This window comes from Levilactobacillus koreensis JCM 16448 (assembly GCF_001435525.1).
GTDB classification, from domain to species: domain Bacteria; phylum Bacillota; class Bacilli; order Lactobacillales; family Lactobacillaceae; genus Levilactobacillus; species Levilactobacillus koreensis.
On sequence record NZ_AZDP01000102.1, the window covers coordinates 1 to 42,549 of the forward strand.

Consider the following 42,549-nt stretch of genomic DNA (forward strand, 5'->3'; position numbering starts at 1 on the left):
GGGTGGTTTTTTGTTTCGCACGCTTTAGCGTGCTCAACTGGGCCTAAAGGCACTAAGAAAATCAGGCCAGCCCAAAGGCTGACCTGACTTCCTGCTTGATAAACTACAAGTGACTGTAGTCATGTAATCATTATGATTACCATCGATTAAGTGAAACAGCCGGTTGCCCGACTTCGGGGCGGAAATAGATTCCGCAAGTTATTCCGCTGATGCTGGGTGCGGATGCACACGAGTCGCTGACTTCACGATTCGTGGCTGAGTATTTGATTGGGTGATAGTTCTCTTCCCCATTGTAAACCACGACAGGCCACTAATCACTGCTAATGATATCACGGCGGCTATCAGAGTCCCAATAACGCGTTTCAAATTCATCCTGTCACCTCACTAATTAGCTTAACGACTAAACCTAACAACTAGCTTAACCGTTTACTATCACAAAACGGTAACAGAAATAAAAAATTGTGTTAACAATTACGCTAAAGAAATTTAACAGTCAGCGCGCCAATTATCATATTGGATATTAGTTTACGCAATTTTCCGCCGTTCATCAAGTAAAATCGGAAAAAATTTCCAGATATCGGGACTAATTTCACCGCTTTTAGAAAAGTTTAGTATAATGAACTTAAGCAGTCATTAGGATTTACCATTTGGAGGGATATTAAATGAGTCAAGAATTAAGTGATTTGGCTGAAGCAATCATCGCCTACCAAAAGAAATACGACAAAACTGACGGTGAAATGGCGTTTGGGTCGCGGGTTTCCGTTGAACGGTTCCACGCGATCAAGACCGGTGAGGTAGATCCCACCAGTGACGAACAAAGTTCCCTGAAGAGTTATATCTCCACCAAGCCTTAACGAACAACGGGACCTGAGAATAATTTCCCAGGCCCTTGTGGGAGGTCATGACCAACGTCATGGCCTCTTTTGTGTCTTTTAAGCTTCTATGGGCGACAACAGGTAGCTGACTTAAGCTTGATAACCGCCCCTTGTCACACTCTCTTCTAATCCACCAAGTTCGCCCATGCCGTTCTGTAGGCCGTAGCTGTCGCGTCATCGAATGCCACCAATCGGACTCGTTCCAGCGTGGTCGTGTGGCCCAAGACGGTCGCAATCGTCTGCGTCGCAACGGCTGCCGCTTCGTCTAGCGGATAGCCATACACGCCGGTACTGATCGACGGAAAATCGACCGTTCGGCAGTCATGGTCCATCGCAACCTTCAGACTGTTGCGGTAACAGTTCGCCAACATTTCGGCCTCGTGTTCCTGGCCACCATGCCAAACGGGACCTGGCGTATGGATCACCCATTTTGCGGGCAACTTAAACCCCGGCGTGATTCTGGCCTCTCCAGTTGGACAACCGTTAAACGGCACACACGCCTCAAATAACTCGGGGCCTGCCGCCCGATGAATCGCGCCGTCGACACCGCCGCCACCTAAGAGCGTCGTGTTGGCCGCATTAACGATGGCGTCGACCTGACTCAGGGTGATGTCACCCCGCAAAACCGTAAACTCTGCCATGTGATTACTCCTTTGACCACGGCCAATGCCACCGCTTCTTGGGCGCTGAGTCCCCGTCACGGTCATGTAGCCGTTTCATCCCCTCGCGGTACGGATTGGCGTACAACGAAGATAAGTTCAATTTCTGCGAAGACTTAGCTGGCGCACTCGGTTGCCGATACGGCGTTAAGTCCGTCTGGCACTGGGGGCAAACGGTATCGCTTGGCGTGACCGCCGCACCACAGTGTGGACAAAATTTCAATTCACTCGTCGCCATCCGTTTCCCTCCTATCTGCGTCGCTGTTGGTGCGCTTGATTCCGTTCTAAGTTTTTCTCACGTGTCGCTGCTGCCTGTTTCTCGGCAGCGATTCGTTGTTGTTCCTGTTCGACAGCCCGTTGCTTGGCGGCCGCCGCCTTTGCCTGTTCGGCTAATTTACGTTTGGCCTGACTACGGTAGCTGAAGTAACTCCACGCCCCGACAGCGACCAGTGCCAACACGATTTGGAGTGGCACTAAGGCCCAGTTTGGGTGTTTATCAAAGAAGCCATTATAGACGATCAACAAAACGGACATCGCGCCCACGACAGAAAGGGTGTCGCGGACCCAGCGCGGAAGCTTGTGCCACTGCATCTTGTCAACTCCTTATGTAGGAACCCGGTAAAGACCCGGATTCCAATTCAACGACTATAGGTCGCCTTCAACTCGCAATTGACGTTCAACGAGGTAGGCGTCCAAGTAGCCAAACGCAATTTCATCAACATCGGTAATTCGGTATACCTGGCCCACTTGATCCAATTGATTATCTTCAACCTCATGGAAAATGAACCGTTCACCGCCGACCTGACTGGGATACCCCAGCTGATTGCTGCCGTCGTGAAGTTTCAGCCGAATAATCGTCCGGAAGGTTGCCGCCTGGGTCAACCTTGCGGTAAATTGGTCCACCGTTGGGTCGAATAGACGTTCATCGTTTAGAACCGGTTGAATCTGATGTTGACGCGACCGATTAAGCAGTGAGAATAGCCGCATCGTTTGTAGGTAATCCGATTCGATCACCACCGCGTGAATCTCGGCCAAACGCATTACTGTGTACCCACCGAATTGACCAGTCATATCGACTAGATTCATGATGACCGCATCGTCCGTCACCACGTTGATCCGACCGACGAAGAATAGGTCCTGATCCTGTTCGGGCACCAGGGCAACGAGCGGATCCTTACCCGCCAATTGCTGCAAGGTGTCTGGAATCTGCTCCTGGTCTTCGACGTTGACGGGTTCAACGTGCTTGAGCCGCTGTAACCGGGTCGCCGCAATGCCTTGAAGCGTCAACTCCTGACCTTGGAATTCCAAGACCTGGATATCGTCCGGCTTCAATTTGAGCTCTGGTTGGTCACTATAATCGAACTTATTTAACAACTGCACGGTAATCTGATCAGCAGCGACCGCCGTGACTAGACCTTCGTAAAAGTGCTCATCGTTGGCCATGACTAACATAACGACCAGATGATCGACCCAAGCGTGGCTCAGCACCTGACGCCGTAGGTCCCGCCGTTCGTCAAAGTGGAGCGTTAAGCCGCCCGCCTTGACAAAGGCCTCATCCTTCGCGGTCTGAATCCGAAACACCATGTTGTCGAGATCATCGCTGGAGAACTCGACTTCATCGATCACGTCCAGTGCCAGGAAAACCGCACCGTCTGGCAATCCGTAGTCATCATACGTGGCAAGGATAATGCCAGTATCGCTGACCGTCGTCACGTAGCCGGTGTACACGACCTCTTGGTTCGTTTGGTAAACGTTGACCAGTAACTGCTGGGCCAATGCCCGGTTTAAATCATTCACAATTGAATTCACATGACGACCCCCTTTATCTTATCTGAAAATCTTACCATATATTGACCGAAATAGCCCGTCAAGGCAGTTGTCATCCCATTAAGAAACAGCGGTGCTTAAAAACTGTTTCAAGTCGTCGCCCTGCAGACCGGCGCTGAGGCCGACCAGAAGCTTGATTCGCGCTTTTTGCCCGTTCAATCCTTGGCACAGCATTAGGCCCATCTTCCGCAGTTCGATTCCACCACCCTGATAGTCATAAATGTCTTCGGCGACGCCATTATAACACCGCGACACCAGAACTAAAGGAATCTGCCGGTCTAATAGGCGTTGAATTGCGGGCAGCGTTTGTGGTGGCAAATTTCCCGCGCCCAGGCCTTCGATGACGACCCCTGCCGTCTGGTCGTTATCGAGGAAATCGAACAAACTCCCATCCATCCCAGCATACGCCTTAATCAGGTAAACGTGGTCGATGACGTGATCAATGTCACAGGTATCCTGGTTGATCAATTTCTGGAAATAAACGGCGTGGTCCTTCGCCACGATCCCGATGGGGCCAAAAGTTGGCGTGCGGAACGTGGCCACGTTGGTCGTATGCGTCTTGGTCACGTAACGGGCCGTGTGAATCTCATCGTTCATGACGACCATGGCGCCATTACCGCGAGAAGCGTCGTCTGCGGCCACTTCAATGGCGGAACGGAAGTTGTATAAGCCATCGGTTCCAACCTCGTTAGACGAGCGCATAGCCCCCGTCACGACAACGGGAATGGTGTTGGGCAACGTCAGGTCCAGGAAATAAGCCGTTTCTTCCAACGTATCCGTCCCGTGGGTAATGACTACGCCATCGATGCCGTCTTTCTCGGCCTGGTCGATGCGCTGCTTAATCTTCAGCATTTCCACCGGCGTCATGTGCGGTGAGGGTAAGTTGAACATTTCATCGGTGATCAACTGCACCCGCCCGGCCAAAATGGTTTCTTCTTGAGCAATCGGGTTCTTGGCGTTGGGGACAACTTTCCCCTGATCATTTTGCGACATGGAAATGGTACCGCCAGTATGAATGGCTAAAATTTTCTTCACGATTTATCCAGCTTCTTTCATGGTTTAAATTTATTTTTTAATATCACGCCTACGATTGAGCAAACTTGTGTGTCCTTCACCTTACCGGTCGGCTTACATAGTAGTCCTTTGACCACACACAATAACACTATACGATTACGGCAAACTTCATATGAAGTCTCGTCTTATTTGTCGTAAATAACACTCATTTAATTGACAAAATCAATTAGAGCCGGAGGAGGCCAGGGATGTAGCCGGCCGTGCAAATGGCGTTGGCTGGCGTCCTTTGCTAGCCTACCCCATGGGCGACTTTGAAGACACGTGCATTTTGCGTGGCTTCAAATCGAGCGAGAAGCCCGCTCCTCAGGCTGAAGCGTCCCCACAGCAGGCGGAATCCCTGGCAACCGGAGTGCGGCCATTTTTAACCAATCCTACCAAAAAATAATTGGGTACCCACATTGTACCCTAAGTTGCGGTACAATTTAGTTAGAATTCGGAGAGGATGAAACGAAATGTCAAAAAAGGAAGATTCCGACAAAGTCTATATCCCCGGGCCGCACATCCATCCCAAGAAGTATAGTTCATCGGGCGGTTTGGCCGACTGGGGCCCACTGTTGACCTGGTTCAACGGTCTTTTCAAATCACTTTGGCACAAAATCAAGAAATGACCGACCGTGTTGTCATTTTCATTTCACAGTGGTAAAGTAAGTGACATTCCAATTAAAAAAATAAGTGATTGCCTATATAATGCCAAGATAAGGTTGGCGAGTTTCTACCCAGAGCCGTAAACTCTGGACTATAAGCAAATTGAGGACGAAACTCTTTTTGCCGATGAAAAGAGTTCGTCGGTAAAGGTTTCAGTAGCTCTCTTTTTGCAAAGGGAGCTTTTTGTTTTCAAAAAATTACCTTGGCGGCGTATGGACATCACGAGAAGGAGGACCTTTTCTTGCAGTCCACAAAGTCCGCAACATCAGCTTCATCATCAGATAACACGCCGTCGCTTCCCATGTGGCGCGCGGCCATTCTCGGGTTTCAGCATTTATTAGCCATGTATTCTGGTGATGTCATTGTCCCCTTACTGATTGGGGGCGCACTTCATTTTAACGCCATGCAAATGGCCTACTTGATCAGTGCGGATATCTTTATGTGTGGGGTTGCAACCCTTCTACAGTTGAAACGAACGCCGTTGACCGGGATCGGTCTTCCCGTGGTGCTCGGGTGTGCGGTTCAAGCCGTGACGCCATTGAGCGCCATCGGAAATCAATACGGGGTTGGTGTGATGTATGGTGCCATCATTAGTGCCGGCATCTTTGTGTTTCTCATCTCTGGTTGGTTCTCGAAAATCAAGCACTTCTTCCCGCCGGTAGTGACCGGGTCGTTAATCACGATCATTGGTTTCACGCTGATTCCCGTGGGGTTTCAGGACCTCGGGGGTGGCGACGCGACGGCCAAGAACTTCGGTGATCCCAAGATGTTACTGGTTGGTTTCCTGACCATGGGTATCATCCTCGGCCTCAACGCCTTTGCCAAGGGCTTCTTGAAGTCGTTGGCGATTCTAGCCGGCATTTTGATTGGCACGCTGATTGCCAGTGCACTCGGCATGGTATCGCTAAAGGCCGTGGGCCAGGCCAGCTGGTTTCATTTGCCCCAATTCTTCTACTTCGGTACACCCAAGTTCGAATGGTCGTCCATCCTGACCATGATTCTGGTCTCACTGACGACCATGGTGGAATCGACCGGCGTCTTCTTCGCCTTGGGAGAAATCACGGGTCACAAGATTGAGGCCCAGGACTTGAAGCGCGGCTACCGAGCGGAAGGTATCGCCGTCATCCTCGGCGGCCTCTTCAACACGTTCCCCTACTCCACCTTCTCCGAAAACGTTGGGGTCGTCCAATTGTCCGGTGTGAAGACCCGTAAGCCGCTTTATTTCTCAGCCCTATTCTTAATGCTGCTGGGCCTCCTACCCAAAATTGGGGCATTAGCCACGGTCATCCCCAACGCCGTCTTGGGTGGCGCCATGATCGTCATGTTTGGGATGGTCGGCGTGCAAGGCATTCGGATGCTCCAACAGGTCGACTTCAAGGACAACAACAATTTGCTGGTCTCCGCCATTTCCATTGGCCTTGGCCTTGGCGTCACGGTCTACCCGCAGATTTTCCAAGCCCTCCCCCAATCCGTTCAAATCATCATGAACAACGGGGTCGTCATTGGGAGCTTCTCTGCCGTGCTCCTCAACATTCTCTTCAATATGCGGCCCGGTCGCGTCACGGATCGTGTGCAAGCCCAGGTCAACAGCGACGCTCAACCAGTTAAAAAATAAATCAAACTACCGATCAGGCCCCTTTGCCTTGACCGGCAGTTTTTGTCTCTCGTCTTCCAAGTGGACCTAGTACCCAACATGACATTAACCTTACAAAGTACCGAGCCATCTTTAGTTTCACTACCATGTTCGCGTATAATGAGGAATATCAACGTGATAGGAGAATTGCCATGCTAAGCATTCAACATATCAGTAAGGAATTTGGCCCGGTTAAGGCGCTAAACGATGTGAGTTTTGACGTCCCTAATGGCCAGATTATGGGCTTGATCGGCCAAAATGGGGCCGGTAAGTCCACGACCTTCCACAGTATTTTAAACTTTATTGATTACGGTGGCAGCATTCAGTGGCAGGGTCACACTCTGTCCGCCAGTGACTTTGATCACATCGGCTACCTGCCTGAGGAACGTAGTCTGATGACGAAATTGACCATTGAACAGCAAATCATTTACCTAGCACGACTGAAGGGGCAACCAGCTAAGGTCATTCGACCACAGATCGACGATTGGCTGGAACGATTCGCCGTTAAGGGCACCCGGAAAAGTAAGATCAATGACCTTTCTAAGGGGAACCAGCAAAAGGTCCAACTCATCTGTACCTTGATTCATCAACCCGACCTGTTGATCCTGGACGAACCATTCAGCGGCCTCGACCCAGTCAACGCCGACCTCTTAAAACAGGCCGTCCTGGCGGCTAAAGACCGGGGCGCCGCCATCATCTTCTCTAGCCACGACATGGAACACGTTACGGCGTTGTGCGACCAACTCGTCATGCTGCGTAAGGGCGACGTAGTCTTGCACGGCACCCTCGACGATGTGCGCGACCAATTTGGCAAGACGGAACTCTTCGTCACGACCGATTGGACCGCTGAACAACTTCAGGCGCTTGCCGGCGTTGGCAGCGTGACTGACCGCCACAACCACCGTTACGTCCTTCATCTGACTGACGCCAGTGCCGGTCCAGCGATTTTCGACGCCCTCACGCAGGGTCACTACATCGAGGAATTCAGCCAACAGCCGCCAACTCTAGATGAGATTTTCCGTTTGAAAGTAGGTGAAGAACATGTCTAAAACCTGGATTGTGACATTTGAAACCTACTTGCGCCAGATCAAGTCTTGGAGCTTTCTGTTCATGGTACTGGGACCATTTTTGATGATTGCCCTGACTATCGGGATTAGCTATATCAGTGCCAACAGCAGTAGCAGTAGCCATCAGGTAGCCGTTATCAGCGACTCGGCGGTCCTGCGTAAGAGCTACCTGCAACAACATCCGTCGGGTATCAATACCAAGATCACCACGACAACCAAGGCCAAAAAAGCCGTGAAGGCCAACCACCTTGCCGGTTACCTCACCCTGGACGCCAGCGGTACGCAACTCCGCGGCGACTACCATGGGAGCACGGCCATGGACAGCGGCCTTAAGGCAAAAGTCCAAAACTTTTTGATGCAGTATCAACAGCTCAAGAACTACCAAACGGCCAAACTAACACCCAAGCAACAACAGGCCCTCGCCCAGACACCGGTTCTGAAGCAACACATTGCAGCTAAAACCGGTACGAGCAATCTCGTTAAGACGCTCTCCTTCTGGGTGTTAATCACCATGATCTACATTATCTTAATCACTTACTCCACCATCGCAGCACAGGAAATCGCGTCTGATAAAGGGACCAAGATTATGGAGATCATTTTCTCAAGTACCACGGCCACCAGCTACTTCATTGGCAAAATCACAGGAATCCTGTTGGTTATTGTGACGCAAATCGTCATCTACATTTGCGGGGGCTGGCTAGGCTACACCATCGCCATGCAAAATTCGGGGATCAAGAAACTCGTGCTGGCCAATCAGACCTTGGTCAAGGGCATCTTCCACAATTTATTTAATCTGAACCTGCTCTATGTCCTGTTAGGTGTAATCATCTACACCATTCTCGCCGCCTACAGTGGTGCGCTGGTTGCGAAGGCCGAAGACGCTTCTAAGGCCGCTCAACCGGTTATCATGCTAAGTATGGCTGGTTTCTTCATTGCCCTGCCCTTCCAGAACAATTTGGACGCAGTACTTGTGAAGATTCTGTCCTACGTGCCCTTCTTCTCGTCATACTTCATGCCGATGCGCATCATCAACGGCACGGCGGGGCTTGGCGAACAGATTAGCTCACTGGTGATTCTGTTAGTCGCGATCGGTCTGTTCGCCCTCTACATTGGCCGGCAGTACCAGCGACTCATGCTCCAAACCGACAGTGAAAACATTTGGCAACACTTGATTCACAGTCGCCGTCGTTCGTAAACTAACCAACTTACCCATTAACATTTCACGCGAACGTGCTATACTTAATGGGTAAGTTTTGGGCCCTTAGCTCAGTTGGGAGAGCGCCTGCTTCGCATGCAGGAGGTCGTCGGTTCAAATCCGGTAGGGTCCATTGATAACGCATCACAACGGCATTTGCTTCTAAACTAAATTAACCGATAGTAACAGATATAAATAGAGAGTAGGCTGAGAAATTAGCTCACTCTCTATTTATATCTATTGACGCCAACCGATTCTCTACGCCCTTGTTCGACAAATAATCTGACCCCTGAGAAAATCTTGTACCATCATCCCCTGGGTATCCCAAAAACAAATTTTGTAAATCTATCAGCCAACCGCCAGCTCTGTACTCACTGAACTCGAAGGTTTACTACTCAGATTATATTCCGATCCGGTTAAAGGCTCTCTGTCTCGTTTGTCATCTGCTGTTCACCCCAGCTACAAATATCTTCCATTACAGGGATCAAAGACTCACCTAGTGGAGTTAAACTATATTCAACTTTGGGCGGAATCTGGGGATACTCTTCGCGATGAACTAGTCCATCGGCTTCAAGTTCTCGCAAGGTATTGGTCAATGTCTTGAACGAGATTGGAACCAATAGCCGCTTGAGCGCATTGTAGCGTAGTGGCTGGTGACTTAACTGGATGGCATAGAGTGCCTGCATTTTATACTTACCGCCAATCAGCCGCAAGGTGTAAGCAAATCCTGTAGACTGTAGACGATTTTCTTTGATGTAATCAATGTCTGCCATGACACTCTCCTTTGGGTTAGTACCGCACTTTAATTTGCGTACTTGTTTACACGTTGATTGTATCATAGACTCAATCTATCAACTCGAAGGAGGAATCATTCATGAAAACTATCATCTACGCTCATCCCTACGAGGGCAGCCTTAACCACGATATTCTGACGCGACTAACCGACTATTTTACTCAAACTAACCAGGCCTACCACGCGATTGATCTCTACCAAGACGACTTCAATCCCCGTTTTTCTAAAGAAGAACTACAATTATTCAGCCGCGGTGAGACGCCCTATCAGCTGGTAAAACACTATCAACAACTGATCAGTCAATCCAATGAACTGATTTTCATTACGCCGATTTGGTGGCATCAAATTCCCGCAGAACTCAAAGACTTTTTTGACAAAGTCATGCTGAAAGATTTTGCTTATAGTGAAACGCCGGCATGGCTTATTGACCTACATTCAAAAGGCAACTGTCATTACGACGGCTACGATAACCAAAAGTTACTTAAAAAACGAATCGGGTGATCCGATTCAAGGCAACCTTATCAATCGTGTTTTTACGGATATCGGGATCGACCCCCAACGCACAACCTGGATTCATTTGGGTGAAGCCAATACGACGTCAGATGCAGTGCGACAGCAGTTTCTGAAAGATTTACCCTAGCTATATTTACATGGACAGGACTAACTGACTTGCCTTAAAATTTCTAAGTGGTTTTAATAATCGCCAAGTTTTCTAAGATCATTTAACCAGCTTTTTTCTAAGTATCCCTATATGACTATAGCTTTGGCGTATAATGGTTCCTAACATGATTACCTCGTAGTTGCTTAACCGCGAGCATTGGTCACTAAGGGGGCATTCAGATGGTCAAACGTTGGTCCCGGCGACTCACTCCAAATTTCAACTAATTTTAAAGGAGAACGCCATGATAACCTACAGCTTTACTAAAACCGCACCAGTCGCCGATCAAGAAATTTTAGACCTCTATCGCAGCGTCGACTGGTCGGCCTACCTGCAGCATCCCCAGAATACCCTGGACGCGCTTGCCAACTCCACCGTCCTCTGGGCGACAGTGGACGACCACCTTGTTGGCTTGATTCGTGGCGTTACGGATGGCCACACCATTTTGTACATCCAGGATCTGCTCGTGGGCCCGGCCTATCAGAAAAAGCATGTCGGGACGACCCTCATGAAAAAGATGCTCGACCACTATCAGAATGTCGGCCAGACGGTCCTCATCACCGACCCCTAGGAACGGACCCGCAAGTTCTACGAGTCCCTCGACTTTCTGCAGATTACGCCTCAAACCTATGGCCGCGCGTTCGTCTTGGAACGGCGCTTTTAAATTCGATTCTGCTAGAGTCCGTCGAAACTTAACGGGCTCTTTTGATTTGCAAGCATTTTCTGATAGTTTCCATCAATTATGGCTTAAATTGAAAATAATAATGAAAACGGGATACTAGTGGCGTACGATTGTAATACTGTTGTTTTTTAGGCTCGCTAGCTATCTGGTGGCTAAACTAACAATGACAGAAATTATAGTGGAGTTGAAATTATGCATTATTCATTATTTATTCGGTGTGTTGCCGAATTTGTTGGGACAGCCATCATGGTCGGTCTAGGTAACGGTTCCGTTGCCAACGTTGAGTTAAAGGGAACCAAAGGCTATCAAGGGGGCTGGGTCCTCATTGGTTTTGGGTACGGGATTGGGGTCATGATTCCAGCCTTGATGTTCGCCACCATTTCTGGCGCACAAATCAATCCGGCCATGACGATTGGTGCCGCTGTCGTCGGTAACTTCCCCTGGCAAGAAGTTCTGCCTTACATAATCGCCCAACTGCTAGGTGCTTTTGTCGGTCAATTAGCCGTCGTTATCGCCTACAAGCCTTACTATGACCGCACGACCGATGCCGAAGCCATTCTGGGAACCTTTTCCACGATTGACGCCGCCGGCAGTAGTCTCAACGGGTTCGTCAACGAATTTCTCGGGACCTTCTTACTGGTTCTGGGCGCCGTTGCCATGACCGCCGACAAGGTCGATTCCCGGGCCGACTTTATTGGACTGGGCTTCCTGGTCATGTGCCTAGTGGTCTCCCTTGGTGGTGCCACTGGTCCTGCTCTGAACCCTGCACGGGACATTGCCCCCCGGATTCTCCACGCCATCTGGCCCTTCGAATACAAGGGGAGCTCGCAATTCGGTTACGCCTGGGTCCCTATCGTGGCGCCAATTGCCGGTGCGATTGCGGCCACCGTTCTTTGGAAATACGTCTTCAGTTAACTTGAATGCACAAAAGCCATGTTCAGCGCGAACATGGCTTTTTTAATCTATTTTTTTCTAAATCTCAATCGCCACCACGCCCCACCGCTGCTCTTGCTCTGGGGTGTAAATGGTATACGTGTCAGCGACCATCTGGGCAACATCAGCCGTTGGTGCACTACCCACACTGATTGGCGAATACTGACTATACAACTCGGCAAAGGTCGCAAACTGACGTAGGCTCTTTACGCGTTTGTCCAGCCGCAATGTCTCGTCCACCACGTTACGAAAGGTAATCACATCGCCCACCTGTAGGCTTCGTCGTTTGTCGTCATTTAACCGAATCTCGATGGTCTTACTGCCCGCGCGAATCAGGTCAAATTGATCCGAATTCAATCCCATTTCCAAGCTAATCCCTCATTTCTGCCAAAGCCTGCACCAGGGCCGCAACCAAAGTAGCCTTGCCGCCGCCAGTCACCCCACTCACAACCATAATTTTATTTGTCTTCATCTGCTCACTCCTATCCTGCCGAAATCGTATAGTGCTTCAAACCGCGTCGCCACACAAATTGGTACGCCAGCCACAAGAATACTGGTCCCGCCACCAACACATAGACTACTTTTCTGAATTAAATTCTATTCTACATTAAAGATGGTCAATATTCTAATCAGATTTTAATTAATAAACGCGTTACTTTGCTAATCAAAGTGCCCATTTTTAGCCAGTTAATTTGCTAACCTTTCACAGTTAATTTCCTACCTTAATCATCTGTGATGTTCGTCATCTTTTTTCATTTCTTTTTGCCGCTAAACCCGCTATAATCAATGGAGTTGCAACAAGTCATGTCGCATTTCAAAACCACGAAAATTGACGACTAATTTTCGGATTTTACGATGGAAATATGACTGCGTCTTGAGTTGTAAAATGTCCGTTATGTTAATCGTCGACCAATACCGGCTGCAATTCAATGCGGCATGCCAGTATGGACGAAAAGCAACGGAACCTTCGATAGAAAAACCATGCGCGCTGGTCACTATATGTAAAATTACGAGCCCAACATTAACCAGCTCCGGCAACCCAATTTACAACTAAATTTATTACCCAGAGGAGGTAGCCTGATGACTCAACCTATCATTGCGCTTCACCACGTCACCAAGCGTTACGGCGACGCGACCATTTTAAAGAATATTGACCTCACGCTAGAGTCCGGCAAATTTTACACGCTGCTCGGACCGTCAGGCTGCGGTAAAACGACCATCCTACGAACCATCGCTGGCTTTACCGACGCGACTACGGGCGATGTCCTGTTCGCCGGTAAACGAATCAACGACGTTCCTGCCAACAAACGCAACGTCAACACCGTCTTCCAAGACTACGCGCTGTTCCCTCACCTGACCGTGGCGGAGAACGTTGCCTTCGGTCTGACACTTAAAAAGACCCCAAAGAAAGAAATCGCCACCCGCGTTGCCAACGCTCTCAAACTGGTTCAGCTCGCCGACTACGGCGACCGTGAGATCAGCGCGCTGTCTGGGGGCCAACAACAACGTATCGCCATTGCCCGCGCCATCGTCATGCAGCCGAAAGTCTTGCTGCTCGACGAACCGTTGTCCGCCCTGGACGCCAAGTTGCGCCGCGAAATGCAATATGAACTCCGCGACCTGCAGCAGCGGTTGGGCATCACCTTCCTGTTCGTCACCCACGACCAGGAAGAAGCCTTGGCCATGAGCGATGAAATCTTCGTTATGAACCAGGGAGAAGTCCTCCAGAGTGGCACGCCCGTCGATATTTACGATGAGCCCATCAACCATTTTGTTGCGGACTTCATTGGGGAAAGCAACATTTTGCCCGGTAAAATGCTCGACGACTTCCAAGTGGCCTTCGGTGGCCTTCGGTTTGAATGTGCCGACGCCGGAATTCCTGCGAACGAAGCCGTCGAAATCGTGATTCGGCCCGAAGACCTCACATTGACCGAACCCGCTAACGCCAAGCTCATCGTGACCATCGACACCCAACTATTTCGCGGGGACTACTACGAAATCGCGGCGACCGATGACCTTGGCAACGACTGGCTGATTCATTCCGTCAACCCGGCCGAAGACGGTCAGAGCGTCGGCATTACCTTCCGGCCACAAGACCTCCACGTCATGCGCTTCGGCGAAAAGGAAGCCGAATTCGACGCCCGCCTGGAAACCTACGAGGGGGAGGAGGATGAGAGCAGTGACGAAACGTAGAACTTGGCTGTACTTCATCCCCTACGGCCTGTGGCTAGCGTTATTTGTCATCGCCCCGGTCGCACTGATCATTTACCAATCGTTCTTTGACCTCGGCCACCACTTCACACTAGGAAACTACAGCACTTATTTTCAATCCGCAACTTATCTTAAAATGACGCTGAACTCCGTGTGGTATGCCTTTCTGATTACCCTCTTCACCGGACTCATCAGCTACCCCACGGCGTACTTCTTGCACCAGCTCAAACACCGTCAATTTTGGCTACTGCTGGTCATCCTGCCTACGTGGATCAACATTTTGCTCAAGGCCTACGCCTTCATCGGTATTTTTAGTCAGGCCGGTCTGGCGAACCAATTTTTGACCTTCATCGGCATTGGCCCGCAGCAGATTCTGTTCACCAACGCCAGCTTCATCTTCGTCGCGACTTACATTCAGATTCCATTTATGATTTTGCCAATTTATAACTCGATCGACGATTTGAACCCGGCCTTCGTCAATGCCAGTCGTGACCTTGGTGCCAGCAATTGGCAAACATTCCGCCGCGTCATTTTTCCGTTGACGCTTCCCGGGGTCAAGGCCGGCGTGCAAGCCGTCTTCATCCCCTCGCTCTCCCTCTTCATGTTGACTCGTCTGATTGGCGGCAACAAGGTCATCACGCTGGGAACCGCAATCGAGGAACATTTCTTAACCACCATGAACTGGGGCATGGGCTCCACGATTGGCGTCATCCTAATCGTCGCGATGATCATCGTCATGACCTTGACCGGCGATAAAAAGCCGAAGGGAGGCGCTCCACGATGAGTAAAAAATTAGCGAATGGCTACCTGATTTTAGTTTTTGCCGTGTTGTACGCCCCCATCGTCTTTCTGATCGTCTACTCCTTCAGCCAGGGTGAAACGATGACCAACTACCACGGCTTCACGTGGCGGCACTACCAAACGTTGTTCAGTGACGCGCGGATGTTGGCCATCGTTGCCAACACGCTGTTAGTTGCCTTACTGTCATCGTTGATCGCAACTTTAATTGGCACGTTGGGGGCACTAGGCATCAACCGGACGACCAAACGGGTGACGCGCGAATCCCTCCTGACGCTCAACAACGTCCTGATGGTCTCCCCCGACGTCATCATCGGGGCCAGCTTCCTGATTTTCTTCACGATGCTAAAGATTCCACTGGGCTTCGGGTCGGTTCTGATGAGCCACATTGCCTTTGAGATTCCCATTGTGGTCCTGATGGTGCTCCCCCGACTGCGAGAAATGTCCTCTTCCATGCTGGACGCCGCGGAAGACCTGGGCGCAACGACCCGCCAGCTTTTGACGCAGGTCATCGTCCCCTTCATTTCCCCCGGCATCTTCGCCGGCTTCTTCATGGCGCTGACGTACTCGTTAGATGACTTCGCGGTCACCTTCTTCGTCACGGGAAACGGCTTCTCGACGCTGTCCGTAGAAATTTACTCCCGGGCTCGCCAAGGCATCAACCTGGAGATCAACGCACTGTCCGGCGTCATGTTCCTCTTCTCACTGTTACTGGTCGGTGGCTACTATTGGATTCAACAGGCCAGCCAGAAACGTAAGCACCGCAAGCGGGAGGTGGCCTCATGAAACGCTTACTCAGTTTAATCATCGGGTTACTCGCCGTCTGTGGTCTCCTAGCCTACACCAGCCAGTCACTGGAGAAATCCAGTGGAAGCACTGGCAGTAAGGTACTTAACCTGTACAATTGGGGTGATTACATTGACCCCAACCTCCTAACCAAATTTCAAAAGGAAACGGGCTACCACGTGAACGTCGAAACCTTCGACAGCAATGAAGCTATGTACACCAAGATCAATCAAGGCGGCACCCACTACGACTTGGCCGTACCGAGCGAGTACATGGTCTCGAAGATGAAACGCGCCCACCTGCTACAGCCGCTGGATAAGAGCCGGCTGACCGGTTGGGGCAACTTCGATCAACAATTTCTCAATCAACCGTTCGACCGCGGTAACCGTTACTCCATGCCGTATTTCTGGGGCACGCTGGGTATCGTCTACAACGACAAAATGGTCAAGGCTAGTGAGGTCCAACACTGGGATGACTTGTGGTCACCGAAGTTCCGCGACAAGATCATGCTGATTGACTCGGCCAGAGACATCATGGGCATGTCACTAGTCACGCTACACAAGTCGATGAACACGACTGATCCGCAGACGCTACTGGCCGCTGAAAAGCGTTTGAACACGCTGGCCCCCAACGTTAAAGCTGTGGTCGCCGACGAAATCAAGATGTACATGATTCAAGACGAAGCGCCATTGGCCGTGGACTGGTCGGGTGAGGCGGCCGAAATGCTGGCCGGCAATAGTCACCTCCACTACGTTGTGCCGCGCGAAGGTAGCAACCTGTGGTTCGACAACCTGGTCATCCCCAAGACGGCGCAGCACTACAACGCCATCTACGCCTTCCTCAACTTTATGAGCGAACCGAAGAACGCCGCCCAAAACGCAGAATACATCGGTTACGCCACACCGAACAAGAAGGCCAAGGCCTTACTACCGAAGTCGGTGCGTGATGATCAGGAGTTCTATCCGGATCAAAAGACGATTGACCACCTACAGGTCTACCGCGACTTGGCACCAAACATCGTCGAACTCTACAACGACCGTTACCTGGAATTCAAGATGCACCATTAGGGTTAGCGTAAATTGGTTCGCCTGCGGCTGCCAAGGACTGCGCCTGCTATGGGGTCGGTTCCAGCCTAAAGTTCAAGGCTTCCACCTCGACTTGAAGCCACGAAGTTCACGTGTCTCCAAGGTCGTCCCACGCTGTAGGCCGGGAAAATACCCCGACCAACACCGTCGACACAGCTGGCTACGTCCTTGGCTTCCTCCGGCTACGATTGTGCGCTACCATGGCGCTTGTTGAGTTCCTTAAGTACCGAACCTTTTCGTTAATCTATCAATCACACCTGTGCTCATCACAAATTTAATGGCACTGACATCGTCTGAACTTCAGAGGTTGTCAGTGCCATTTTTAATTGAAAGTTACCAAACTTTCAACGACTGTTTTGGTTGCGAACTATCAGAGCCGAAGGCGGCCAGGGATGGAGCCGGCCGTGAAGGTGATGTTAACTAGCGATTCAGCTAGTTTACAGCACGGGCGACTTTGAAGACACGGATTTTTCGTGGCTTCAAATCGAGTCGGAAGCCCGTCGCTCAGGCTGTAGCGTCCCCATAGCCGCGGAATCCCTGGCAGCCGTAGTGCGGTCAACTTACACTAACTTAATTTGGTCAACAAAATTTTGGGCTGTACGTAAAAAGGAGCCGAGCATGACGCCTCGACTCCCCCATGGTACTTGATTTTAAAACGACTACCCAAAGCTTCCGGAGATGTAATCTTGAGTTACTGGAATCTGCGGATTGCTGAACATCGTGGCGGTTGGCGTGTACTCCATCACGTGACCGAGATGGAAGAATGCACACTGACTGCTGACCCGCGCTGCTTGTTGCATGTTGTGGGTCACGATGATAATTGAATACTTCTTTTGTAATTCCAACAACGTCTCTTCGACCTTCACTGTTGAAATTGGGTCTAACGCGCTACAAGGTTCGTCCAAAAGTAAGACGTCGGGTTCCATCGCAATCGAGCGGGCAATACATAACCGCTGTTGTTGGCCCCCAGATAACGCCAAGGCGCTCTTGTCCAAGCTATCCTTGACTTCGTCCCACAGGGCAGCGCCCTTCAAGCTCGTTTCAACTCGTTCTTCTAGTTCTGCTTTGCCCTTTATCCCGTTCGCCTTTAACGCGTACACGATATTTTCACGAATCGACTTGGCAAATGGGTTTGGTCGTTGAAAGACCATCCCGATGTGGCGCCGAATCTCGTAGATGTTCACGTTCGGTTCGTTGATGTCGACGCCGTGGTACCAAATTTTACCGGTCACGGTGGCGATATTATCATTCATCCGATTCAGCGAACGCAGATAGGTCGACTTTCCGGAACCAGAGGCCCCAATTAATGCGGTAATCTGGTTTTTGGGAAAGCCCAAATCGGCATCGTGCATCGCGTGGTTCGCGCCATAGAAGACCTGCAAGTTTTCCGTACGCATCGCCAAGGACACGTTATCGGGGAAGGTCTGCACAGCAGTCTTTTCAAACGAATATTGTTTTAACATAGCAGCTCCTCCTTACTTGCTGGCCGTGACGCGCCGGTAAAGGAAGTTCCCCAATACCCGGGCACCTAGGTTGAATAGTAATACGGCAATGATCAGCACGGCTGAAGCGGCAGCGGACAGTTGCGCCGCGTTGCTGGCCAGCCCCTCCGTGTTGACCTTCCAAATGTGAACGGCCAACGTTTCAGCGGGCCGGAATGGGTTCAGCGGACTCGCCGGATCCATAGGGTTCCAGTCCGAAAAATTGGTGACAGGCGCACTTTGACCGGCCGTGTAAATCAAGGCAGCGGCTTCACCGAAGACCCGCCCAGCACTCAACACGATCCCCGTCACGATTCCTGGTAGTGCGACTGGTAAGATAATCCCGATTTCGGTCTTCCACTTGGACAAGCCCAGTGATAGCCCAGCTTCCCGTTGGTTACGGGGAACGGCACTCAGCGACTCCTCAATGTTCCGTGTTAACAGCGGCAAGTTGAAGAAGGTCAGGGCAATGGCCCCAGAAATAACAGAGAAGCCAATCTTGAACTTCACCACAAACAGCAGGAAACCAAATAACCCAACAACAACGGATGGCAGTGAACTCAAGACTTCAATTGCGGAACGAATCAAGCTTGTCCGCCAATTGTCCTTCGCGTACTCCGCCAAGTAGATCCCCGCTCCCAACGAAATCGGGATAGAAATCAACATTGTCAAAACCAACAGGTAAAAGGAGTTGAAGAGTTGTACGCCGATACCACCGGCACCACTGAAAGCGTCAGTCGTTCCCGTTAAGAAGGACCAGCTCACATGCGGTAACCCAGAAATCAAGATGTAGGCCAATAAGAAGACCAAGATACCGACCACTGCAGCCACAATTAAATCAATGACGACCGTCGCGATAAAATCTTTACGTTTAGCGTCCATTCTTTAATTGCCCCCTCTTAGCGATGAATCGAACCAGTGCGTTGAAGAATAATGACATGAGTAACAGAATCAACGCTAAGGACCACAAGGCATTGTTAGGCAACGTCCCATCGATAGTGTCCCCAATTCCAGTCGTTAACTGACTGGTCAGAGTTGATGCTGGTGAAATCAGGTTTTTAGGCATGATAGCTGCGTTCCCAATCACCATTTGAACGGCCAAAGCTTCACCGAAAGCCCGCGCCATCCCGAAGATGACGGCGGTCAAGATCCCGGGGGTCGCGGAACGTAAGATCACCCGCGAAACGGTTTGCCAGCGGGTCGCCCCTAAAGCCAATGACGCTTCCTTATAGTGCCGCGGAACGGCGCGTAAACTATCGACCGTCATCGTGGTAATCGTTGGCAACACCATGACGAAGAGCACGAAGGTTGCCGAAATGATCCCGAAACCAGAGCCCCCAACTAAATGTCGCATGAATGGAACAACGACGGCTAACCCGATGAATCCGTAAACTACAGAAGGAATCCCAACCAACAGCTCGATGACGGGTTGGAGTACTTTTCGTCCCTTATTTGGTGAGATTTCCGTCATGAAAATGGCAGTTCCGACCGCAAACGGTGTCGCCACAATGGCAGCGGCAAAGGTTACGGCAAACGACCCCACAATCATCGGTAGAGCACCGATATTTCCCTGATCAGGAGCCCAGTTGGTTCCCGACAGAAATTTCCACAAGCTGACGTGGTTCTGCGTAAACGTCGCAATCCCTTTAGATGTAATGAACCACAGCATGGACGCGACCACCAAGATAATCACGCCGATACAGAGGTAACTGATGCCGCGCCCAATCCAATCTTTACGGGTTGCGCGGGTTGCCCGGTGCAGGCGGGCATCCCATTCGTGGGATTGGGCGTCTTGTTTTTTCAATTGAAAATTGGTTTGTTCCATAAGTTGACTCCCCCTTAAAAAAAGATGAAGGCGCTACGACCGCACCTCCACCCATGTGACAAACAACTGATTTTAAAAATTAGTTTTGCGTAACGGCACCCTTAGCATCCTTAGATACCTTCATGTCGTGAATACTGATGTAACCCATGTCCTTAACCAAGCTGTCTTGAACCGTCTTGGAGTCCATGTACTTCAGGAAGGCAGTCGTGGCCTTGTCAGGCGTGCCCTTCGTGTACATGTGTTCGTAAGACCAGATCTTCCACTTGTTGGTTTCAACGTTGTTGTCCGTTGGCGTTACACCATCAATGGAAACGGCTTGTAATTTGTTCGTGAAGTATGAGAAGGCTAAGTAACTTACAGCACCTGGCGTTGAGCCAACGATCTTTTGAACAGCACCGTTAGAATCTTGTTCTTGAGACTTCACAGCGTCAGTACCCTTAAGAACGGCGTTTTCGAACGTTGCACGAGTCCCACTACCTTGAGCCCGGTTGATGATGACGATCTTTTGGTCCTTACCACCAACTTCTTTCCAGTTAGTGATCTTACCCGTAAAGATTTGCTTCAATTGTGCCATCTTCAGGTTCTTGATACCGGCATCCTTGTTGACAACTGGGGCCATCCCCACAACGGCAACCTTGTGGTCCGTTAACTTGTCAGCCTTGATTCCGTCTTTTTCTTCAGCGAAAATGTCAGAATCCCCGATAGAAACAGCACCGGCTTGAACTTGGCTCAACCCAGTCCCGGAACCGCCACCTTGAACCGTCAGAGTCACCTTGCTGTTCTTAGCGGTGAAGTTGGCGCCGGCCTTTGCTGCCAATGGTTGTAAGGCAGTTGAGCCAACCGCTGTCACCTTGCCGGATAGTGCTTCGCTACTGCTGCCCTTGCTACTGGATGAGCTCGTGGCCTTGCCACAACCCACTAATAGTAAACTAATTGCTGCAATCCCCATTGCTAACTTTGATCCCTTATTCATCTCTGTCACTCCATGTCTTTTTTTAAGTATAGTAGAACCACCACTTCGTAAGCTAAGCATCTTCGTGGTGCCTCCCCTTAACTTACAACCTTGATTCTAAGCGATGAATATATATTCTTCGTCGCATTCGTGTAAATTTTCGGTAAATGTTGCCGGATTTTTGATTTATTCTCGATATTTCAGATAGTTAACCCCCAAACACGATTAATACACCAACTATGGGGGATTAATTGCGTCTTACCCGGTAAATGACTAGAATTAGAATTGAGAGGTGACCAGAAGTGGCAAATAAGAATGAACGCGCGGAACGGCACGCTATTATCGTTGATATGAATGACTTTCTGATGGATTATGCGGCTGAAAAATTGGGGAAACAACCCGATTTGGCCAAAAAGGTCGCAACGGCAGCCCAGTCCGACTTAACCGGCCTGGATCAATTGTTTAAGGACGACGGTGTTGGGCGTCGGACTAAGTATCTCGACTTAGCTGCGGGCTTTTTACGCGACGAAGCGGACGCCGATGAAGATAACCAAAAGCACGACTTCACGGCCGCCAGCGAAACGTTGGGCAAAGAAGCCATCGCCTACCTGGCCAGCCACGCACAGGACTTCGACCGTTGGGAAGAAGCTTAGTGTTAATCTAATTGAAACCAAAATAAATACGAGAGAAAATTTCCAATCGCCATCGCGGTGACCCGAAATTTTCTCTCGTATTTTTAGCTGTGAGCCAACATAACTTGCCGTGTTAAAATGACCCCCACTTGGCGTTACTGCCACTGCCATAAATCGGCCTTCATATTCGTCGCAATGATCTGCGCTAACAGGTCGATAAATTGATCTGGCATGTACTTAGTCGTATCCAGGCTCGTGGCCTTGCCGTTGACCTTGGTAATGACCAGTCCCTCGTGTGCCAACGTTAAGCCATACTTGGGGGCAATCTGACATAGCCGTGTGATTTTTGCTTCGTCCAAATGTGGTGACTCCCTTCACGCAATCTAAATTGAGCTTAGCGAATCGCCTGCCGCTCGTCAAGCGCCCACGACTAAAAAGAGTATAGCCCCGTCTCGCCAAAAGTTATGACGGTCTTTTTATTTTCTAAATTCGTGTATAAGCGTTCTCTAATGATTCGTGCCATGCAGTCATTACTTTATTGAGAGTGTTCAAACGTTTAAAGAATAACGTCAAACAACTCACCACTAAATAAAGCAAACCCCGCAATTTCAAGAACCATGGAAGCCCACGCTGATAAAAAGGTATCTCCTTTCTTTGAGTTTTTTTACTACTTTGCATAGCAATCACCCTCTTAGTATGGATTTACCAACCGTCTTTAACTTCTCAAAGCTCACAATTAAATTTCAGCATATTTTATACCTTTCTAGTTGGAAACCTTTGCTTCAATATTGGATGATTTGGAGAAAGTCACTTACTTTTAAAAAAACTATATCCAACTAAGAAAACGCCAACAAAAAATTCTGTTGCATTTCTAAACCAATCTTCTTTACTATAAATATAATGATTCGTGAATATAGGAAATATTTGAATTGTTGAAATTATGAAGAGATTACCAAACCAAAATGTAATTTGTTTATAAAAATATTTGTTAATTTTCATGTTACCGCCTCTAATAGCTGTTTTTTTCTATTCAACCACACTATAGTATTTTACTGTTAGCTAATTATTTGAATAGTTAGGTTAATTTGCGTCTCACAATGAGCTATTACAAGCACACAAAAATTATTGGAATCTATTCGAATCTATTGACCGATTTAACTAAAAAGTGAAATCTTAAATTAGTCAACCTAAAAAAAGAGTCTAGGACAAAACTTCCAACTCGAATAAAAGGGTCCATCCAAAAAATCGTATGATTTCTTAGATGGACCCCTTGAGCTTATGCATACACAGAGATGGTAATCCCTGGTATTCTTTAGGTGCTGAACCAAAAAGAGAATATAGCCAGCCCCCCCCTCTAACATAATCTCTTTTAATAACAAAATTGATCCTTTGCCAACTGTTGATGGATTGCGGCCGCCAATTGGGCTTCGTCCGGACCATCCGCAACCACTTGAATGAATTTTCCGCCATACTTCGATAGCTGGGCCACTTCATGCTGGAGTTGCGGGTTAAGTTCGACATCGCGGACCTTGATAGTTGCTGTGCCCGTGTAGCGTGAACAAATTTGCTTCAGGGCAACTGCTTCGTCAATTGAGGGCGTTACTTCATATAAAGGAAAGCCAATCGTTTTCATCGTGATCACCTCTATCTCCATTGTAAGCGATTACATAGTTGGTGCCAAGACTTTTATAAGAAAATCACAAGAAATAATTCGAGCCGAACGCGCGTTCAAACTTCGCCCAATCTATGGTATGATACCGGTTGTGTGAAACAAGCTGTGTGACTGCCGCCTGCGGCTACCAGGCGCCACACTGTGGGGGACACCCGCAGCCAAAGAGCGGTCTGCGAGTTCGACTTGAAGCCTCGAAAGTCACGAGTCTCCAAGCTCGCCCCGTGCTGTAAGCCGACTAAGAAACGTCGACTAACACCACCGACACAGTGCTCTGCCTGGTTTCCTCCGGCTCGTGTCGACAGCCTATTTCAACGTCGTAGTTTTTCCCGCAGTTGGTGACTCCTGCTTATCAGTAAGTAAGCATCATCCCCATACCACCTATGATGAGAACTAAAAAACGACTACTAAATCAACATACCGTCTACCACAAAATTCAAACCGACATATTACATAATTGACATCATTACTACCACAACATTCATTGTAGCAGCGCACAATCATAGCCGGAGGCGGCCAGGGATGGAGCCCGCTGTGTCGATGGCGTTAGCTGACGTCCTTTGGCAGCTTACGGCATGGGACGGGATGAAGACGGGTGAGCTTCGCGGCTTCATCCCGAGGTCACAGACCGCTTCTCAGGCTGCGACCGGTCCCCACAGCAGGCGGAATCCCTGGCAGCCGCAGTGCGGCCATTTACGCACAACACAACCCAACATAAAATAGAAAGTGAGGCGACGAGTGATGACCATTAAATTAGGTGTACGGGAGTTGGTGGAGTTCACCTTACGAACTGGGGACCTCAGCAGCACTTCCGGTAGCCAGAATACGGCGCTACTCGGCGCACAGATTCACCGTCGCCTGCAAAAGCAACGCGGTGCAGACTATCAGAAGGAATACTATCTCGACAAGGCCCTCACGTTAAACGGCAACGACTACTTGCTCCACGGCCGTGCCGACGGGGTCACACTAACGGAAGATGGCGCCAGCATCGAAGAGATCAAGACTTCGGAGACCGTTTTCAATCAACTCAGTGACAATACCCTGACCCTGTACTGGGCGCAGGTCAAGATCTACGCCTACCTGTTAATGGAGAAGGAAACCGACCTCGACGCCGTGACCCTCACGTTGACCTACTTTCAGACCAACACCGAGACCACCACGCAGACTGACCAGACTATCACCCGCGCCGAGGCACAAGACTTCTTCGATACCGTCATCACCGAATACGTCACCTGGCTCAAATTCCGCTCCGATTTGCGTGACCGCCGCGACCCAACCATTAAACAGCTCACCTTCCCCTTTGACCACTATCGGCCAGGTCAACGGGAACTAGCGGTGGCCGTCTACAAGACGATTCTCACCAGTAAACGGCTCTTTGCCGAGGCCCCGACCGGAACGGGGAAGACCATTTCGACGCTCTTTCCAACCATTAAGGCGGTTGGTGAGGGCGTCATTCAACGCATTTTCTACCTGACCGCCAAGCAGAGCACCCGGCGCGTTGCCGAGGAGGCCATCACGCTCATGGCTAGTCAGGGACTCAAATTAAAGAGTATCACGCTCACCGCCAAGGCTAAGATTGCCTTTCCCGAAGAGGCCGACCTGTTGCCCGAAGAGAACCCATACATGCTCGGCTACTACGACCGCCTCAAACCGGCGTTGCTGGACCTGATCCAAAATAACGACCAGCTCACCCGCCCGGTCATCGAAGAGTATGCGCGCAAACACACGCTGGATCCGTTTGAATTTCAACTCGACGCCAGTCTTTTTTGTGATGTCATCATCGGCGATTACAACTACCTGTTCGACCCGCAAGTCCACCTGCAACGTTTCTTTGCGACCGAGGACCCGGATAACTTCTTCCTGATCGATGAAGCCCACAACCTGGTCAGTCGCTCGCGGGACATGTACTCCGCGGCCATCAGCAGTCAACCGCTTGACCACCTGGTTGAAGTGAGTCGTGACCTGCCACAAGCCAGCAAGAAATTACACCGCCGACTGGCCGACCTGCGTGCGACCTTTGACGACATCTGCGCGCCACTACTCGCAGACGGACGCACCGACAGCACCTTCCTAACGCCGCCCGAAAACTTCGAACACGACCTCGGCCGCCTAGTCGAGGCCATCCACGACTGGCTGGTCGACCAGCCACAGACGCCCTTCACCCAGGCTGTTCTCGACTACTACTTCGCCGCTATTAGCTACCAACGTATCGGCGAGTACTACGACGACACCTACCGCATGCGCCTCGAAATCGACGATGGCAACATCACACTAAAGGAACTCTGTCTAGACCCCAGCGCCTTTCTCGCCGACAGTCTGGCCCTCGGACACGGCGCCGTCTTATTTTCCGCGACCCTCTCCCCCATGGACTACTACCAAACGGTGTTGGGTGGCGATCAGGACAGTCTGGCCTACCGCCTCGACTCCCCCTTCGAGCCACAGCACCAAGAGATTCTGGTCACGACCTACATCCAAACGACCTACAAACAGCGCGACGCCAACCTGGCCAACATCCTCCTGGCCATTAAAACGTTGGTCGACGGCAAAACCGGCAACTACCTGATTTTTTTGCCGTCATACCACTACCTACTCGATGTCAGTCAGGCCTTCGCCATGGCCTACCCGCACATCCACACCGTCAGCCAGCAAGCCCAGATGGCCGAGGCGGACCGGACGGCATTTCTCGATAATTTCAAAGCCGATCCGGACACGACCCTTGTGGGGTTCGCCCTGCTGGGAGGGATTTTCGCCGAGGGAATCGACTTGAAGGCCGACCGCTTGATTGGCGTCGGCATTGTCAGCGTTGGCCTGCCGGGGATCAATCCCGAGACCGACCTGATTCGTGACTACTTCGATCAGGATTCCCACAACGGCTTCGCGTACGCCTACCAGCTACCGGGCTTAAACAACGTCTTTCAGGCGGCCGGTCGTTTGATTCGCGGGTCCCACGACGTTGGCATCATTTTACTGATGGACCAGCGCTTCGCCAGTCCGCGCTACACCCAGCTCTATCCCCGTCACTGGCAGCATTTCCGTCGACTCTACCGACCGGAGCAACTACCGATCGCCGTTCAGAATTTTTGGCATCAGGAGGTCTCACAATGAAGACAAAATTAACGTTAGCCATGGAAGCCACCCTTTACGCCTACTGCCGCGAAGCCGGGGCCTTTGCCGTCGAGGAAGTCACCATGCCCGACGACGCCGGCATCGTCGACACCCTCAGCTATCAGGAACTGGCCGACAAGTCTATCGAATGGCGCTGCTACGAGCTGAAGGTCACCAAGAGCGACTTCCACTCCAAGGCCAAGCTCTCCTTTGTTGGCCACTACAACTACTTCGTCCTGCCACTAAAATTGTATCAAGAGGTCGCCGACGAGATCCCGGCGCACATTGGCGTGTTGATCTACCGCCCATTTGACCCGGAAATGTTGGCCACGGCGACCGAGGCCCCGACCACACCGGGCTATTTGACCGTGACTCGGCCCCCACGCCGGCAGGATTTACAAGTGCCCGAGTCGGAATTGACCACCCGCTTCATCGCCTCGCAGGCCAGAGAAGTCGGCAAGGCCAAACAAATGGCGACCGGCCTCAAGCAATACAGCACGGAGCACCTCTATCAGGAACTGAAAAAAAGGCACCAACACTATGATGTCTACGATCCCGATGCCAACTTTTACGATCAATTCATCGACGACACCCAGTCCGCAGCGGTCACGGCCCTCCAGAGCGAAGTCGACGCGCTCAACCTGGAACGCCACGAGCTCCAAGACCAGCTGAAGGAGCGCCGCCCATGATCTACTTTCCTTACTTTCGCGGCCGGCAATACGACCTACTGGCACTGAAAAACATTGCCCAACAACATATTTTGCCACGAAATATTATCCCGATTATTGAGCCGGTCCGTGACATTCGTGCACTTCCCCAGACCGTGGCGGCCTTCGTGGAACATGATCAGCCACTGGTCGTCATCGCCAATCCGACCGTCAGTGATTACGCACTGACCCAGCAGAAACTCTACGATTGGCGACCGTACGCTGAAAACCCCAACCTCATTGTCGGTCACATTTTGACGCCGACTACAATTCCGGGCGACCTGCACGCCACCCCAACGCAACAAACACTACTGGTGGCGCGGCAATACGACGAGTTGGTCGCTGCCAAACACGCCGAATGGCTGGATGATCCGACCTACCTGTTGGTGCCCCCGGAAGCCCGCATTCGTCAATTACTCACACGGCCGACGGGCAGTCTGTTCGATCACGCCTGGATTCCTGAGCACGACCGCAGTTATGCCGATATTGAGGACGGTTTTTTCAGCGAGGACTGGCAAACGGCCACTTGGGACGGCTACACCAGCGTCAGCGATTACACGATTGGCGGCGCCCATTACAGCGAGCACGGCTATCCGTCCCGCGCAGTCACCCTACATCTGACCTACTTTGCCGGCGACCAGCTACGAATTCACCGCTTTGTGTCCGATGACCGCGATGACTACCGCCATCCCAAGGAGAAGTTCTTCCAAGCCGTGGCCAAGTTAGCGGCGTGGTTACCGGCACAGCCCGCGGCGGTCCAGACACCGGCCGCCCTGGCCCTCGCCGACTATCACGTGACGCAGCACTTTCCCGGCTTGGGCGTCGTCAAGCGACTCAGTCTGGAGCACCATTTACAGACGATGGCGGGTTACTTTAAAGAACACTATCCTTGTTGAATGCTTAGACATATTAGCCCGTCCATCCCCAATACCCCAAAACCGTTCACCCGTTGTGCTATACTGGACAACGTTAGGGGAAGGGGAAAAATCATGAAAATCAGTCGGGAATTCATCTTTCATTGGTTAGGCTACAACAAAGTAACCAAGCATTACTCCAAATGGTGCCGGGTGCTCACCTACTTATTTTGGCCGCTGGCCGCGCTGGAAGCGATTGCGTGGTTCGTCGGCGGAGATGTTTGGTGGACGCTTCTGGTGAACGGACTGGCGGCACTTTATCTGCTGGTCAGCGTGCCATCATTTGCTATTGAGCTTATTCGGATAGCCTACCGGGATGATCAGCATTAGGGGAATCTTAATTTCAGATATATAAATAGCGTTTGGAAGGTTGTGAGTTGCACACAGACTTTCCAAACGCTATTTTTGATTTTATGGTGTTGAAACGTGCGCTCAAGGGCAGCTGGCTCCGCTTAACACCGGTCAGCAAACAATCCAAACCCGGGATTATTCGCCGACCGCCGTTAATGCTCACCAGCTAACCGCCCTTGAGCCCACTCTATTCTTTATGCCGGTAAAACGCTAACGCCTTCCGGAACCATGAAGTCTTTTTGAACCAAGGTCAACTTCCCGCTCTGGGCGTCGCGTTGGAACAGACTTGCATTGTCGGAGTTTTGGTTAACGACCAGGAGTAAGCTCTGGTCTGAGGTCCAGTTGAAGTCACGGGGGAAATCACCTTCCGTGGAGATCCGTTGAACCGTGGTCAACGTGCCATCTTCAGCGGTCGCGAAGACCGTGATGGAGTTGTTACCCCGGTTGGACACGTAGATGAAGCGACCGTCACTGCTCATCCGAATGGCAGCGGAACCGTTGTGCGCCGTCCAGTCGTCTGGAATCGTCGAGATGATCGACTTCACCGTGAACTTGCCGGCAGCGGCGTCGTAGTCTAAAGTAGCCACGTTGCTGCTTAATTCACCGACTAAGTAAGCGACACCCTTCTTGGCGTCAAAGACGATGTGCCGTGGACCGTAGCCAGCTGGTAGATCAACGTGGCTAACAGGGGTCAATTTGCCGGCGTCAGACACGTCGTACAGATAAACCTTATCTGAACCCAAGTCACAGACGACTAACCGGTTATCGGGGGTCAGGTCAGCGAAATGGGGGTGCGGACCGTCGGCTTGTTCGGGTGCTGGACCAACTGGATCTTGGTCGATCACTTTATCCGTTTCCGTCAACGTGCCGTCAGCAGCGATGGCGTAGACCTGAACCGCAGCGGTGTGGTAGTTGGCCGTGTAGACCAATTGACGCGCTTCGTCAACCGCGACATAGGCTGGTGAGGAACCGGTAGCCAAGACCTGTTGAATGGCCCGTGGCTTGTCTTCACTCATATCGTAGATGATCAATCCACCATGCGTAGCCCCGTCAGTTTCCTTCTTGTTGATGACATACAACCGCTTAGCCGCAGCCTTTGCGATGTAGGTTGGGCTCCCAGCTGATGCTAACCATTCACAATCCGTTAACTTCGGTGCCTTGGTGTCCACGCTGACCCGGTAGATACCGCGACTAATCCGCTTGGTGTAAGTTCCAATATAAAAATCTTCCGTCATGTGTGCTACCCCTTTCAACTTGCCAATATCACTTTCAAGTATAGCACAGCTGAACGATTAACACCGAGGAAGTCACTAGCGTTCAGCAGCATTTACCGGTACAATAGGGCTAAACAGATTCAGAAAGGAATCACCGCACATGTCTAGCTTCGAAGGGTATCATCCCCTTTTAACCCCCACGTTTCGTTTCGACTGGCTCACCCGCTTCAAGTTAAAAAACGTTGCCGACCTGACTAGTCAGGAGCTCGGCGAAACGGCCGATTGGGTCAACACCACCATGCGTAACACCATGAGCCGCACCGCTTTGACTTGGGGCATCGAGCGGCGCCGCACCCACAAGTTGATTGGTTGGGGCGGCTTCACTGACCTCGATCTCATCGCGCATAAGGGGCAGGCCTGCTTGACTGGCAAACGCCTCCCCGCCGCCGAACAACAAGAAATCGTTGACCGGCTCGTCAGCTTTGGGCGTGAGGAACTTCAGTTGACCAAACTGACCTTACCAGACACCACCCGACTGGACGATGCCGTTCTGATTGCCGCTGGCTTTGTCCAAACGGACGGGCAATGGCGCTGGACGCTGCGTCGGTAACCTCAAATTGTAAACGAAAGAGTCTGGGAAAAACTCCCAGACTCTTTTTGCGCTCCGAACGTATATTGCGGAAACGTGCGACAAAAGGCAGTCAACTCCGCTTAACCCCGATAGACAAACAATCCAAAACCGGGATTATTCGTCTATCGACGTTAATGCTCATTGACTAACCGCCTTCTGTCCCACTCTTTTTTAGTTATTTCATTGCAAAGACCAGTAAGCCCATGCCACTCCGCAAATAATTCGACTGCGTTCCAATGCCGAGCGGCGCAATCTTGCCGGCAATCTGCCAGCGTTGTAAGGTGGCCTGTCCCTTAGCATCAAGCGCCGTAGCCACTGCCTGCTTGACCTCGGTTAGGTTGTTCGGATCAGTCACCTTGAACCGAACCAGGTAAATGGCGCTGTAGTCGTCATGGTTAGCGGTCAACACCTGATTGAAATCATTGTTAGCCTGCATGATCTGTTCCGTTAGAATCGGCTGATTATCGCCGAACGCAAAGACCTGATTGACGGCCGCCATCAACTTGGCATCGTAAGTGGCATGTGGAAATAACTTCATCAGGCTAATGTCTGCCGGCTGAAGTCCTGCCGCTTGCGTTGCGGCCGTCCAGTTCATCGTTGACGTTGTTGGTGTCGCGGGGTTACTAGCGGCCGGTTTTAAATATCCGCGCCAGATCCAGCCACCGTGCTGACCATCGGCACTGTTGACGTGGTAGTAAATCAGATATTTGCCGGTAACCACGTCATACAACTTTTCGTGGGCATTGGTCACCCACGTGACGTCTGAAAGACTGCTGTTATAGCCATACCAAGTCCCCAAGTGCTTTGAATAGCGACTGCCGTGAGTTGCCGTCATCGCGTGCCGCCCCATGCTCGTCCGCCAAACTAAGCGCACCGAATTAGACCGACTGGCCGAATACTGCGAACTCGCCGACGCCGTTGTGTTCAGGCTACCTAACAAACCAGCACTGATGCCTACAGCAATGATTCCCTTAACAAATCGTTTCATGTTTTGACCTCCCCAGTCTTACTTTTATTTTAGTCAGAACCTTGCCCAAGAGCTATCCAACCCCTAAAACATTTCCGAAAATTAAATAAATCATGTCCCCGAATTCAATATCCTCTCTTCGCTAAAAGGTGGCCCTTGATTGACCATAAACTGACCATCGACTGGCATGTTTCACTGCTCTTTCGCCCTTATTATATAAATCGTAACAAGGATTCAAAAAATAATAAGCGAAAGAGGTTTTCAAAATGTCAATTGATGTTAGTAACACGCCAGACATGTATACCATTACCATCTCCGGAACCTTCACGTTCAACACCAACTGCCGAGTACGGAATACCCCAGATATGAGTGATGGCGGTGTCGCCACTTATACGTCTGGCATGACCGTTACCTATGACAGTAAATTAAAGAACGGCGACCACCTCTGGCTGTCCTACATTGCGGATAGTGGCACCCGGCGTTATATTCCGTACGCCAACACCGATACTGGGGTCTACTTTGGGACGGATAGTAATCCCGTTGACCCGGTTCAAGCAGCCGCCAGCTCGACGCCAACGCAGTCTTCATCAAACGATTCTGGCTTAGGTACCCTATCTGGTCAAGCCGGTGCGGATGTCGCCGACCAAACGCCAGATGGCACAACCCTAACCATGAGTGGGAGCTTCACCTTCAATACAACTGCCCGCGGGCGGGACAATGATCTGATGTCCGCCAATAAAGGGGACACCTTCAACAGTGGCGACACCGTCTACTACGATGCTAAGATCAAAAATGATGGTCACTACTGGTTCGAATACTCTCACTACGGTTCTGGTACCTACTATGTCCCTTATACCACTATCAGTCCTTTCCACGTTTATGGGACCGACGACAATCCTGGTGACCCTGTGTACCCTCAAGACCAGAGCAGTACAACAACTACTCCAAGCACGTCAACTACGTCACGAGACCATACTGGACAGGATACTGGACTGCAGGAACTGACTAGTGATGATAATCGTGTTCCAGTCGGGGAGGGTTATATTTACCCTTGCCGTGGAAGCCTAGTATTGAAATCTAACGCAATGGGACGTACTCAACCGGATATGGCTGCCACTGAGGTCAAAAAGTATTTAGCTGGAAATAAGATTCCATACACAGCCCGTGAATTCGCAAATGGTCACTTGTGGGTCGTAGTTAACGATAGTGGTGATGAATTATATTTGCCTGTTAGCACAATCGCAAATTATAAAAGTTCATACTATCATGATAAAAAGCACTACACCTCAACTTACTCCTATGTTTTGACCGACTACAACGCTACTCAGCCCTTCTCGGAACTATGGCCTAACACCGCGACAACCAACTTCTTTGATGTCAATGATACAAGCTCTTCTGAAGTTGGAACCAACATTACTAACATTTCTGCTACAACCGAATTAACGCCATCTTCTGACGAACTAAACGCAATGCAACAACTAGCAGATGAAGTCAATGCCAGTGCCGATGACCAAAGTGTTTCCATCGCCTACATTACCGATACGCATTTCGATAGCTATAAAACACCCGGAACCGCCCGCGTCCTTCACAGTATGCAATTAATGAGCTACTTCGCAAAAAACTTTGGCGTTGACTTAGTCATCCATGGTGGTGATTTGAATGACGGCGTTAAGCCTAAAGATATCTCAGAAGCGGATATCAAGCGAGCTGTCGACGCAATTAAATTCAGTCAACGTCCCTACATTATTCTACAGGGGAATCACGATGACAACTCAGGATATTCCCGTGACGAGTCTGGACTAGATGCTAGTCAAATTATCACGAATGAAGAGGCCTTGTCCCTACGTCGAAACTGGTTCAGTAACTGGCTGAATATTCCTGACAACAACCCAAACAATGCTGTATATGGATCTTACCAGGTTCCAAACAGTAACGTGACTATCATTGTCCTCGATGGGTTTGATCAAGCTGATGCCTCCAATCCAACTCGAGAGATGGTTCGGCATGGTCACACCGAATATTCTACGGCACAACAAAATTGGTTACAATCTATCTTAGATACAATTGATGATAGTCAAAAAATTATTGTCTTTGACCACATCTCTCTGAGCGGCGTTCCTTTAAATCAGTGGGCATGTCAAGAGGATGGCTGGTTTGAATACTCTACGGCACAATCATACCAAGCTGGTATCCAATCTAGCCAAAATATTTATAATATTTTGGAGGATCACCAGAGTAATCACGAAAACATCCTTGGCTTCTTTGCTGGTCACACCCACCTTGATAATAATGCATTTTCAGGAGGCATTCAATTCATCACAACGGCTTGCGCATTAGCCGACCGCGGGATTGGAGCTAGCTCTCGTACTAACGGAACATTGTCTGAAAATGCTTGGGAAATCATCCAAATCAATCCAACCCGTAACGAAATCATCCAATACCGACTTCCAGGCGGGCACACCGATACTGAGTACTTTAAACAAACCTGGCAAATTTAACAATGACCTCTCAATAGTTGAAAACCTCACTACTAATTCAAAGCGGATTGGTAGTGAGGTTTTTCTGTCTTTACATTTCACTTTGACACTAAACATGTGTTGTATATAAAACTGTTGAAACTTTACAAACTGAAATTGCTGAAAATTATTTATTCTTGGACCAAGAAAACGACGCCCTCTCCATACGGCGTATTCTCATCATCAGTGTTCTCCTCAATCCCGCCACCAATTTTCCAGCCTGAATAACTAAAATCACGAATATTCTTACTATATCCCGCCGCTGATAGCGCTTGTGCCATTTCGTCTGTGTTATCTGTATCTTTTACATTAATTACGATTGCCCTAAAGTCTTTGTACTGAATTCCTATGCCACTCAAAAGGTATTCGACCCCTGCTTGAGCTTGGGGTGTTCCCATACCAAATTGGAGGATATTGTTACCATTTGCAATAAAATCATTAGCTGCAGTCTCCACTGACCTATCATAAACACAATTTGGAAACATCTTCATCAAGTTGACATCGGCCGGTTGTAAATCAAAGCCTTGGATTGCATTCGTCCAATCCATCGTTGAAGTTGTTGCCGTTGCTGGTGCCGTGTTATCACTCGTACTGGTTGAACCAGTTCCAGTCGTACTTGTCGATGGTGTCGCGACCGGAACAGTAGTCTTCGCTTTCTGCGTCGAACTAGCATCGTTTAAATACCCTCGCCAGATCCAACCACCATGCTGACCATCTGCACTGTTCACATGATAGTAGATCAGATAGTTTCCGGAATCTACGTCGTATAACTCTTCATGAGCATTCGTATACCAGACCATATCTGGTGTATTACTATTGTAATCATACCGAATACCTAAATGCTCTGAATAACGCGCTCCCTGACTCGCCACTAACGCGTGCTTGCCCATACTCCGCCGCCAAACTAATCGGACTGAGTTAGACCGACTGGCGGAGTATTGTGAGCTCGCTGAAGCGGTTAGTGTTCCGCCAAATAGGCCTAAACCAACGCTTGTGGCAATAATACCTTTGACAATCTTTTTCATTATAATTGCCTTCCTCTCATTGAACCTAGTTTAGTCAGAACGCTATTTCTCGGCCACATAAACGGTGAGCACAGTCGCTGATAGTAAAGGTTCGGCCCTCAATTAATCGGTCCGCACGAAAAAGCGGCCACCACGCCGTTTAGCGTTTGGTGACCCCCTTTCTTAATTCCTGCTATTCACTGTCGTCTTCATACATTACCGCATAATACGCGCGCATTGCTTTGAGCGACCGATCTTTCATTTGACTATTCGGTACCGTGTGGAACCCGATTCCCACCCGTGGCGACGCAACTCTTGGTAAGGCATCCTCAAAGTTCTGCGCCATGTTCTTGACCTGCGTCGCGTACGTCTGCGACAGGCCCAGCCGTGATTGGAAGTCCTGTTCCGTAATGTAAGCCACGCTGCCGTTCAAATTGTGCGGGTCTAATTTTAACCGCTGTATAGCTTGTTCGCTGTTAAAGTCTGGATTCAAGTACATCTGCTCACTCTCGAGTTGGGCGTAGGCATTCACTGCTGCCTTGAACTTGAATGTGGGATACGCCTGCTGAATGTAAGCCACCACGTCCTTGTCAAACTGCGCCGTGCTTCGCGCACTGTTTAAATTTAGCTTGCCCGTCACGGGTTTAACCGTCCCGCTCTGACCCAGGGTCGCTACCACACCGTCCTGCAGATAACCGCGCCACACCCACGCGGCGAACAGCCCATCACTGCTCTTCACGTGGTAGTAGATCCGATACTTGCCGGTCGCCTTGACCTGCACCTTTTCGTGAGCATCCGTGTAAAATGTCAGCTTGGTCAGTGTGCTCAAATCCCCGTAGCGATAACCCAAGTGCTTCGAATAGCGGGCCCCTTCACCCGTCGCATGAACCGCGTGTCGCCCCATCGACCGCCGCCAGATCAACCTGATTGAATTTGACCGTTGTGCCGAATACTGAACCTTCGCCGCTGCGGTCACCGTCATCCCCGTTGACGCTAGACCAACCACCGCAACGGCCATAGCAACGCGTTGCCAAATCTGTTTAACCATAATACCTGCCAACCTCCTCTGTAAGCTGCCCTCAGCGTAGCATATCCCCAGCGACAGTTACCAGTCCTTTCGAATTGCCCCCATGAAAAAATCCCCCACCAAATTAATGGGTGGGAGACTTGTTTTAGTATCGTTTTAATTGGCGTGTAAATTACCTTCGCCTTACCGGCTGGCCAGCTATGAATTGAACCGGCACGACTGAGCCTATGTCTGACAACCTCTTGGCCTGCACGGTTATTCTCTCCACCAACTAGGAAAATGACCACACGGATTGTTAACGTCCACACTATGACATGTAGGCTACGCGAGAATTCCACCAGTTGTCATGACAGCGCACGGTCAGAGCAGCCGGAATCCCTGACAGCCGGAGTGCGGCCATTCTAACAAAATCCCACTAGTCCTCATTAACTCGCTGGTTCAACTCCTCAGCGATGCGGAACGACTCACTGTAGTAAGCGTCGTGTACGCCCAGGTAGTAGCAGGCCAAGCTCCCGGCCGCCACGAATACGAAGTCCAGCGGATACGGCAGCGTTCCCAGCCCACCGAATTCTGCACTCCCCATCAGCGACATGATGGTCAGCCAAACCATTTCGGCCAGCAACCACCGGCTGCCCTTGAGGCTCGCCCGTAGTGATTGCCACCCCGCTGGCTTTCGGATTTCATAATACACGTAGCAGACCAGTCCCAACGCAATCACGCCGAAGACCTCAATCGTAGTCGGCCACTTGGCCCAGTAGATGGCCAGGCTTGCCAGCACGTAGGCCAGCGGTGCCCACCAGTTCAGACCGTGCAGTCGAAATGGCCGGACAAACTTAGGTCCCTGATGGCGGAGCGCCGTCACTGTGACCGGCCCGGTCAGATAGGCGATCAGCGTCGACGTCGAAATGACGTTGGACAACGTACTCCAATTACGAAAGCCCGCGACCAACACCACACCGAGCAGCATATTGACGATCATTGCCCGTCGCGGTGTCTGGTACTTCCGGTTGATTTCACCCAACCTTGTTGGCACGTGCTTGGTCCCAGTCATGGCAGCCAGAGCCCGACTCGTCGTCGCCACGAAAGAGACTCCGGTGCCAAATGGTGACACGAAAGCGTCCAAGTACAGCAGTGTCGACAGCCAGCCTAGGTTCAACAGAATGGCGAGGTCGGCAAATGGTGACTGGAAGTTGACTCCCTGCCAACCATGTTGCAACATCCCCGCTGGCACGGCCCCAATGAAGGCAACCTGTAGCATCGTGTAGATCACCGTGCTGATTCCAAAGGCGATCACGATGCCCCAGAGAATGTTGCGCTCCGGGTGCTCAATCTCATTGCCCATGTTGATGGTCGTCTGAAAGGCATTGTAGGAAAAGATGATTCCGGCGGCCGTGGTCGCTGAGAAGATCGACGCACTCCCGGCCGGCATGAAGCCTGCGGTGTGCGCAAAGTTTTGCGGTTCAAACCCCGTCCAGATCAAGACGATGATGGTCAACGTGGGAATGGCTAATTTAAAAATCGAAATAAAGCTCGTAAATCGAGTTAACAGCTTTACCGACCAAAAGTTCAGGAGGGTAAAGGCCAGAATAAACAGGAAGACGATCACCAGTCCTTGATTGGTGATGTTGCCATCTCTCAAGAACCCGCGCGTCCAGTTGGCCCAGGACCACGGCCAGGAACTCATGTACTGGACTGCCGCCACCGCTTCAATCGGAATAATCGTTAAGAGGGACAACCAATTCGACCACCCGGCCACAAACCCCAATAAGGGGCCGTGGGAGAACGCGGCGTACTGACTCATCCCGCCACTCGTGGGAAACATCGTCCCCAGTTCAATATAATTCACTGCAATCAGGCCAATGACGACAGCCCCTAAAATCCATGATAAAACTGCGGCTGGACCGGCGATTTGTGCGGCCATCCCGGCCCCAAACAGCCACCCCGAGCCAATGATGGCACTCAGCGTTAACATGACTAGCGAGTATAAACTCATCTTGCGCTTCAAGCCAAATTCCTCACTTTCAAAAAAATAATCCGTCAGTGACTATTGGGTGGACGCCGGCAATCTCGCCTGCGCCACCATGCTCAGTCAGCTTCGCCTTAAGCAAAGACTGGATACAAAAGGACCGAACACCTCGTCGATTTTAACAACGACCCAATCTGACGTGTTCGGCCCATTTTACACTTGCTCTCTGGCAATGCCATAAGAAAGTGGGAATAATCTGCTTAGAAGAACTGACCGACGTAGTAGTGAATAAACATGGTAATAATCCCGACGATCACGTTACGAATAATAGCTGTCTTCACTAATCCATGGCCTAATTTAGCACTCAGAAATCCCGTCAACGTGACGGATAACAGTACGGCCACGATGGTCGCTGGCCACTGCGTTGCGGCTGGAAAAAGCGTCATCGCAGCCAGTGGGAAGGCCCCACCCAGTGACGCCGCAATCAGTGAAGAAAAGGCGGCGTCCCACGGATTCATGTAGTGGCCAAGTTGAATGTCTTCCTTAACGTTGACGACCGTGCCCAGCGCGTCCTTACTCATCAGGTCCTTAGCGATGGCCAGTGCCGTTTCTTCGGTGACCCCGCGGTCTAGGTAAAACTGCTGGACGGACTTCAATTGCCCCGCATAGTCCGTGCCCAGTAACCGTTTTTCCTTTGCGACGGCCGCCTTTTCGGTATCCTTTTGCGTGCTGACGGAGGCGTATTCACCCGATGCCATGGAAAAGGCACAGGCCAGTAGGTCGGACAAACCGGCGATAAAAATCGTAAACTGGTTATTTGTTGCGGCGGCCACACTGAACAGGACCCCGACAACGGTCAAGATACCGTCATTTGACCCCAGCACGCCGGCCCGCAACGTGTTGAGCTTTTCTTCCATTGTTTGATGTTGCTTTTTAGCTTTCTTCAATTCTTGATTTGCAACCATAGTTGAGCCTCCCCTAGGCAAATAAAGTACCAATGCCGTACGTGACCAGCATCGTTAAGATTCCGGCAATGACGTTACGCATCGTCCCGTTCCGGCGGTTTGCGTTTCCCAGCATCGCCGCCACGTAACCGGTAATCGACAGCGCCACGACCACGGCCAAGAAGGTCCCCAGAATGCGCCATTTTGCTGGCAACAGACTGATCGACAGCAGTGGCAGAATCGACCCCGTTGGGAAGGAGATCATTGACGCAATCGCTGCGGAAAATGGATTGGTATACTCACCAACATTGAAGCCAAACCGTTCGCGGACGGTAGTCTTCACGGGATCATCGGCCATCATTTCCTTCGTCGCCTGTTCCGCTAACTCGGGCTTGATCCCAGTTGCCGCGTACTTATCACGAACAAAGGAGAACTCCTCCTCATAATGATCGTCCAACGCGACCGTTTGCGTCTCGATGGCTTTGCGTTGCGCGTCCTTCTGCGTGTTGACCGAGACATACTCGCCCATCGCCATGGAGACCGTCCCGGCAATCATTCCGGCGATCCCGGAAATAAAGATGGCGTAACTACTGGTAGCCGCCCCCGCGACACCAATAACGATCCCAGCAACGGAAAGAATCCCGTCGTTGGCCCCCATCACACTGGCCCGTAGCACGTTGATTTTTTGGGCCAACGTGGCTTGCTTTTTTTCCTTTTTCATAACTACTCCGCCCCCAAAAGATTTCCGATAACTCAATCACATTATAGTTTAACACTAGTTAGAAACAAAAGTTAGGTGTATCTAATTAATCTTAGCTAATTTAGAATGGTTATTATCTGCTAACGAATCCATTGTACTCACTATCCCGGAAAAAGTAAACGCCAATTTGGCAAATTTTAATTTTTAATCACGATTTATTCTAAAGTAGAGCGGAATGCTGGACGTGTCGTCAAAATGTGGTTTAATAGAGTCAAACTAGACTGATTATAAATTAAAGGAGGGATTCCCAATGGCTAGTCAGCAACAACTTCTCAATCAAGCCTTGAAGACGCTGAAGGAGCACCACGTCCGGGTGACCCCACAACGACAAATTATCTTAACTTATCTGGTGACCCACCATAACCATCCGGCGGTCGACACCATTTTTAATGCGTTATCGGATCAACTCCCTAACCTTAGCATGGCCACTGTCTATAACACGCTTAACCTCTTAGTGGACCTTGGTATCGTCATTGAATTACCGAACGACAACGGTGGAATTCGCTACGACTTTTACGGGCGGCCCCACTATCACGTCATCTGTGAGAATTGCGGCAAGATTACCGACGTCTTCGCTCCAGACTTCGACGAGATCGAACAGGAACTGAACCATCAGGCCAGCGAGCAAACGGGGTACTTGGTGACCAGCAATCACGTGGAAGTCTACGGTCTCTGCCCCGAATGTCAACAGAAACTGCACATCGACCGGAAACGGCAGAGTTGGGCTACTGCGGAGTAGTTATACTTGCGTGAAATGACCGCGCTCCGGTTGCCAGGGATTCCGCCTGCTGTGGGGACGCTTCGGACTGAGAAACAGTCCTCTCGCTCGCTTTTAAGCCGCGGAAAACACGCGTCTTAAAAGTCGCCCATCTTGTTAGCTAGCCAGCAGCCAGCTAACAAGATTACCACGGCTGGCTGCATCCCTGGCCTCCTCCGGCTCACGTTGAGCGCTAACTTTACTGACGCTTAGCCTAGGCTCTGGATTTTACGTTGGGGCCACTCAATTTCGATTGAAATTGTCATTGTCGTTGGGCAGTCAGCAGATGGCTTTTCAATTTACAAAATGCGTTTCATAGGCACTAACCGTTAGCAGATTCTCGAAAATAGCGTGCCCTACTGAATCCTAGTAGGCGCATGCTTTTTATGTTGACCAGCGTTTGGTAAGTTGGCGAGATAACAAAGCAGATTCTTCCGTTCCATGGTCATTAGGTGTTACCCTTTTCAGTAGAGGGTATCGACTAGCGGAACTGCTAACTGTGACTTCAGCCAGTAGCTTCCATTAAGTGATTTCTACACTGAATAGATTTACGGATGAAATATATCTTTATAGGGTGTCGCTGGTAGGCTTGGCGCATTTCCAGAAAGAACCGAGAAACGCCACTATATCAGCATTATTGGTCAACGTTTACCTTAATTTTGAGTAGACTTGCTGCCAATAAAATAGCTAACCAAGTCAAAATGTATAAACCCTGACACTTAATATTACAGATAAGTTACAGGGGACACCAACATTTAATCTATTTGCAAACACCGCCAGTAAAGCCCATAGCACTCGTTATTAGCACCGTAATATTACGCATAAAGCCCAATGTGGCGGTTGTCGGCAGAGCCAATCATGTATATAGTTGATAACGGATATTATCGACTGAGCAACCGCTAGCACACGGCTGTCGTAATTAAACTAGAAGAAAGATATGAGGGATGATCAGGGTGAAAATGCATAAAGTAGTTTTAACCGCACTGGCCACACTGGGGGCAGTCGGAATTTTCGGCATGTCAACGACCACGGCTTCAGCTGCCAGTTCCAACGTCAACGATTATATTAATAGTCAGGACATCACGCCGGCAAAAGTCACAAAGAATGTTTGGGGTGGATTTCCAAAGTACAAGTATCGAAATGGTAAAGCTAAACCTGAAGGGGTCGTCATTCATGAAACGGCCAACCCTTCTTCAACCATTTACAACGAAATTGCCTACATGAAGCGTAATTACAACAACGCCTTCGTTCACAGCTTTGTCGATGCTTCTAGCATCATCAACATCGCCAATACCGACTACCTCTCATGGGGTGTCGGCTATCCAGGTAACGCCCGTTTTCTCCAATTTGAACAGGTCGAAGTCCACAGCAAGTCTGCCTTCGCCCACGAAATTGCGAACGCCGCATGGTATACCGCTTATCTGTTAGATGAATACAACTTGAAGCCTAACGATGCTGCCTACGACGGTAAGGGAACGGTTTGGTCCCACGGTTCCGTTGCGAAATACCTCGGTGGCTCTACCCATACCGATCCCGTTGGCTACTACGCTAGCGCCGGGAGCAAGTATTTCGGGCAAAAGTACACCATGGCTATGTTCTATCAAATGGTCAAGAAGTACTACAACAGCATTAACCTGACCCACACGAAGTTAATGGCTGCCAACTACACTGGTGTTGACCAGCAGGCACAGCTAAGCAACAAGTACAAGAAGTACTACCTGTACAACCACGTCAAGGGTTCCAACAAGAACGCCAAGCGTCAAAGTTGGTCTAAGATTTCGCCTAAGGTTGGCAAGACCTACTACATCGACATGACCGCTAAGAAGAGCAACGGGTCAATGTGGTACCGCATCCGTCCATCTAAGGACAGTGCTAAGCGTTACTGGGTCTACTCTGGTAACCTGACCAACATCACCGACGTTGTGACGGCAACCGCCACGAGCGCCAGTGCTTCTAGTGAGTCCGCGGCCACCTCTTCCAGCGTTGCTAGTTCCAGTAGCAGTGTCGTTGAAAGCAGCGCAACCAGTACCAGCAGTGCTAGCAGTAGCAACTAAATTCTAACGTGAAACGGCTCGCCCATAAGTTGTATGGGGAGCCGTTTTTTTGTGCTTTTAAGACCTTAAAGATTGATGAAATTGTCGCACTGCGGATGCCAGGGATTCCGCCTGCTGTGGGGACGCTTCGGACTGAGAAGCGGTCCTCTCGC

The 42,549-nt window shown here is 50.3% G+C and carries 41 protein-coding genes, 1 tRNA gene and 1 riboswitch; of the genes, 22 read left to right on the plus strand and 20 right to left on the minus strand.

The window, feature by feature from the left end; translation table 11 throughout:
* Positions 1–662 precede the first annotated feature (662 nt).
* Positions 663–854: an LBP_cg2779 family protein gene (locus tag FC99_RS08690; RefSeq protein ID WP_048735080.1), complete on the plus strand. Its 192-nt coding sequence runs from the start codon at positions 663–665 to the stop codon at positions 852–854.
* A 146-nt stretch (positions 855–1,000) separates the two neighbouring features.
* Here FC99_RS08690 and FC99_RS08695 read toward each other — a convergent pair whose 3' ends face one another.
* From FC99_RS08695 to FC99_RS08715, 5 genes are all read right to left on the minus strand, one after another.
* Positions 1,001–1,516, minus strand: a complete 516-nt coding sequence (locus FC99_RS08695) for an O-acetyl-ADP-ribose deacetylase (RefSeq protein ID WP_048735078.1) — start codon at positions 1,514–1,516, stop codon at positions 1,001–1,003.
* A 4-nt stretch (positions 1,517–1,520) separates the two neighbouring features.
* Positions 1,521–1,772: a zinc ribbon domain-containing protein gene (locus tag FC99_RS08700; RefSeq protein WP_048735076.1), complete on the minus strand. Its 252-nt coding sequence runs from the start codon at positions 1,770–1,772 to the stop codon at positions 1,521–1,523.
* An 11-nt stretch (positions 1,773–1,783) separates the two neighbouring features.
* Positions 1,784–2,125 carry a hypothetical protein gene (locus tag FC99_RS08705; protein WP_048735074.1) on the minus strand — a complete coding sequence of 114 codons (342 nt, stop codon included), beginning with the start codon at positions 2,123–2,125 and terminating at the stop codon, positions 1,784–1,786.
* Positions 2,126–2,179: 54 nt separating this feature from the next.
* Positions 2,180–3,343 carry a hypothetical protein gene (locus FC99_RS08710; protein ID WP_048735071.1) on the minus strand — a complete coding sequence of 388 codons (1,164 nt, stop codon included), beginning with the start codon at positions 3,341–3,343 and terminating at the stop codon, positions 2,180–2,182.
* A 78-nt stretch (positions 3,344–3,421) separates the two neighbouring features.
* On the minus strand, positions 3,422–4,399 hold the full coding sequence (locus FC99_RS08715) for an asparaginase (protein WP_275452968.1): 978 nt from the start codon (positions 4,397–4,399) through the stop codon (positions 3,422–3,424).
* Between the two features lie 488 nt (positions 4,400–4,887).
* Between FC99_RS08715 and FC99_RS13865 the strand changes: the two genes are divergently transcribed.
* From FC99_RS13865 to FC99_RS08735, 5 genes are all read left to right on the plus strand, one after another.
* Entirely contained in the window at positions 4,888–5,043 is a 156-nt protein-coding gene (locus FC99_RS13865; RefSeq protein WP_156166934.1) for a hypothetical protein, read from the plus strand.
* 52 nt (positions 5,044–5,095) lie between these two features.
* Positions 5,096–5,194: riboswitch (purine riboswitch) on the plus strand.
* Positions 5,195–5,381: 187 nt separating this feature from the next.
* Positions 5,382–6,695, plus strand: coding sequence for a nucleobase:cation symporter-2 family protein (locus tag FC99_RS08720; protein ID WP_048736374.1), 1,314 nt, complete (start codon positions 5,382–5,384; stop codon positions 6,693–6,695).
* 170 nt (positions 6,696–6,865) lie between these two features.
* On the plus strand, positions 6,866–7,762 hold the full coding sequence (locus FC99_RS08725) for an ABC transporter ATP-binding protein (RefSeq protein ID WP_048735067.1): 897 nt from the start codon (positions 6,866–6,868) through the stop codon (positions 7,760–7,762).
* Positions 7,755–8,975 carry an ABC transporter permease gene (locus FC99_RS08730; RefSeq protein ID WP_048735064.1) on the plus strand — a complete coding sequence of 407 codons (1,221 nt, stop codon included), beginning with the start codon at positions 7,755–7,757 and terminating at the stop codon, positions 8,973–8,975. Before FC99_RS08725 ends, FC99_RS08730 begins: the two co-directional genes overlap by 8 nt.
* A gap of 60 nt (positions 8,976–9,035) precedes the next feature.
* Positions 9,036–9,108: transfer RNA gene (locus FC99_RS08735), tRNA-Ala, on the plus strand.
* 283 nt (positions 9,109–9,391) lie between these two features.
* On the opposite strand, the gene FC99_RS08740 is transcribed toward FC99_RS08735, so the two are convergent.
* Complete coding sequence (locus tag FC99_RS08740; RefSeq protein ID WP_048735062.1) at positions 9,392–9,748, minus strand: winged helix-turn-helix transcriptional regulator; 357 nt, start codon at positions 9,746–9,748, stop codon at positions 9,392–9,394.
* A 101-nt stretch (positions 9,749–9,849) separates the two neighbouring features.
* On the opposite strand from FC99_RS08740, the gene FC99_RS08745 reads away from it, so the two are divergent.
* The 3 genes from FC99_RS08745 (at position 9,850) to FC99_RS08755 (ending at position 12,023) form a co-directional block, all read left to right on the plus strand.
* A complete protein-coding gene (locus tag FC99_RS08745) occupies positions 9,850–10,269 on the plus strand; it encodes an NAD(P)H-dependent oxidoreductase (protein WP_235805901.1) in 420 nt (139 codons plus the stop codon).
* A gap of 401 nt (positions 10,270–10,670) precedes the next feature.
* On the plus strand, positions 10,671–10,997 hold the full coding sequence (locus FC99_RS08750) for a GNAT family N-acetyltransferase (RefSeq protein WP_048735059.1): 327 nt from the start codon (positions 10,671–10,673) through the stop codon (positions 10,995–10,997).
* Between the two features lie 303 nt (positions 10,998–11,300).
* On the plus strand, positions 11,301–12,023 hold the full coding sequence (locus FC99_RS08755) for an MIP/aquaporin family protein (RefSeq protein ID WP_048735057.1): 723 nt from the start codon (positions 11,301–11,303) through the stop codon (positions 12,021–12,023).
* Positions 12,024–12,080: 57 nt separating this feature from the next.
* Here the strand turns inward: FC99_RS08755 and FC99_RS08760 are convergent, their stop codons facing one another.
* A complete protein-coding gene (locus FC99_RS08760) occupies positions 12,081–12,410 on the minus strand; it encodes an ASCH domain-containing protein (protein ID WP_048735055.1) in 330 nt (109 codons plus the stop codon).
* Positions 12,411–13,121: 711 nt separating this feature from the next.
* Between FC99_RS08760 and FC99_RS08765 the strand changes: the two genes are divergently transcribed.
* From FC99_RS08765 to FC99_RS08780, 4 genes are read left to right on the plus strand one after another with little or no spacing between them, the layout of a single operon-like run.
* Entirely contained in the window at positions 13,122–14,234 is a 1,113-nt protein-coding gene (locus FC99_RS08765; protein WP_048735052.1) for an ABC transporter ATP-binding protein, read from the plus strand.
* Positions 14,212–15,036 (plus strand): ABC transporter permease, encoded by an 825-nt coding sequence (locus FC99_RS08770; protein ID WP_048735050.1) that lies wholly within the window; start codon positions 14,212–14,214, stop codon positions 15,034–15,036. Before FC99_RS08765 ends, FC99_RS08770 begins: the two co-directional genes overlap by 23 nt.
* The gene (locus tag FC99_RS08775; RefSeq protein ID WP_048735047.1) at positions 15,033–15,836 is read left to right on the plus strand and encodes an ABC transporter permease; all 804 of its coding nucleotides are present in this window, start codon (positions 15,033–15,035) and stop codon (positions 15,834–15,836) included. The genes FC99_RS08770 and FC99_RS08775 overlap by 4 nt, the downstream gene beginning before the upstream one ends.
* A complete protein-coding gene (locus FC99_RS08780) occupies positions 15,833–16,903 on the plus strand; it encodes an ABC transporter substrate-binding protein (protein WP_048735045.1) in 1,071 nt (356 codons plus the stop codon). Before FC99_RS08775 ends, FC99_RS08780 begins: the two co-directional genes overlap by 4 nt.
* Before the next feature lie 677 nt (positions 16,904–17,580).
* On the opposite strand, the gene pstB is transcribed toward FC99_RS08780, so the two are convergent.
* The 4 genes from pstB to FC99_RS08800 all read right to left on the minus strand — a co-directional run bounded on the left by pstB (position 17,581) and on the right by FC99_RS08800 (position 21,200).
* Positions 17,581–18,384: a phosphate ABC transporter ATP-binding protein PstB gene (gene pstB, locus FC99_RS08785; protein WP_048735042.1), complete on the minus strand. Its 804-nt coding sequence runs from the start codon at positions 18,382–18,384 to the stop codon at positions 17,581–17,583.
* Between the two features lie 12 nt (positions 18,385–18,396).
* Positions 18,397–19,284, minus strand: coding sequence for a phosphate ABC transporter permease PstA (gene pstA / locus FC99_RS08790; RefSeq protein ID WP_048735039.1), 888 nt, complete (start codon positions 19,282–19,284; stop codon positions 18,397–18,399).
* The gene (pstC, locus tag FC99_RS08795; protein WP_048735038.1) at positions 19,274–20,227 is read right to left on the minus strand and encodes a phosphate ABC transporter permease subunit PstC; all 954 of its coding nucleotides are present in this window, start codon (positions 20,225–20,227) and stop codon (positions 19,274–19,276) included. The genes pstA and pstC overlap by 11 nt, the downstream gene beginning before the upstream one ends.
* A 79-nt stretch (positions 20,228–20,306) precedes the next feature.
* Positions 20,307–21,200, minus strand: a complete 894-nt coding sequence (locus FC99_RS08800) for a phosphate ABC transporter substrate-binding protein PstS family protein (protein ID WP_048735036.1) — start codon at positions 21,198–21,200, stop codon at positions 20,307–20,309.
* A 281-nt stretch (positions 21,201–21,481) separates the two neighbouring features.
* Between FC99_RS08800 and FC99_RS08805 the strand changes: the two genes are divergently transcribed.
* Complete coding sequence (locus FC99_RS08805) at positions 21,482–21,832, plus strand: hypothetical protein (protein ID WP_048735034.1); 351 nt, start codon at positions 21,482–21,484, stop codon at positions 21,830–21,832.
* A gap of 134 nt (positions 21,833–21,966) precedes the next feature.
* Here the strand turns inward: FC99_RS08805 and FC99_RS08810 are convergent, their stop codons facing one another.
* A complete protein-coding gene (locus tag FC99_RS08810; RefSeq protein WP_048735033.1) occupies positions 21,967–22,170 on the minus strand; it encodes a hypothetical protein in 204 nt (67 codons plus the stop codon).
* A gap of 1,010 nt (positions 22,171–23,180) precedes the next feature.
* Positions 23,181–23,444 carry a hypothetical protein gene (locus tag FC99_RS08825; RefSeq protein ID WP_048735029.1) on the minus strand — a complete coding sequence of 88 codons (264 nt, stop codon included), beginning with the start codon at positions 23,442–23,444 and terminating at the stop codon, positions 23,181–23,183.
* A gap of 777 nt (positions 23,445–24,221) precedes the next feature.
* Between FC99_RS08825 and FC99_RS08835 the strand changes: the two genes are divergently transcribed.
* The 4 genes from FC99_RS08835 (at position 24,222) to FC99_RS08850 (ending at position 28,536) form a co-directional block, all read left to right on the plus strand.
* Positions 24,222–26,585: an ATP-dependent DNA helicase gene (locus FC99_RS08835; protein WP_048735026.1), complete on the plus strand. Its 2,364-nt coding sequence runs from the start codon at positions 24,222–24,224 to the stop codon at positions 26,583–26,585.
* Positions 26,582–27,274: a hypothetical protein gene (locus tag FC99_RS08840; protein WP_048735024.1), complete on the plus strand. Its 693-nt coding sequence runs from the start codon at positions 26,582–26,584 to the stop codon at positions 27,272–27,274. The genes FC99_RS08835 and FC99_RS08840 overlap by 4 nt, the downstream gene beginning before the upstream one ends.
* On the plus strand, positions 27,271–28,188 hold the full coding sequence (locus tag FC99_RS08845) for a sce7725 family protein (RefSeq protein ID WP_048735022.1): 918 nt from the start codon (positions 27,271–27,273) through the stop codon (positions 28,186–28,188). Before FC99_RS08840 ends, FC99_RS08845 begins: the two co-directional genes overlap by 4 nt.
* Positions 28,189–28,281: 93 nt before the next feature.
* Positions 28,282–28,536, plus strand: coding sequence for a hypothetical protein (locus tag FC99_RS08850; RefSeq protein ID WP_048735020.1), 255 nt, complete (start codon positions 28,282–28,284; stop codon positions 28,534–28,536).
* A 215-nt stretch (positions 28,537–28,751) separates the two neighbouring features.
* On the opposite strand, the gene FC99_RS08855 is transcribed toward FC99_RS08850, so the two are convergent.
* Positions 28,752–29,792 carry a lactonase family protein gene (locus FC99_RS08855; RefSeq protein WP_048735018.1) on the minus strand — a complete coding sequence of 347 codons (1,041 nt, stop codon included), beginning with the start codon at positions 29,790–29,792 and terminating at the stop codon, positions 28,752–28,754.
* A 139-nt stretch (positions 29,793–29,931) separates the two neighbouring features.
* Here FC99_RS08855 and FC99_RS08860 point away from each other — a divergent pair, with 139 nt between their 5' ends.
* Positions 29,932–30,381 (plus strand): GNAT family N-acetyltransferase, encoded by a 450-nt coding sequence (locus FC99_RS08860; RefSeq protein WP_048735017.1) that lies wholly within the window; start codon positions 29,932–29,934, stop codon positions 30,379–30,381.
* Positions 30,382–30,577: 196 nt separating this feature from the next.
* On the opposite strand, the gene FC99_RS14210 is transcribed toward FC99_RS08860, so the two are convergent.
* Complete coding sequence (locus tag FC99_RS14210; RefSeq protein ID WP_048735016.1) at positions 30,578–31,390, minus strand: hypothetical protein; 813 nt, start codon at positions 31,388–31,390, stop codon at positions 30,578–30,580.
* A 245-nt stretch (positions 31,391–31,635) separates the two neighbouring features.
* Here FC99_RS14210 and FC99_RS08870 point away from each other — a divergent pair, with 245 nt between their 5' ends.
* Complete coding sequence (locus FC99_RS08870) at positions 31,636–33,867, plus strand: SH3 domain-containing protein (RefSeq protein ID WP_048735014.1); 2,232 nt, start codon at positions 31,636–31,638, stop codon at positions 33,865–33,867.
* Positions 33,868–34,016: 149 nt separating this feature from the next.
* On the opposite strand, the gene FC99_RS14035 is transcribed toward FC99_RS08870, so the two are convergent.
* The 5 genes from FC99_RS14035 to FC99_RS08895 form a co-directional block, all read right to left on the minus strand.
* Positions 34,017–34,910: a hypothetical protein gene (locus FC99_RS14035; RefSeq protein ID WP_048735012.1), complete on the minus strand. Its 894-nt coding sequence runs from the start codon at positions 34,908–34,910 to the stop codon at positions 34,017–34,019.
* A gap of 172 nt (positions 34,911–35,082) precedes the next feature.
* Entirely contained in the window at positions 35,083–35,937 is an 855-nt protein-coding gene (locus FC99_RS08880) for a hypothetical protein (protein WP_048735010.1), read from the minus strand.
* Between the two features lie 394 nt (positions 35,938–36,331).
* Complete coding sequence (locus tag FC99_RS08885) at positions 36,332–37,921, minus strand: APC family permease (protein ID WP_082153248.1); 1,590 nt, start codon at positions 37,919–37,921, stop codon at positions 36,332–36,334.
* Between the two features lie 221 nt (positions 37,922–38,142).
* Complete coding sequence (locus FC99_RS08890) at positions 38,143–38,847, minus strand: VIT1/CCC1 transporter family protein (RefSeq protein ID WP_048735007.1); 705 nt, start codon at positions 38,845–38,847, stop codon at positions 38,143–38,145.
* A 13-nt stretch (positions 38,848–38,860) separates the two neighbouring features.
* Entirely contained in the window at positions 38,861–39,547 is a 687-nt protein-coding gene (locus FC99_RS08895) for a VIT1/CCC1 transporter family protein (protein ID WP_048735005.1), read from the minus strand.
* Between the two features lie 289 nt (positions 39,548–39,836).
* Here FC99_RS08895 and FC99_RS08900 point away from each other — a divergent pair, with 289 nt between their 5' ends.
* Both FC99_RS08900 and FC99_RS08905 read left to right on the plus strand, forming a co-directional pair.
* Positions 39,837–40,325 (plus strand): Fur family transcriptional regulator, encoded by a 489-nt coding sequence (locus FC99_RS08900; protein WP_048735002.1) that lies wholly within the window; start codon positions 39,837–39,839, stop codon positions 40,323–40,325.
* A 977-nt stretch (positions 40,326–41,302) separates the two neighbouring features.
* Positions 41,303–42,397: a peptidoglycan recognition protein family protein gene (locus tag FC99_RS08905; protein WP_048736372.1), complete on the plus strand. Its 1,095-nt coding sequence runs from the start codon at positions 41,303–41,305 to the stop codon at positions 42,395–42,397.
* Positions 42,398–42,549 lie beyond the last annotated feature (152 nt).

What these genes read in the sequence shown, in the direction of transcription:
- FC99_RS08690 (WP_048735080.1), top strand. Translation starts at nt 663, where the DNA reads ATGAGTCAAGAATTAAGTGATTTGGCTGAAGCAATCATCGCCTACCAA.
- FC99_RS08695 (WP_048735078.1), bottom strand. Translation starts at nt 1,516, where the DNA reads ATGGCAGAGTTTACGGTTTTGCGGGGTGACATCACCCTGAGTCAGGTC.
- FC99_RS08700 (WP_048735076.1), bottom strand. Translation starts at nt 1,772, where the DNA reads ATGGCGACGAGTGAATTGAAATTTTGTCCACACTGTGGTGCGGCGGTC.
- FC99_RS08705 (WP_048735074.1), bottom strand. Translation starts at nt 2,125, where the DNA reads ATGCAGTGGCACAAGCTTCCGCGCTGGGTCCGCGACACCCTTTCTGTC.
- FC99_RS13865 (WP_156166934.1), top strand. Translation starts at nt 4,888, where the DNA reads ATGTCAAAAAAGGAAGATTCCGACAAAGTCTATATCCCCGGGCCGCAC.
- FC99_RS08720 (WP_048736374.1), top strand. Translation starts at nt 5,382, where the DNA reads ATGTGGCGCGCGGCCATTCTCGGGTTTCAGCATTTATTAGCCATGTAT.
- FC99_RS08725 (WP_048735067.1), top strand. Translation starts at nt 6,866, where the DNA reads ATGCTAAGCATTCAACATATCAGTAAGGAATTTGGCCCGGTTAAGGCG.
- FC99_RS08730 (WP_048735064.1), top strand. Translation starts at nt 7,755, where the DNA reads ATGTCTAAAACCTGGATTGTGACATTTGAAACCTACTTGCGCCAGATC.
- FC99_RS08740 (WP_048735062.1), bottom strand. Translation starts at nt 9,748, where the DNA reads ATGGCAGACATTGATTACATCAAAGAAAATCGTCTACAGTCTACAGGA.
- FC99_RS08745 (WP_235805901.1), top strand. Translation starts at nt 9,850, where the DNA reads ATGAAAACTATCATCTACGCTCATCCCTACGAGGGCAGCCTTAACCAC.
- FC99_RS08750 (WP_048735059.1), top strand. Translation starts at nt 10,671, where the DNA reads ATGATAACCTACAGCTTTACTAAAACCGCACCAGTCGCCGATCAAGAA.
- FC99_RS08755 (WP_048735057.1), top strand. Translation starts at nt 11,301, where the DNA reads ATGCATTATTCATTATTTATTCGGTGTGTTGCCGAATTTGTTGGGACA.
- FC99_RS08765 (WP_048735052.1), top strand. Translation starts at nt 13,122, where the DNA reads ATGACTCAACCTATCATTGCGCTTCACCACGTCACCAAGCGTTACGGC.
- FC99_RS08770 (WP_048735050.1), top strand. Translation starts at nt 14,212, where the DNA reads ATGAGAGCAGTGACGAAACGTAGAACTTGGCTGTACTTCATCCCCTAC.
- FC99_RS08775 (WP_048735047.1), top strand. Translation starts at nt 15,033, where the DNA reads ATGAGTAAAAAATTAGCGAATGGCTACCTGATTTTAGTTTTTGCCGTG.
- FC99_RS08780 (WP_048735045.1), top strand. Translation starts at nt 15,833, where the DNA reads ATGAAACGCTTACTCAGTTTAATCATCGGGTTACTCGCCGTCTGTGGT.
- pstB (WP_048735042.1), bottom strand. Translation starts at nt 18,384, where the DNA reads ATGTTAAAACAATATTCGTTTGAAAAGACTGCTGTGCAGACCTTCCCC.
- pstA (WP_048735039.1), bottom strand. Translation starts at nt 19,284, where the DNA reads ATGGACGCTAAACGTAAAGATTTTATCGCGACGGTCGTCATTGATTTA.
- pstC (WP_048735038.1), bottom strand. Translation starts at nt 20,227, where the DNA reads ATGGAACAAACCAATTTTCAATTGAAAAAACAAGACGCCCAATCCCAC.
- FC99_RS08800 (WP_048735036.1), bottom strand. Translation starts at nt 21,200, where the DNA reads ATGAATAAGGGATCAAAGTTAGCAATGGGGATTGCAGCAATTAGTTTA.
- FC99_RS08825 (WP_048735029.1), bottom strand. Translation starts at nt 23,444, where the DNA reads ATGAAAACGATTGGCTTTCCTTTATATGAAGTAACGCCCTCAATTGAC.
- FC99_RS08835 (WP_048735026.1), top strand. Translation starts at nt 24,222, where the DNA reads ATGACCATTAAATTAGGTGTACGGGAGTTGGTGGAGTTCACCTTACGA.
- FC99_RS08840 (WP_048735024.1), top strand. Translation starts at nt 26,582, where the DNA reads ATGAAGACAAAATTAACGTTAGCCATGGAAGCCACCCTTTACGCCTAC.
- FC99_RS08845 (WP_048735022.1), top strand. Translation starts at nt 27,271, where the DNA reads ATGATCTACTTTCCTTACTTTCGCGGCCGGCAATACGACCTACTGGCA.
- FC99_RS08850 (WP_048735020.1), top strand. Translation starts at nt 28,282, where the DNA reads ATGAAAATCAGTCGGGAATTCATCTTTCATTGGTTAGGCTACAACAAA.
- FC99_RS08855 (WP_048735018.1), bottom strand. Translation starts at nt 29,792, where the DNA reads ATGACGGAAGATTTTTATATTGGAACTTACACCAAGCGGATTAGTCGC.
- FC99_RS08860 (WP_048735017.1), top strand. Translation starts at nt 29,932, where the DNA reads ATGTCTAGCTTCGAAGGGTATCATCCCCTTTTAACCCCCACGTTTCGT.
- FC99_RS14210 (WP_048735016.1), bottom strand. Translation starts at nt 31,390, where the DNA reads ATGAAACGATTTGTTAAGGGAATCATTGCTGTAGGCATCAGTGCTGGT.
- FC99_RS08870 (WP_048735014.1), top strand. Translation starts at nt 31,636, where the DNA reads ATGTCAATTGATGTTAGTAACACGCCAGACATGTATACCATTACCATC.
- FC99_RS14035 (WP_048735012.1), bottom strand. Translation starts at nt 34,910, where the DNA reads ATGAAAAAGATTGTCAAAGGTATTATTGCCACAAGCGTTGGTTTAGGC.
- FC99_RS08880 (WP_048735010.1), bottom strand. Translation starts at nt 35,937, where the DNA reads ATGGTTAAACAGATTTGGCAACGCGTTGCTATGGCCGTTGCGGTGGTT.
- FC99_RS08890 (WP_048735007.1), bottom strand. Translation starts at nt 38,847, where the DNA reads ATGGTTGCAAATCAAGAATTGAAGAAAGCTAAAAAGCAACATCAAACA.
- FC99_RS08895 (WP_048735005.1), bottom strand. Translation starts at nt 39,547, where the DNA reads ATGAAAAAGGAAAAAAAGCAAGCCACGTTGGCCCAAAAAATCAACGTG.
- FC99_RS08900 (WP_048735002.1), top strand. Translation starts at nt 39,837, where the DNA reads ATGGCTAGTCAGCAACAACTTCTCAATCAAGCCTTGAAGACGCTGAAG.
- FC99_RS08905 (WP_048736372.1), top strand. Translation starts at nt 41,303, where the DNA reads ATGCATAAAGTAGTTTTAACCGCACTGGCCACACTGGGGGCAGTCGGA.